The following is a 57,671-nucleotide window of genomic DNA, read 5'->3' as shown; positions in this document are numbered from 1 at the left end:
CATATACTCACAGCAATGATCGCCAGCACCTTCAATCACGGCTACACCCTTGGAGTTACGCACCGCAAAGCGTTCTCCCGCCAAACCGTTGGCAAATAACACTCCCCCAGTAGCACCATAAAGACAAGTATTGCCAACAATCACATTTTGTGATGTTTCATAGGTAGCATTCGCTGGGGGTTTGATGATGATTTCACCACCATGCATCCCCTTACCTACGTAGTCGTTGGCTTCTCCTGCCAGGGTGAGAATCACACCACCCAAGTTGAAAGCGCCAAAGCTTTGTCCAACACTACCTGTGAAGTTGAGATTAATTTGCCCTTCAAAGTCGCTATCGCCATACTTAGAAGCGATCGCACCAGCTAACCTAGCACCGACAGTTCGATCAGTATTAGCTATCGCTAAAGTCTTCGTCACAGCAGCTTGATTGTCGATAGCTGCTTTAATTTCTGGATCTGCAAGCAATTGATCATCCAAAACCACGCCGTTGCTGTGGACTTCTTCATGCACCAACCAGCCACGGTTTTCTTTGGTATCTGGGAGTTGCAGCAAGCAGTTAAGATTTAATGATTGCGTTTTGGTGAGTTTCACATCTGGGCGCACTTTTAATAAGTCTGCACGCCCAATCAGTTCTGATAAAGAACGATAGCCAAGCTGTGCTAACAAACTCCGCACTTCTTCGGCAATGAAGTAGAAGAAGTTGACGACGTGTTCCGGTATCCCGGTAAACCGTTCGCGGAGTTCTGCTTTTTGCGTAGCGACACCCTTGGGACAGGTATTAAGGTGACAAACCCGCGCCATAATACAGCCTTCCGCAATCATGGCGATGGAACCGAAGCCGAATTCTTCACCACCCATCAACGCACTCATCACCACATCCCAGCCACTTTTTAGTCCGCCATCGACGCGCAGAATGACGCGATCGCGCAAACTATTATTCATCAAGACGCGGTGTACTTCGCTTAAACCCAACTCCCAAGGTGAACCGGCGTGTTTAATTGAACTGAGTGGCGATGCCCCTGTACCACCATCATGACCGGAGATTTGAATGATATCAGCGTTGGCTTTCGCTACACCTGCGGCGATCGTTCCGATGCCAATTTCGGCAACCAATTTCACCGATACTTGCGCTTTCGGGTTGATTTGGTGCAGGTCAAAAATCAACTGTGCTAAGTCTTCAATGGAGTAGATATCATGGTGTGGTGGTGGTGAAATTAAGGTAACACCAGGCTTAGAACGCCTTAACATCGCAATATAAGGACTGACTTTCGGCCCTGGTAGTTGTCCACCTTCCCCAGGTTTTGCACCTTGGGCAATTTTGATTTCAATTTGCCTAGCGCTAACTAAATACTCTGGTGTGACACCAAAGCGCCCCGATGCAACTTGTTTGATCGCACTAGAAGCTGTATCACCATTCCGCAATCCTTTGAGGTGCGGTAGGGTGGGTGAGTGACCAGACTCATCGACATCATTCAGCCGTTTGTATCTAACTGGATCTTCGCCACCTTCCCCAGAATTTGATTTACCACCGATGCGGTTCATAGCGATCGCTAAAATTTCATGAGCTTCTCTTGACAAAGCACCCAAAGACATGCCACCTGTGCAGAAGCGTTGAAAAATATCTGCGACTGATTCTACTTCTTCTAGGGGAATGGGCGAGCGATCGCTTTGGAAATCGAGTAAATCACGCAATGCTGTGATTGGTCTGTTTTGCAGATGTTTTTTGTAGACTTCGTAATGGTCGTATTTCTTGCCATCAATCGCTTTATGTAGCGCCTTCACCAATTCTGGGCTATTCATGTGATACTCACCGCCGGGACGGTACTGCACAAAGCCCAAGTTTTCTAGCTTTTTCGTATTCAGTTCTGGGAAAGCTTTGCTATGGAAAGATAGTATCTCAACCGCCAGTTCTTTGACACTCAAACCACCAATCCGAGAAGTTGTACCCCTAAATCCTAAATCTAATAAATCTCCACCAATGCCTATAGCTTCAAAGATTTGTGCTGCTTGGTAGCTGGAGAGTAAAGAAATTCCCATTTTGGAGAGAATTTTTAACAAACCCGACTCTACAGCTTTGCGATAATTTCTTAAAGCTTGCTCTAAGGTAAGGTTAGGAATCTTCTCCAAATCCATTAACTTTTGGGTTTTGGAATCATGCCACCAATCGCGTACCGTATCCAAAGCCATGTAAGGGCAAACTGCACCAGCACCATAGCCAATCAGACAAGCAAAGTGATGTGTACTCCAGCATTGTGCAGTATCAATCACCAGGGATGTCTTCATCCGCAATCCCTCACGAATTAGGTGATGATGTACAGCACCTATAGCTAACAGTGGTGGAATGTAACTGTATTCTGCACTGATCCCATCCCCTGTGCGATCGCTCAATATTAAAATCTTCGCACCTGCTCGCACAGACTCAGCTGCTTGTGCTTGTAAAGACTCCACTGCTGCTTTGAGTCCTTCTGGGCCATTGGCGATTGTAAACAGAGTTGACAACTCAGCCGTGGCAAATCCTGACAGTTTCACAACTTCTAATTCTGCCTCTGTTAACAGTGGCGATTCGAGTTTTAGTCTGCGGGCGTATTCTGGTTTTGGTTCTAGTAAATTACCCCGTTCACCCAGTTCCACTTTCAACGACATCACTAGCTTTTCCCGTAGAGGATCAATCGCTGGGTTTGTGACTTGGGCAAAGCGTTGCTTGAAATAATCGTAGAGGAGATGAGGTTTTTCTGACAGCACAGCTAGAGGAATATCATCCCCCATCGAGAAGGTTGGTTCTTTACCTTCTTTGGCCATGTCTTGAATCACCATTTCCACATCTTCTGTGGTGTAGCCAAAGGCAATTTGATGCTGAAGTAGGGTTTGTCTTTCGGTTGTCACTTGTCCTTTGCCATTGACTAATGACGAACTCTCAACTAGTGACTTTAATTCTTGGCGGTACTGTTGCAGCCATTTCCCGTATGGTTGCTGTTGGGCGATGCGCTGCTTAATCTCCCAATTTTTCAGAACTTCGTGGTTGACTAAATCCACAGCAATCATTTGCCCTGGGCCAAGTCTGCCTTTTTCAATAATGTTAGATTCTGGGAAATCTACAACCCCAGCCTCAGAAGCAACAACGATGTAGTTATCCTTAGTAATCACATAACGTGCTGGTCTTAAACCATTACGATCTAGTGTCGCACCAACTTTTTTGCCATCGCTGAAGACCAAGAGCGCTGGCCCATCCCACGCTTCTTGCAAACCGCTGTAATATTCGTAAAAATCGACAATTTCGGGATAGTTCTGCAAGGAAGGCTGATTTTGATAAGCCTCTGGAACCATGATCATCAAGGCTTCCAAAGGACTGCGCCCAGAACGCACCAACAATTCCAGCACATTATCTAGTGTGGCGGAGTCGCTATTGTCAATGTGGACTAATGGCTTGAGAGTATTGATGTGATCACCCCACACCGGATGATTCAGGGTGGCTTCTCGCGCCATCATCCAGTTGATATTACCTAAAAGTGTATTAATTTCTCCATTGTGTCCCAATAGCCGCATCGGTTGGGCTAAAGGCCACTTGGGCATGGTGTTAGTGCTGAAGCGACGATGATAAACTGCAAAGGCGCTCTTGTAGGCTGGATTTTTTAAATCTTGATAAAATTCTCCCAACACCGCAGAACGCACCATGCCCTTGTAAACAATTGTGCGACTTGATAGAGAACAAATATAAAAATCCTCTGAGATATCCGATGCAACCTTACTAATTCGGCGGCGAGTAATGTACAACCGACGTTCGAGTTCATCGCCGCTTGTGTCTGTGGCAGCTAAAATAATTTGCTCTATTTGGGGTTGATTTTCTCTTGCTTGTACACCCAGCAAATCAGGTTGTACTGGTACTACTCGCCAACCCAGTACAGTAAATTTTTCTTCAATAGCTACTTGCTCAACCGTGGCTTTGGCTTTTTTGGCTGCTTCTTTATCAGGCGGAAGAAAAATCATTCCCACAGCCAAATTACTAGTAGATGATAATTCTTTCCCTGCGACAATATAGTCTTGTTGAAACAACTCCCAAGGGATAGCTGTCAATATTCCCGCACCATCACCAGAGTCTTGATCTGCACTACACCCACCCCGGTGTTCCAAGCAAGTCAAAGCTGCTAGCGCTTTTGCCATAATTTCGTGGCTGGCATGATTCTGGCGATGAGCAATAAAACCTACACCACAGGCATCTCGTTCTTCTACTAACCACCTTTGCCCCTGGTAGGTATTTCTTGAGTCAATAGCCGCTGTGACTGTCTGTTCTTGATTCATCGGTTGATTATTCATACCCTGTTCCTAAAATGTTGAGTTACCAATTTTGCTGCTACTTATAAGAAAAATTTCTAATTTTTACCTGTTAAAAATTGAGGAAAAAAAATTTTAACTTCGGTTTTACTTTTTAATTCACCCGTGTTAAAATAATCGCGTCATTTTTGTATTTATTATTAATGCAGTGGTTATCAAACAAACCACTTTTACCCGGACAAACTTTTTGCCCTGGCGTTTTTACATTTATATCGTGAAGCTAAGTATTTTCTCAATTTTCCTTTTCTACTAGATGCACCTAATTTTTCAGGTAGAGCCTGCCTTTACTTACCTGAGACTGAACTCGAAGCGATCGCTTCACTCTGATTCAGCAACAAAATCAGAGTATTACACAGTATACCCATTTGACAATTCCTAATATTTTTGTTTTTGTCTAGATTTTTACTTTCTAGCTGTTGCTACCTGTCTTAGTAATAACTTAGCCTCACTTAAGTAGCACCAGTAGCAACCATTGTGAGGATGAAACATTCTCAATCTAGTTTTAGTCACTAGGACTACTATTATAGTTTGGTTGGAACTAATGCCAGCTAAAACACTTAATTCCAGTGATTTTAGCTGCAAAATCGTTGGTTGATTTCTAGAAGAGACAAGAAGCCAATATATAAGCTATCACATTTGCTGACAAACAAAGTCATGATTCCTTAATATTTATAAATAATTGGTTAGCTTGCGCTTGGGGTGATAACTTTCAAAAGTACCTAGTAAATGATGGTAAAAATGCTGAATTGTTGCCAACAAAGATACCCCTTTGCTATTTCCTTATTTGGCAATAGTAGTTTTTTTCGCTCTTCTGTGTCACCAATACTTGCGATCGCACTGTGCTTAACAGCTACCTGTATTACTAATGCTCAAGAGTCCCCAACAAATATTAAACCAATACCAAGGTTGACCCCAAAAACCCCTACACCCCCCTTGCCAAGAAGATCATTCTCTGGTAATCAAATTTCTCTGAATGGTCGTACCTTACCAGGAACTTGGCTACAGCAACTCGGTACAGCTAATCAGTTGACAACTCATCTCAGTGATGGGGTATTCAAACAATTAATCGGAGTCGATTTTCTCAACAGCAGCAATCCAGCTAAACAACCAATACAGTGGTTTTCCTCGGTCGCCAAGCCATTAATTTTAACCACAAGACTGCTGGGAGCATATCGCTATTTAGATATCACTAACTTTGCGGGGACAGCAGGATGGCAGATAAAAGCTAACGGTAACATTCTGCTCATTAGCACTCCGCAAACGCAAGTCATAGATATTGTTCAAAGTAAACAGCCTGCGGGTGTTAGCGAAACTCCTACACAACAGGATCGCCTTGTTGTCAATTTAGACCGACCAACCCCTTGGCAAATTATACAAGGATTGCCAATTAAAACAACCCCAAGTTCAACCCCCGACCCAGATACATTAACTCCCAAAATCACTACACTGCCAAACCGAGAGTGGATCATTACCTTAGATGGTATAGCCAATTCCGCCCTAATAGAACGCTATACCCCTGTCCTACCCGTCACACTGCCACAGCCAGACCCACTCAAACAATTATCACCAAACACCCCACCACCCCCACCACCCCCAACACTACCAACACTACCAACACCCACCCCAACACCTCCAACGCTACCGACCCCATCAATACCCACCCCAACACTACCAACACCGACTCCAACACCCCCAACATTACCAACCCCCACACCAAAATTACCAACACCCATCCCTGAACCACTAATTAGACGAGTAGAGGTAATCAATAACCAAACAATTATTCGTTTGAGCGTTCCCTTTGGTCTGTCTCCTCAGATTAGTACCGTAGCTAATCCCAATCGCCTCATCATCGATATTCGACCCGATGCGATGGTGGAACGGAGTATTACTTGGGCACCTGGATTGCAGTGGCGACAACGTTATGTAAATTTAGGCACTGAGCGATTTCCGGTTGTGTGGCTAGAAATTAACCCTCGTACTATTGGATTAAAGCTGAAACCCTTTTGGACAGACTTTAATACCCTTACAGGTACTGCTCCCTTAATTCAAACAGCGCAAAAATACTTAGCAGTTGCGGCAATTAATGGTGGTTATTTTAACCGCAATAACAAATTACCATTAGGTGCAATTCGTCGAGATAATCAGTGGTTATCAGGCCCTATTCTCAACCGAGGCGCGATCGCTTGGAATGATTCTGGACAATTTTACTTTGGTCGTCTCACCTTAGAAGAAACTTTAATTACTGCCAATAACCAGCGTCTACCAATTATATTTCTTAATAGCGGTTACACCCAAAGTGGTATTGCTCGTTACACCCCAGTTTGGGGTGCAACCTACACTCCCCTAACAGACAATGAAATCATTCTGGTAATTCAGAAAAACCAAATAACTAACCAATTACCAGGAGGGAAAGCTAATGAAATTGCAGTTCCCATTCCTCAAGATGGCTATTTGCTAACCTTACGCGGCACTGCTGCTACTGCGGCACCACAATTGCCCATTAGCACTACAGTCAATATTGCTAGTGCCACAACGCCAGCTGACTTTAACCGTTACCCTCATATCGTAGGAGCAGGGCCCTTGCTGATCCAAAATCGTCAAATAGTTCTTGATGCTAAAAGCGAAAAATTTAGCAACGCCTTTATTGCAGAAAAAGCTATTCGCAGCGGTATTTGCACAACAGCAACAGGCACTCTCATGATTACTACTGTGCATAATCGCGCTGGTGGCCCTGGCCCCACCTTGGCAGAACATGCCCAGCTCATGCAAAGTCTAGGGTGTGTAAATGCCCTAAATTTAGACGGTGGTAGTTCCACTAGTCTGTACTTAGGAGGACAACTACTCGATCGTTCCCCCAGTACAGCCGCTCGCGTCCATAACGGCATAGGTATTTTCCTGCAACCGCGGGGTGGGGAGTAGGGAGTAGGGAGTAGGGAGTAGGGAGTAGGGAGATGAGGGGGATGTGGTTCGACTTCGCTCACCAACTAAAAGATGAGGAAGTGAGGGGGATGAGGAGAATATTGTCTCCGCGTCTTTGCGTCTCCATTCCCATTCCCTACTCCCTACTCCCCACTCCCTTTTTAAAGTTTACAATAAGCCTCCATTTTGCTTGATGAAGAATTAGTGTAGACATACTAGTTTTTGCGGTAATGGTTTACACCACAATGTTTGATTTTGCTATGTTTAGCAGAGTGAAATTAAATTGCTGGTTTTCACCGTTGCACAATAGCGCCAAATTTTCCATCAATAGCTAAGAGTATCGATGTTTGTTCCGTCTCCAAATAAGGTAACTATGGCTCAATTACAAGAAACCACACAAACCAACACCCTACACTTATCTTCAGCTATCACTTCTCGTGGCGTTGCTGCAACCGAGCTACGTCCTTGGGGTTCTTTTACAGTTTTGGAAGAAGGGCGTGGATACAAAATTAAGCGCATTGAAGTTAAGCCTGGACACCGCCTCAGTCTCCAAATGCATCACCACCGCAGCGAACACTGGATTGTTGTTTCTGGTACAGCCAGAGTAGTTTGTGGCGAGCAAGAAATCCTGTTAGGCAATAACCAATCAACTTATGTACCTCAATGTACAGCTCATCGTTTAGAAAATCCTGGCGTCATTCCTTTAGTATTAATTGAAGTACAAAATGGCGAATACTTAGGAGAAGATGATATTATTCGCTACCAAGATGATTATGCCCGTGCTAAAGATTAAAACCAAAGTGTCTTTAGTTGGTTTCAGGCTTTAAAAGCTTTAATCTGAAAAATATCAAATACTTTTGTGTGCCAATTAGCTATTGGTAACTACAACAGGCTCTCTTTCTACTAGCGGCAAGCAAAAAAGAGAGCCTGTTGTGTTAGGCTGTTTAAATAGAAATCAACAAATTCTATGGTTCTTCTAAGTCAAGCAGCCGCAACTGAAATCGGGCGGATGAAGTCCAAGCAGCAACCAAACGTCTTGTTTCGATTAGCAGTTAAGTCTGGTGGCTGCTCTGGCTGGTTTTATGACCTGTCTTTCGATGAAGCGGCAAAAGATGGCGATCGCATATTAGACTTACATGGAATTGCGACCGTCGTAGACGCCCAAAGCTTAAATTACATCAATGGTTTAACAGTGGATTATTCCGAAGACCTGATGGGTGGCGGCTTTCGCTTCCATAACCCCCAGGCGATCGCCACCTGTGGCTGTGGTAACTCCTTCTCTATTAGTCAGTAGTTAGTAGTCAGTGGTTCATGGTAAAAAACAACTGACAAAGAACAATTGACGATTGACATAAAACCATAAAAAAGCTATAATCAGGATTTGTTAAAACTTAGACATAAGCAGCTTTACGCGCTGTAACTCATGCCAACCATACAGCAGCTAATACGTAACGAGCGCGAACAAGCTCGTCAGAAAACCAAATCTCCCGCTCTGAAACAATGCCCTCAACGTCGGGGCGTTTGTACCAGAGTATACACAACCACACCTAAAAAGCCTAACTCAGCTCTACGTAAAGTAGCAAGGGTAAGGCTCACATCTGGATTTGAAGTTACAGCTTACATTCCAGGAATTGGGCACAACTTGCAAGAACACTCAGTTGTGATGATTCGTGGCGGTCGGGTAAAAGATTTACCGGGCGTGAGATACCATATTATTCGTGGCACCTTAGATACAGCCGGAGTCAAAGACCGTAAGCAAGGCCGCTCCAAATATGGAACCAAGCGTCCCAAAGAAGCCAAAAAATAGGATTGGGCGGTTAATCGTGTCTGACGCGATTAATCGTTTTCCTAGAAGTCCTAAAAAACAAAGAAGTTAGCGCTTGCTTGAAACAGTAGTAAACATCAGCAGTGATCTCTGTTTCCCAAAAATTACAGCAAATTGCAGGTAAATGAGGTACAAGTTTTAAGAACAAAGTCATATAAAAAAGACTTTCAACCCTGTTCCTCCGCAGTCGCTACACTTGGGGAAACCCCAAGACCGCGCTGCTCTCTGTTAAGCGTTCCCTGCTGTTAAGTTACACCCTACACTAAGCGAGCAAGTGTAGAAAGCTCTGAGTAAAATCCAGTAGGCGACAGTACTTTAATCAAAATATTAAAGTTAATTATGCCGTTTTTGATCAATGTCTAGTTGCAAGTAGCAAGTTAATTTAGTTTAGTCTCGCTGCAACTTGTAGAGAAAAATTCCCAAATTCTCAAAAGCGGGTTACTCCGCTTTGAGTTTCCAGTGTCTGATAGCATATAGTTTCGTTGCCAAATTTCAAATTAAAGGTGAAGTATGTCTCGTCGTGGTGTTATTCAAAAGCGCCCTGTTCCGCCTGACTCAGTTTACAACAGTCGCCTTGTTAGTATGATGATCCGGCGGATCATGCGTCATGGTAAGAAATCTCTTGCCGCGCGGCTTGTTTATGATGCACTGAAAACTATTGAAGAACGCACAGGCAATAATGCCTTAGAAACCTTTGAGCGAGCAGTGCGGAATGCAACGCCTTTGGTAGAAGTCAAAGCTCGACGAGTTGGGGGAGCAACCTACCAAGTTCCCATGGAAGTACGTTCAGAACGGGGTACTACCTTAGCACTACGTTGGTTAGTGCAGTTTTCTAGATCAAGACCAGGCCGCACAATGGCAGGCAAATTGGCAAACGAACTAATGGATGCTGCCAATGAAACCGGAAATGCCATTCGCAAGCGGGAAGAAACGCACCGCATGGCAGAAGCTAACAAAGCATTTGCACATTATCGTTACTAAGTAAAACAGCGATATGCCGTTGTTTTAAAAGCGGTATATCGTATGATTTTCAAATAAAGACGGTTTTCCGTAAAAGTATAGAATCTTAACAAAGAGTAATATACAAGATATCATGAGGCGAAAACTATAGGAGGCAACTGTGGCACGTACGATCCCGCTAGAGAGAGTACGCAACATCGGTATTGCGGCGCATATAGATGCGGGCAAAACGACAACAACAGAGAGAATATTGTTTTACTCTGGAATAATTCATAAAATTGGCGAAGTTCATGAAGGAACTGCCGTAACAGACTGGATGGATCAGGAGCGGGAACGGGGAATTACCATTACTGCTGCTGCTATTAGTACCAGTTGGAAAGATCATCAAATTAACATTATCGATACTCCAGGTCACGTAGACTTCACCATTGAGGTTGAACGTTCCATGCGGGTGTTGGATGGTGTAATCGCAGTATTTTGTTCTGTAGGTGGCGTACAACCCCAATCCGAAACCGTGTGGCGACAAGCAGATCGCTACAAAGTACCCCGGATAGCCTTCATTAACAAAATGGATCGCACAGGAGCGAACTTCTACAAAGTTCACGAGCAGATGCGCGATCGCCTGCGAGCTAATGCCATTGCCATTCAACTGCCAATTGGTAGTGAGAACGACTTCAAGGGTATTGTTGACCTAGTTCACAAGCGTGCATATATTTACGCTAACGACCAAGGAACAGATATCCAAGAAACAGAAATTCCGGCAGAACTGCAAGAACAAGCTGAAGAATATCGGACAAAACTGATCGAAGCAGTATCAGAAACAGATGACGATCTGATGACTAAGTACTTCGAGGGTGAAGAACTTACAGATGATGAAATCGCTACTGCTCTACGTAAAGGCACAATTGCTGGTACGATTGTCCCCGTACTTTGTGGCTCAGCATTTAAAAACAAAGGCGTGCAGTTAATGCTGGATGCTGTTGTCGATTACTTGCCAGCACCAACCGAAGTACCACCCATTCAAGGCACACTGCTGAATGGTGATACTGTTGAACGTCGAGCTGATGACAGCGAACCGCTATCCGCCTTGGCATTCAAAATTATGGCTGACCCTTATGGTCGCCTCACCTTCGTTCGCGTTTATTCTGGAGTTCTAAAAAAAGGTAGTTACGTTCTCAACGCTACTAAGAATAAGAAAGAACGGATTTCTCGTTTAGTAGTTCTCAAAGCAGATGATCGGCAAGATGTTGACGAACTGCGAGCGGGTGATTTGGGCGCGGCTCTGGGGTTAAAAGATACCTTAACTGGTGATACCATTACTGATGAAAGCTCACCAGTCATACTAGAATCCCTATTTATTCCTGAGCCTGTAATCTCGGTAGCGGTTGAACCCAAAACCAAGAACGACATGGATAAGCTCTCCAAGGCGCTGCAATCTCTCTCAGAAGAAGACCCAACCTTCCGCGTTAGCGTTGATCCCGAAACCAATCAAACCGTGATCGCAGGGATGGGAGAACTACACCTAGAAATTCTGGTAGACCGGATGCTACGCGAATTCAAAGTGGAAGCAAATGTCGGTGCGCCGCAAGTAGCTTACCGCGAAACAATTCGCAAAGCTGTTTCTAGAATTGAAGGCAAATTTATCCGTCAAAGCGGTGGTAAAGGTCAATACGGTCACGTTGTCATCGATTTGCAGCCAGGAGAACCAGGTACCGGTTTTGAATTCGTCTCCAAAATTGTTGGTGGTACTGTACCGAAAGAATACATCGGCCCCGCAGAACAAGGGATGAAAGAAAGCTGTGAATCCGGTGTATTAGCTGGATATCCGCTAATTGACGTGAAAGCAACGCTAATTGATGGGTCATACCATGATGTAGACTCTTCAGAAATGGCTTTCAAGATCGCTGGCTCAATGGCGATGAAAGAGGCAGTGATGAAAGCTTCACCCGTCCTCTTAGAGCCTATGATGAAAGTTGAGGTAGAAGTTCCCGAAAACTTCCTTGGGGATGTTATGGGCGACCTCAATTCCCGTCGTGGGCAAATTGAAGGGATGGGATCTGAGCAGAGTATTGCCAAAGTAACAGCTAAAGTTCCGTTGGCAGAAATGTTTGGCTACGCCACAGATATCCGGTCGAAAACCCAAGGTCGGGGCATCTTCTCAATGGAGTTTAGCCACTACGAAGAAGTGCCTCGCAACGTCGCTGAGGCAATCATTGCAAAAAGCAAAGGGAACGCTTAATTAAAAAAGGAAACGAGCATTCATGGCACGCGCAAAGTTTGAAAGGAATAAACCCCATATAAATATCGGTACTATTGGCCACGTTGACCACGGTAAAACTACGTTAACGGCAGCCATCACCATGACCTTGGCAGCTCTTGGTCAGGCAGTAGCTAAAGGCTACGACCAAATCGATAACGCCCCAGAAGAAAAGGCGCGGGGGATTACCATCAATACCGCTCACGTTGAGTATGAAACCGAAAATCGGCACTATGCTCACGTAGATTGCCCCGGACACGCTGACTATGTAAAAAACATGATCACCGGTGCGGCTCAGATGGATGGAGCTATCCTTGTAGTTGCTGCTACCGACGGCCCCATGCCCCAAACCCGCGAACACATCCTACTAGCAAAACAGGTCGGCGTTCCCAGTCTGGTTGTTTTCTTGAACAAAGAAGACTTGATGGATGACCCAGAACTGCTAGAACTAGTGGAACTAGAACTGCGGGAATTGCTGTCTAGCTATGATTTCCCTGGTGACGACATCCCCATTGTCAAAGGTTCTGGTCTACAAGCCCTTGAAGCCATGACCAAGAATCCTAAGAACCAACGAGGCGAAAACGAATGGGTAGACAAGATCTATGAGTTGATGGATGCTGTAGATTCTTTCATCCCCACTCCAGAACGCGATGTAGACAAACCCTTCCTGATGGCTGTAGAAGACGTATTCTCAATCACAGGTCGTGGTACCGTTGCTACCGGACGGATTGAACGGGGTAAAGTCAAAGTTGGCGACAACGTGGAACTCGTGGGGATCAGAGACAACCGCAGCACCACTGTCACCGGGATCGAGATGTTCAAGAAGAGTCTCGACGAAGGGATGGCTGGAGATAATGCTGGTGTACTGCTTCGTGGTATCCAAAAAGCTGATATTGAACGGGGGATGGTGTTAGCTAAACCTGGTTCCATTAAACCCCACACTCAATTTGAGGGTGAAGTGTACGTCCTCACCGAGAAAGAAGGTGGTCGGAAAACTCCATTTTTCCCTGGCTACCGTCCTCAATTCTATGTACGGACAACAGATGTAACTGGTACGATCACGACCTTCACCTCAGATGATGGTAGTGCAGCGGAAATGGTCATGCCAGGCGATCGCATCAAAATGACCGTAGAATTGATCAACCCCATCGCGATCGAGCAAGGAATGCGCTTTGCTATCCGTGAAGGTGGTCGTACTATCGGTGCTGGTGTCGTCTCCAAAATCGTCAAATAGCACCTTTTGGCTCTGATTACCAAGGAGCAGAGACGGTCATAAAAATGCCTCTCTGCTCCTTTCGCTTCCCTCAATTTCAGGTACTGGTGATTGGGGATCACGTACTAGTATTAGGTATATCCCCAGTTCCCAGTCCCTAGTCCCCTAGTTAATCCGAACCTAGAAAATCAAAGATGGCAACCCTACAGCAGCAAAAGATTAGAATTCGCTTACAAGCTTTTGACCGACGCTTATTAGATACATCTTGCGAAAAGATTGTAGACACAGCTAACCGTACTAACGCTACAGCCATAGGGCCAATTCCTTTACCAACAAAACGGCGGATTTATTGTGTACTGCGATCGCCTCACGTCGATAAAGATTCGCGAGAACATTTTGAAACCCGTACCCATCGCCGAATTATTGATATCTATCAGCCTTCTTCTAAAACTATTGATGCTTTGATGAAACTGGATCTACCATCGGGTGTAGATATTGAAGTAAAACTGTAATTTGTCACTAGTCATTAGTCATTCATTTACACTTGAAAACAGATAAAGCTCAAAGCGCAAAGTCTGAACAGAGGTTTCCTCGGTTCAGAACTTTGTAAGAGAGGACAAATGACATTAGTATTAATATTTACCTGACCCTGAAGAAATATATCTCAGGGCTTTTTATTAGCAATAAAACAAATGATAGAATGTAGACAAAGTACGGGAAAAGCAGAGAAAAAGAATTTTTAAAGATTAAATTTATACTAAAAGGTAACAATGGCATCCTCTTCTAAAATTGCAGTTCGCGAGCTACCTCTGTTCCCGTTATCCGAAGTAGTTCTTTTCCCTACCAGACCATTACCGTTGCATATCTTTGAATTTCGCTACCGAATCATGATGAACACGATCTTGGAAAGCGATCGCAGGTTTGGCGTGCTAATGGTTGATCCGGTTAAGGGAACGATTGCAAATGTTGGCTGCTGTGCTGAAATTGTTCATCATCAGCGGCTACCAGATGACCGCATGAAGATGTTGACCCTGGGACAACAAAGGTTTCGTGTACTAGAATATGTCCGCGAAAAGCCCTACTGTGTAGGCTTAGTAGAGTGGATCGAAGACCATCCACCAATTAAAGATTTGCGTCCTTTAGCCTCAGAAGTAGAGCAACTGCTGCGAGATGTCGTGCGTTTGTCGGCGAAATTAACTGAACAAAACATCGAACTACCAGAAGATTTACCCGACTTGCCAACAGAGTTATCCTATTGGGTAGCGAGCAATCTTTATGGAGTTGCCACTGAGCAGCAGTCATTGCTAGAAATGCAAGATACGATCGCTCGTTTGGAAAGAGAAGCAGAAATTTTAACTTCTACTCGTAATCATTTGGCAGCTCGCGCTGTTCTCAAAGATACTTTTAATCAGAAGTTATGAGTAATTTGTGTTCTCAAATGACAAAGAACTAGATGCGCTAATTGACAAAACATTGTAACTACCAAAGATTTTTAAGACTTCTGTATAGGTAGTTAATTCATCTAGGGCAGATTGCATTTGTGCTTCATTGACATCAGCTTCTAAGTCAATAAAAAATAAGTATTCCCCTAGCGATCGCTTCGTTGGGCGAGACTCAATTCGACTCAGATTGATTTCTCGTTGAGCGAATATTTGCAGAGGTTTAACTAGCGCTCCAGGCATATTAGCAGGCAAACTAAAAGCTAGTGAAGTATGACTTTTACTTGCTGTTAAGAAGGGGTTAGCTGTATCTATTTGACTCTGACTTACCACCCAAAAGCGAGTACAGTTTTCGGGGTGGTCATTAATACCGCTAGCAAGTATGGGAAGGTTGTATAGTTGAGCTGCTCTACCTGATGCGATCGCTGCTATTGTCACCTCTTGTTCGAGTTGCTGTAGGATTTCAGTTGTAGAATTGCCTGGAATTAGCTGCACACTTGGCAGAAACCGCTCTAGCCAACCTTGACATTGTGCTAAAGCTTGCGGATGAGAGTAAACAGTTTTAATTTCATCCAAGCTAGGTGCATAAGAAATTAGCGTATGGACAATAGGCATCACCAAAGCCAATTGAATTTGCAAATTGTCCAATTGCCACAGTGTATCCATTGTCATAGTTACACTTCCTTCAATAGAATTTTCTACAGGCACGACAGCCAACTGCGATGCTCCCGCAGCAACAGCTTGCAATGACTGGGCAATAGTGGGATGAGGGCACAAGATTGCTTCGACTTGCCTATTTTTGCTCAGCCAATTGACATAAAAAGCTGCTGCTTGTTCTGCGTAAGTGCCAGGAGGCCCTAAATGGGCAATGGATATGGTCATAGCATTTAGTTATTAGATATAGCAGGGAACAGGGAACAGGCTTGAATTCGAGGTGCGGCGCTTAGCGACAACCATTGGTGTCAAGTTAACGTAGAACCGATGTCCCGCAAGAAACTGAAGTTCCTTGCTGATAGCAAAAGTCATCTCAAGATGACTGAATATCCCCCAAGATTTTGAGTCTACTTCAGTAGACTTGAGCTATTAGCCAAGAAATTTATTTCTTGGCGGGTGAGGAAGCCAACACCGAAGCTATTTCTAGCTTAAGTTGACACCAATGGGCGACAACGCACCCTACATCACATTTATATAGACTATATCGGAGATGAATTCACCTGTTATTTCATAATTTACGTTTAATGTGAATTAGAGGCTGAAACCCTGTATTCTTGGTGTAGAGACGCTTCAAAAGCGCGTCTCTACAAAGCGCAAAATCCTTGATGTAGGATTGATTTTTATATTTCACATCAGGCGTAATTTTGCTTGAATTTGATTATTTTGGTTACGTACCGTTTGTTTTAGCATTACAACGATATAACTTGTAACTATATTCACCAGCAGACTTTCCGACTTGCGGATCGAAGAAACAGCCTTGAGATGCCAAATCGACACGAGTCCGAAATTCAACCAACCATAAGTCTAAAGGTCTGGGAATTGTGGTTAGTTGTTGCTGTAACACTTGCATTGCTTGGGTATAAGTATTATCTGCCAGATCTTGGCGAGCCAGAAAAAATTGCAAATTTTGAGTAGGTTGGTGTGGGAACTCCCAAGCTAACCCCATCATTCTGCCAGTTTGCCCATGATGCTTGTGAGTAGTAGCAATTAGTACATTTCCTGGAGATGCTTTTTGAATGATCGAAGCTAGGATATCTGGGCGTTGATTTTGTAGATAGCCTAGATTCCCAGCTGCTGTTACTCCTCCAAGCGTTGCCATCAGCCAAATTATACTGACTGCTACTTTCCCATTGATTAAGGGTGAGAATTTCTGCTCTGTATGCTTTATTCGTTGCCAACAGCCTGCTAAGGCAGCCCCAATCAGTAAAATTACTACTGGTGCCAAGATAAATTGAAAACGAGCAGCCAAAGTTAAGTCTTTTCCCAAACCATAGGTAAAACCCAAGCACAATGCGATCGCCCCAAAAACATACCCACTTAATACCCCAATAGCAAGACGAGCATTAGAGTCTTGCTGCTGGATTTTCAGCCCATAATTGAGTTTTGGTAAACTCCAAACCAAAAACAGCAAAGTTACCATACCAGAAACAACCACAATCGCCAAAGGTAAGCTAGTGAGTGCTGAAGGCAGTAGCAATAACATACTCATCACCCAAAGCAATAGCCGTCCTAGCGGTTCTATCCATCTGAGATGGAGATTGCTAGTTGCCACCCAGGTTGTAAGTTCATTGCCAGGAATCTTTTGCACAGTGGGTATCCAAATCAAACATCCAACCAAGCTACCCATGACAATTATCAACATGCGCCACCAATTAGCTGACACAGAATTAGTTCGGCGCTGTTGCCAAATTTGCCCCAGCAATACAAAGCCTTGAGCGCACAAACTCAGTGTGAAAAAATAATGGGTTGCTACCCCTAAGCTGTTGATTGCCACCCAAGCTAATACCAGCCACATGGGTAGCAGTTGCCGACGATAGATGATCTCAATAGCTTTGACTAGGCAGCACACAGAAGCCATCACTAGCAAAATTGCTAAAGTGTAATGACGTGCTTCTCTACCTAAAAAAACGGCATAGGGCGAAATTGCCATGATTGCTGCTGCCATTTGGGCTACTACATGAGAACGAAAAGCTAAGTAGCCAAAGCCAAACATGGCGGGAATTGCTGCTACACCAAACAAAGCACTAAGCGATCGCGCCACCCAAATTGAAGCTAATTCCCCTGAAGACGAAAACATTTTCATCCACAAATGTGCTAGTGCAAAATAAACCGGAGGATGAGTACTTTCGGCAAATAAGCGCTCAATTACTGCGCTAATTCCAGTTCCGGGTGTAGGTTGCAGTGGTTGCAACAGAACATCTGCACTCATAATTTGATTGAGTGGGATTGAACGAAAACTATTACCCAAACTAAAAACTATCGTGGCACACTCATCAGTCCAAGGGGGTAAAGATGCCAAACGCCACAAGCGCAAACTAGCGCCAATGACTAACCATAGCAATAGTAGTAGTATATGAGAGCGGTTTTTCATTTAATACATAATTTGGGCAACTTTTTGATATATAATTATCCTTTTTTAGAAATATTAAATGTATTTTTTTTCTATCGTAATGATGAGAAACAATTATAACTAAATATAGATTTCTCAGATCAACAAAATGGGGTATGTCTGATTTTTACTAAATCAAGTTTAGTAAGCACAATAAATTAATTAATAATAGAATTATTAAAACAATTACTTCCCACAACTCATGGCTACCAAGTTTACTGCCTCCCAATCGGTGGAAATCGCTGTCCCCCAGCAGCCTATTCCTATTCAGCACTACTTGCGTCAGCCTCAACGGCTAGTTAAGACATTGGTAGATAATAGCCGCATTCAGCAACTTTCAGAGGAAGTATTTCGCTTGAAAATGCGTCCTATGGCCTTTATGTCACTAAGTATCCAGCCTACTGTAGACATGAAAGTCTGGGCAGAATCAAATGGCATAATCTATTTGCGATCGCTAAGTTGTGAAATTCTTGGTTTCGAGTATATTAACCAGCGCTTTGCTTTAGATTTAAAAGGACATTTGTCTCCTTATCAACTCAGCACTGGGACTCGGCTGCAAGGGAGAGCCGATTTAGAGGTACAGGTGGATTTGCCTCCACCATTTTCTTTTACTCCCAAGCCAATTTTAGAAGCCACTGGCAATGGCTTACTCAAGAGTGTGCTGTTAACAGTTAAGCAACGATTACTACATCAGCTTTTAGCCGATTATCGCCACTGGGTAATATCGCAAACTACAGAGCAAGGTTTTGACAATGAGAGTACTGATTTCCCAATCCTCAATATGGAATAGGGAGTAGGGAAGAAATATTTTTATAGTTCCTTGAGTACTGAGTAAATTAAAACCTACTCAGCACTCAGCACGCGGCTCAACGTTCCGCTACCGCGCTTGAACACTCAGTAGTGATTTGACAAGGACGAAAAGACTTGCGATGCAGGGGTGAGGAGCCGTATTGTTGGAGAGCCAGCAAATGCCGCTGGCTACCATAACCTTTATTATGAACCAAATCGTACATAGGGTATTTTGTGGCTAAACGCAACACCAGTTCGTCACGCCAAACTTTGGCTACGATACTGGCAGAAGCAATAGCAAGCGATCGCTCATCCCCTTTGACTATTGTTTGTTGCGGCAACGGCAGATCTTTGACTAACTGATTACCATCAATCAAGCAGATTTTTGGTTGTACTTTCAGCTTCAACACGGCTCGCTTCATTGCCAACAGTGTTGCCTGTAAAATATTCATCCGGTCAATTTCCGCAGTGGAAGCAAAGCCAATTTTCCAATCTACAGCCAGCAGACTAATTTGCTGCGCTAGCTGAGTTCTGCGTGAACTAGAGAGCTTTTTACTATCTTTAATTTCCGCTGCTATCAGTTTTGGTAATGCATGATCTGGTAGTATGACTGCCGCTGCAACCACAGGGCCAAATAGCGCACCTCGCCCTACTTCATCTACACCTGCGATCAACCCTTGAATGCCCGACATGGTGGATAACTCTAACCAATTCTGTTCACCTAAACATGTTGGCGAACGAATAGTAGCAGTTTGTTCTGTGTCTGCCATAAGTTGAATTAGCTTTCATCAGTCGATGTATCCGTGGCCGAAGAACGACGTCGGCGACGACGATTAGCGGCGGCGGTACTCATGGCTTCACTTTCCTCCGCAATTTCGCTAAATCCTGATAGCTCAGTAGTTTCTGGCGGCAAGGATTTTTCTTCTAACTCAACTTTGAGAGTAGGCATTTTACTCGCACTAACTTCAGGTGTTATTTTTTCAATGGGAGTGGGAGTTACATCTAAAGTTGATTCCGTTGATGTCATCGGTGGCTGTCCTGGCAGAGTGACGTTAATAATCACAGATTTAGAATTTTTGACTTCCCGATTCAAACGCACCAACGGGGAGACTCCCATCAAAGCGAAAACATCTTGCTCATCTCGTGTCATTTCTACAGAGACAATCTCCGGTGGTTCTACCACTGGCTTGACTGGCTCCACTTTAGTAATTTTAGTGCGCTCTGCTCTCTCACTCCAACCTGATTTACCAATGCTGGGTGATGGAATTTCTGGTGCTTCTAGTTCTGCTTCGCCATCCAAGTCTAGATCTGGATCATTAACAAAAGCTAGGGGATTGGCAGCAGTTCTGGTTTCATCTTTCCCATTAGTTCCATTGATGCCGATGCGATTTCGGCGAGTGCGGGTACGACGCTTGTTGTGATCGCCAAGTTCTTGATAGCTAGGATGATTAATTAAATTTAAAGCACCCATTTCCGATTCACCATCGAATCCTTCCCCAAATCCTTCGTAGGTTTCTCTTGGTTCTGTGATTCGGGCAGTCAGTGGACGTGGTTCTCTGCTGGGGAGAGGTACAAAACGCTCTGGTATTTCTGCTGGTGTTGGTAATCGGCTTTCGTGTTCTCCAGGTAAGCGTACAGTATGCCCTAATCCGCCACAAGTGGGACAAGTTTCACCAAACAATTCGTAAATATTTTGACCTTGACGCTTACGAGTCAGTTCTACTAAACCCAGTTCGGTGAGTTGGGCTATTTGAGGACGGGCTTTATCTGCTTTGAGGGCTTTGTTAAAGTGTTCGAGGACGTGGAGTTGATCGCGCCGTGATTCCATATCAATAAAATCAACGACAATCACCCCGGCGATATTTCGCAGACGCATTTGGCGAGCGATTTCTGTTGCAGCTTCGCAGTTTGTCCACAGAACTGTCTCTCTGGCTGTCGCCGATCGCGTGAATGAGCCGGAGTTGACATCGATTACTGTTAATGCTTCGGTTGGTTCAATAATGATGTAGCCGCCTGATGGTAAATCTACTCTGGGTTTGAGAGCTTCTCGAATTGCGGCATTGATGCGGAAGTATTCTAAAATCGGCGAGCGATCGCGGTGATGGTCAATTAACAATCCCTGCGGTGTTTGCCCACCACTCCAGTTCTGCAAGTACTGTTTAACTCGCTTCAATCCGGTGCTGGAATCTACGACAATCCGATTCACATCTGCACCATACATATCGCGCAATACCCGCTGGATAAAGTCATCATCGCGATTAAGTAATGCTGGGGCACGGGTAGAATGTGCTTCCTGCTGAATTGCTTCCCATTGCTTCTGTAGCAATTCCAAATCTTCCATGATCGCTTCTTCTGGTTTGCCTTCTGCTTCTGTACGCACTAGCAAACCCATTCCCGCCGGTTTGATCAAAATCGCTAACGCCCGCAAGCGGTTACGCTCGCTTTCACTTTTTATTCGACGAGATAAATTTACACCTCTGCCATAGGGCATTAGTACTACATAACGCCCCGGCAAGGTGATATTACCTGTAAGCCTTGGGCCTTTGGTTCCTGTTGGCTCTTTCATCACCTGGACTAAAACTTTTTGCTGCGGTGTTAATAGTTCAGTAATCGCCGCTGCTGTACGCTTTAGCCTTAATGGCCCCAAGTCAGTGACATGAATAAAACCGTTACGCTCTGGGTCACCAATATTGACAAAAGCCGCATCTATCCCAGGTAATACATTTTCTACTACACCTAAGTAAATATCACCAATTTGGTGATGACCTGTGGCAACAACAAGTTCTTGAATTTGATCTTCAGAAAAGACAGCAGCAATTTGATGCTGCTCCGCTATGATAATTTGTTTTGGCATTCAATTTCCTCAAAAATTGGTAGCACCAACAGACTTGGAGGTTTATTATGCCTCTTGCCCCTGCAAGCCTCAAAAGGCGCTACTAGTAATAAAAATGATGAATTTAGGCTCAAAGTTAAAGAGCTATTGACTGGGGAATTGCGTTCACACGCCTGATTATTCCAGAAATTCAGCATATTGTCTCAGCAATTAAATCAACCGTCTTTGGTTGATTTGTGATACCGTCCCCTCGCTACAGGGAGTTTTGATGGAAAAATTCTGAGGAGTCAGTTGCATAAAAACAGTTATCAATTATTCAGTTATAAAAGTTTGAGTTGAGGACTTAGACCATAACTCAAGTGTGCCACTTAATACAAGTGAGGGACTCTGATTCCCGATGAAAAAACTGGTAACTGTTCACTGTTCACTGTTCACTGATTTGTTGATCGGTTCCCTAATTGGAGCCAACTGGCGTGAGTGGGTGAGTTTTTGAGTCAGGATGATGAATTTGAGAGTAACCGACCCGAGTCGTTAAGAAAAAGAAACTATTTCTGTTTTCTATCCCCTAGAGTCATCCTGCGGATTGTACTCAGTAACGCCACCTGCTTTCACCTTACAACCAAAGCAACGCTAGGCTGCCTCAGTATTCATTCTTCATCACTACTATAGATTGGGCATTCAGCAGTTGTTTTAAAAAGCATAGTGTTAGAGAAGCCGACGGAGCTTGTGTTAATTACTGATTCACAAAGTATCTATAGAGAGTGTTCTTTAATCTGCCTGAGTTTGTCTGGGATAACATCCTAGAAGTTGCACTCTAATATCTTTGCTTTCGACCCCTAAATAAGGGGGTGGTGAACCAGCTAATTCAATGCAGCGCCAGAAAATTTCTCTTCATCCCATTCTAACGCAACCTTGCTAAAAATCAATTTTTGTGATGTGCTGTGTTGGGGCAACTACTAGCAAGTTACCTTTTTGGAATTATACTCCTAAAATTAGCCGATTGCGATGGATGTGTAAAAGTAGAAATTCTACACTAGCCACTGTTTCCAGCATAAACATGATTTGTTCGGGACGCAACAGCACACCATCATGACGATAGCTACCCACATAACGCATCACAGATGTAGAATCTAGTGTGTTGCTGTGGGTTTCTAATAATTCTAGTTCAAACAAGCGATCGCGCAGATTTATTAACTGAGTCTTACCTGACTTTGTAGTTTGCTCGTACCACAGTTCATCTTTGGCTTTGATGGCATCAATCCAGTCTTGCCATTGGATGGGTGTTGTTGCTTGTGATCTGGCTACGGTAATTATATATTCCGCAGCCTCCATTGCTTGATTAGCGGCACTAGCTTTTAAATCCAGTTCTACTGCATGGTATATGGGTATATCTGTGGGCAACTCGTCAGCTAACTTTCTTTGGAAGTCATCAACTGCCATGGGCACAGTTAACTCAAAATCCACAATTTCACCGCTGCTAGTAGCTCCCAAAGCCAAAGCGCTAGCAATAGAGATCCGTGGAGTGGGATGAAACCCACCTGTAAAAGCAACTGGTAAACCTGCTCGTCGCACAACTCTGTCAAACAGGCGGATCAAATCGAGGTGACTTACTAAGGCCATATCACCTTGTTTACCAAACCAGACACGTAGCCGTTGTGCTTTGGTGGTGTTGGGAACAAACTCACCAGCAAATTCGGGAATTATAGGTGGTTCAATCACAATATTGTGACCAAAGTCAATACCACAAACCCCACAGTGAGAACAACCCTCAAAAGAGCAGTCTGGCACTATTGCCGCTGCTAGGGCGCGTTGTAGGTCTTCTTGCAGCCATTTTTTGTCAATTCCTGTATCAATATGATCCCAGGGGAGGTGAGTGTCTAGGGAGTGGGGAGTGGGGAGTGGGGAGTGGGGAGTGGGGATTAGGGGTAATGGGGAGTGGGGAGTGGAGGACGCGGGGACGAGGGGACGCGGTGAGACAGCGCTGCAGGAGGGTTTCTCTCCGTAGGCGACTGCGAACCCGAAGGGGGACGCGGGGATGTTTGTGTTTGTGTCTCCGTGTCTCCGTGTCTTTGCGTCTCCGTGTCCTCCTGTCTCTGTGTCTTCTTTCTGAAACAAATTCCACTCACCATTTTCCACTTGGCGGTATTTCCAATCTAGACCTGCTTCGGCGATCGCTGACCCCCAAGCGCTAAAAGCTTTGTCTAAATTGTCATACCACGAATCCATACCTGCGCCTAATTCCCAAGCACGATGTAATACTTTACCAAGAGTGCGATCGCCTCGGCCGATAAAATCCTCCATTGCCGAAAGGCGGACATCAGTAAAATTCACCTTCACTCCCCTAATCCGGCGGAACTCTTGACGCAGCAAGTTTTGCTTGCGTTTAAATTCAGCGGTAGAAACTGAGTGCCATTGAAAGGGTGTATGGGGTTTGGGCGTAAAGTTAGAAATCGTCAGGTTAAAGTTGAGGGGTTTTCTACCTTTGGCTCGACATTGCCTTTGCAGCCAGCTGACTGTTTCGGCGATGCCCAAAATATCAGCATCTGTCTCACCGGGTAAGCCGATCATAAAATACAACTTGATTTTATCCCAGCCTTGTTCCCAAGCAGTTTTTACACCCCGCAACAATTCTTCATTTGTCAAACCTTTGTTGACAATATCCCGCATCCGCTGAGTACCGGCTTCGGGAGCAAAAGTTAGTCCACCTTGTCGCGTACCACCAAGGATGTGAGCAATATTCTCATCAAACCTGTCTACCCGTTGGCTAGGGAGAGACAGAGTAATATTTTCATTTTTCAAGCGATTTTTAATTTCCATCCCTACCGCTGGCAGAGATAAATAATCAGAACAACTCAAAGAAAGCAGGGAAAATTCATTGTAACCAGTCGCTCGCATTCCTGCTTCAATTGCTTCTACAACTAGATCAGGTTCTACATCCCGTGCTGGCCGAGTGAGCATTCCCGGTTGACAAAAGCGACAGCCACGAGTACAACCGCGCCGAATTTCAATCGTCAATCGGTCATGCACGGTTTCCATGTAAGGCACTAACCCAATGGAATAAGCCGGGATGGGAGTTGCTACCCGCCGAAGAATGCGTTTTGGTACATCTGGGCGCAGCGGATGTACTGAACCGTCCTCCGCCATATCGTAAAATTGGGGGACATATACACCTGGTATTTGTGCCAAATCCAATAACAGTTGTTCTCGGCTCAACCTTGCTTGTTTGCCTTCTTCCAAAACCAAACCGATCTCTGGTAGGAGTTCTTCGCCATCTCCCAAAGCAAAAAAGTCGAAGAAATCAGCGTATGGTTCAGGGTTTGATGTCGCTGTTTGTCCACCTGCGAAAATTAGGGGATATGGGGAACTTGTACTGAGCGGAGTCGAAGTATGGGAATTGGGGAGTTGAGTTATTTTTCCCCCTGCCTCCCCTGCTCCCCTGCCTCCCTGCCTTTCTCGCCACGTTAGAGGAATTCCGGCTAGATCCAACATTTCTAGGATGTTGGTGGCTCCGAGTTCGTAACTGAGGCTAAAGCCCAAAATGTCAAAGTCTGTAAGCGATCGCTTTGATTCTACGGCAAACAAGGGTGTATTTGTTTGCCGTAGTTTGGCTGCTAGGTCTGAGCCTGGCAGGTAAGCGCGATCGCATAATTGCCGTGGTTGGGCGTTCAAAATGTTGTATAAGATCACATGCCCTAAATTAGATGCACCAACTTCATATACTTCTGGGTAGGTCAATACCCAACGTATTGTCGCTGCATCCCAAGGTTTATGTACCGCTAAGCCTTCGTTACCTAGATAACGCGCTGGCTTGAAAATTTCCGACGTAATTAATTTTTCAACTGCAACAGCCACTGTGCTATCTCTTAGCTACTTAATTACAGCTAATCACCTCCAACATTAGCATTGATCTAAGTCTTCTATGAGAGTTAAAGGTTCTAACTTAGAACTTTTTTACACAAAATCTGATTACACCTTCAGTTTGGCGCTAGTGTCACTCTTTGTTAAGGAAGTTATACTGCTTGCTCAGCTTCGCTTTCGCTTTCAAAGATTTCAAATACACTATCGAGTTGCGTGAGTTCAAAAATAATTCTAATTGATGGTGAAATAGAGCAAAGCCGGAAACTTCTACCTAAATTTCCGGCTAGCTTGAGTACAGATACCAATGCCATTAAGCCTGCACTGTCTATGGATTCTACTGCTGCTAAATCTGCTACAAAAATGGAAATCTCATCTTGAGCTAATGCTGTGGTGAGATCTCGCTCAAATTCCAAAGCATTTGCGGCATTTAGGCTACCTTGGAGACGAGTAATCTTAACTTTGGGATAATGAAGCACTGCTTGCATAATGATATCCTATGAGAGTTGTTGAAGCGTCTATCTGAGGTTTATTTGAACATAATCTGTTTGTTATAGCATCGACCACACGTATTAAATCTCTTTGCTGAATCTTTATTGCTTGTGCATTGCTATTAAAGATTGTTATAAAAGCAGATTAAAATGTATTTATATATACTTTTTTTTTATCTAAGTTCAAAAACAATCAACATAGACAGCAAAAGAGTAAATAAGTCATCCGTAACTATGCTGATCGAGCTTGCTTAGTTTACGGAAACAAGGCTGATTTTAGATAACAGTCAGCTTTAAGTAAATAAAGATCAATCTCAAAACTACCTGTGGTGTATGGCAAGGTGATAGGTCACAGTCTTTCTACCTAGTTTGTGATCTGGATCACTGACTTGTTGCTGTTTAGATCACTAATCATGCCTGACTTCATCCAAGATAATTAGGATCATATATATTTGGTTTATTACTTATGAGAGCTAAATACGCTATTCGTCAATTAGTAGAAAAAGCCCTTGACATTAAAAAATTAACTCCTGAGATAGAAAATGAAATTAACTCAGAGTTAACAGAATTAGGTTACATATCAGACGTTGACTATGAAGCCTTAGAATTATTGATGGCCGAGATGGATGCAGGTCGAATTCAGTTAGTTCCTAGCCTTGGATAGTGGTGCAATTAATCTAGTATTGAGACTTTTTTAATTGTATTAAGTTAATTGAATAAAGACTAAAACAATCAAATTTTTCTATAGTATTAAGATAAGTTTTGATAAAGGCATTATAGCTTCCAAGTGTACTGATAAGTAGAAGAACTAAATTAAACCTCACCTCGATTGCCGGGTTTCGACACTTCCCTGCGGGACGCTACGCGAACTACTTCTGCTGGAAAAGCGCTGTGGTCTCTAAGTTAGTGTAAACTGTGCTAATGAGCATTAATATTGTGCATTAGTAATTAATATCCATGCAGTTCGCTAAACGCCTAGAAAAAATTCCTCCCTATCTGTTTGCTGAGATCAACCGCAAACGGAATGAACTCGTTGCGAAGGGAGTTGATATCATCAACATGGCAGTTGGCGATCCGGATAAACCAACTCCTGAGTGGATCATTCAGGTAATGCATGAAGCTGTTGATGACGCTTCCACCCACAATTATCCACCTTACCAAGGTACACAAGAATTTCGGGAAGCTGCTGCCAAGTGGATGCAATGTCGGTTTGGGGTGGCTGGATTAGACCCAAACACAGAGATTGTTTCTTCTATTGGTTCAAAAGAAGCAATTCACAATACTTTCTTAGCTTTTGTGGAAGCTGGTGACTATACGCTGATACCAGATCCTGGTTATCCTGTGTATCGAACCTCAACTATCTTCGCTGGTGGCGAGTGTTTTCCTATGCCTCTGAAGGCAGAAAACAACTTTTTACCTGATTTGAGTGCAATTCCTCAAGAAGTTGCACATAAAGCAAAACTGTTGTGGATTAACTATCCTAATAATCCTACTGGGGCGTTGGCAACGCTAGAGTTTTTTGAGGAATTGGTGGCTTTCTGCAAGCGATACGATATTTTGTTATGTCATGACCATGCATATTCAGAAATGGCATATGATGGCTACAAGCCGCCAAGTGTATTACAAGTTGCAGGGGCCAAAGATGTCGCGATTGAGTTTCACAGTTTGTCTAAGTCGTACAATATGACAGGTTGGCGAATTGGTTTTGTAGCTGGTAATGCTATCGGAATTAAAGGTTTAGCACAGGTAAAAACTAATGTTGATTCTGGAGTATTTAAAGCAATTCAAGCCTGTGCGATCGCAGCTTATTCTCATAGCAGTGATGCAGAACTCCAAACTGTGATTTCAGTCTATCAAAATCGCCGTGACATCATTGTTGAGGGACTGCAATCTCTAGGTTGGCCACTTCAGCCTCCAAAAGCCACCCTCTACGTTTGGACACCCGTCCCTCCTGGATACTCCTCAACAGAATTTGCAGCGCTGCTACTTGACAAATGTGGTATTCTTGTGCCTCCAGGGAATGGTTACGGTGCAGCCGGAGAAGGCTTTTTCCGCATTGCTTTAACTATTCCTGATGAGCGGTTGCGCGAAGCCATTCAACGCATGAGAGACGCCGGGATTCGTTATGGATGAGCAGGGGAGTGGGGAAAGATGGGGGAGATGAGGGAGATGGGGGAGATGAGGGAGATGAGGGAGATGAGGGAGAAAGATAATTACAATTTCCCAATTCCCAATTCCCTACTCCCTACTCCCTACTCCCTCTTGATATGTTTGCCACATCTGATGAATAAATTGATGAAGTTGCTGCTTCGCATCTGAGTCAGGTTCATTTTTGGGTTCTTTGGCTAAAACCTGGCTAAATAGAGTAATTACTTCTGTGTCTAAAGCTGGGCGAAATAAATTTATTGGCCAAAGTAAGTCAGATGCATCTCGCAAGTCGGTAATTAAGGGTGGTTCTTTGGTGTAGGTAGCCAGCAGTAAAGGACGCACCCAGCACACCTGACGGGAAACTATGATTTGAATAACTTCTGCATACAGATACTTGTCGCCATGCTCTAAAGACACGATTTGTCCTGGTTGAAAGTCTAGGCTAATGTTCATGATTATGCAGTTCGGTTAGTGGCAGATAGTTTTTGCAGCTTAATCTTATTTTAAGATTGAGAATACTTATACTCAGCAAATCTGCTGGAGAATAGAAGCTATTTCTGTGCCGACAGTATCCTAATACCATTTCTTGAAATACTTGATACAAATAATTGTTTCTAATTCTTTCCCCCTACTCTCTGCCACGTACTCGTACCAACTTTAAAGCGAAACGGCACAAGACTGCTGCTTTTAGCTCTTTTGGCAGCAAAAGTTTTCCCTGTCACAGTATTTCAACAAAAATACTATAAGATAGGTAAATAACTGTTAAGCGATCGCTCAACAAAAACCATGTTGTAGTGAATCAACGAGAAAAGGGCAAAGAGCCGTGTCAGTTGAAACCATTGAAAAAAGTTCCACTTCCCGTAAGCTCGCGCCTCGGTATCGCGTTTTGCTCCATAACGATGACCACAACTCTATGGAGTACGTGGTGCAGGTACTAATCACCACTGTGCCGAGCCTTACCCAGCCCCAAGCTGTTAGTATTATGATGGAAGCCCATACAAATGGGATGGCTTTAGTCATCACTTGCGCTCAAGAACATGCTGAGTTCTACAGCGAAACATTGAAAAGTCATGGCTTGAGCAGCACTATTGAACCTGATGAATAGTTATTAGTTATTAGTCATTGGTAATGAGAACAACAACTAACAACTGACAACCAACAATTGACTGCTGACTCAACATGAAAATAAATTTTATCCGTTTAGCCCAACGCCCTGCCCCTATTAGGTTGGGTTTTTTTATTGCTGTTTTATTACTGCTATGGTTGCCTTTAGCCGCACCTATTTACTTACTAGTACGTGATTCTAATTTAGTAAGTATATTGACAATAGTGTTGCTATATGTTGAGTTTATTTTTTTACTCAAGCTATGGGGCAGATATGTTTATCAACAGCCAAAGATATTGCAGTATTACGGTTTAGAAAACACGCGACAAAATCGAGTAGATTGGCTGCGTGGTTTGGCAATGGGAGTAATTAATATTCTGATACTTTTTAGCATTGAAGGTTTTTTTGGTTGGCTGGTGTGGCAGCAACCAAAAGTTTTTTTTGTCAGAATAGTTTTAGAAGGATTAGTTGTTGGTTTAGGGATTGGATTTGCAGAGGAATTATTATTCCGAGGTTGGTTATTGGATGAGTTGCAACGCGACTATAAGCCAGGTGTGGCATTATGGACAGATGCTGTTGCATTTGCGTTATTGCATTTTATTAAACCCTTGGAAGCAATTATTCATACACTACCGCAATTTCCCGCCTTATTAATGTTGGGGTTAACGCAGGTATGGGCAAAGCGTTGGCGTCATGGGCGTTTGGGTTTACCAATGGGTTTTCATGGTGGGATAGTTTGGGGTTATTACATGATTAATGTTGGAGAATTAATTAAATATTCTGGTAGGGTTCCTGATTGGGTTACTGGTGTGAATAATAATCCTTTACAGGGTGTGATGGGAGTAGTGCTGATGAGTGGATTGGCTTGGTGGATGCGGGGGCGATCGCTGCGATCGTCTCTTTGATATTGGGAATAAAAACGATGACGCAATCTAGCACTAGCAAACAACAAGCTCAAAGAATACTGGAATTATTGGCGATCGCACCTCAGCGATATTTAGATGCAAAGGGAAATCCTCAACGCACTCCAAGCGGTAGGATCGTAATCAGTGAATTACTTTAAGGGATTAGTAATATAACCACTTTTGTTGCCACTTGTTACCCACACTAATCCTTCAGAAAAATATCCAGCATCATCAAATTGTGGTTCGATTATAACTTTGCCAGTTTTGTCAATATAACCCCACTTGTCACCACTCTTTACTCTTGCTAATCCCTCGAAAAAGCTACCAGCATTATCAAATTGTGGTTTGATGACAACGTTACCAGTTTTGTCAATAAAGCCGAACTTTTCGCCACTCTGTATCCTTGCTAACCCTTGAGCAAAATCAAAAGCGTCATCAAATAGCGGCTTGATGACAACGTTACCAGTTTTGTCAATATAACCCCATTTATCACCAATCTTGACTACAGCTAACCCTTCGGAAAACGAAGAATAACCTTTATCATCAAATTGTGGCTTGATGACAACGTTGCCAGTTTTGTCAATATAACCCCATTTATCACCAATCTTGACTACGGCTAACCCTTCATAAAAGTTACCAGCATTATCAAATTTTGGCTTGATGACAGCGCTGCCAGTCTTGTCAATATAGCCCCACTTGTCACCATCCTTGATTGCGGCTAATCCTTCAGAAAAGTCGCCACCAGCAAGAAATTTCCGGTCAATGACGAATTCTGTTTTGTTGATATAACCGCAAGTGCTGGCCAAGCATAGGCGTGCTAATCCTTCAGAAAACTTTCCAGTAGAACCTTTAGCAAATCGCGGATCGATTACATAGTTTCCAGTTTTATCTATATAACCAGTGTTCTCACCAGCAATCCAAACAATTGCTAATCCTTCAGAAAAAGCTTGAGTCTCGTCGAATTTTGGTTGAATAACGATTGTGCCAGTTTTGTCAATATAGCCCCATTTGCCATTAACTCTTACTTCCGCTAGACCTTCAGAAAAAAGACCAGCACCATCAAATTTTGGTGCGATCGCAAAGTTAACAGGTTTTGCTGAGATACTCCCCGAATCTTTTGGTTCACCCAAGTCTGTCGGTTCAGGTTTTGTCTCCTGAGATTGTGTCGCAGTTGATGCCGGAGAACTTGCAATTGGCGATTGAGTTGCAGGAGTTGTTGCAGGTTGCACTGTTGCAGATTGAGGACGATTTATCAGAGTAAAAGTAGCAATTATTCCTATTGCTAATCCTCCTATTCCGATTAAAATCGGCTGTATTAATGATCTAGGAATTTGTGGCATTCTCAGAATGGAAGATGTGCTAAGCTCTGTAGTTTGCGCTTTTGGTGCCAAAGCTTTTATAGCTTGTAAAGCCTCATATGCAGATTGGTAACGCTGGCTGAAGTGGTAATGTATCATTTTAGTGAGAACATCTGCCAGCTTATTACTCACCTGTACATAATTACGCCAATTTAGTTCACCTGTTGTTGGGTCTTGGAGTAATTGTTGTGGTAACAAACCTGTGAGAGCTTGGATACCAATCATACCCACTGCATAGATATCGCTTGATAATTTAGGGTCACGATTAGCTTGCTCATTTGGCATATAACCGGGAGTACCAATGGTAATGGTAGACTTCACCTGACCTTGAGTATTCACTGCTAAACTGCCAATTTCTTTAACTGCCCCAAAATCAATCAACACAATTTTTTCATCATATCGACGACGCATAATATTTTGGGGTTTGATATCTCGGTGGATAATATTTTTTTGATGGACAACCACCAAGACTTCGAGAATATTCTGTAACAATTTAATTACTTCTTGTTCACTAAACCGCTTGCCAGGAGCTAATTCTGCGGTTAGATCATAACCATCAATAAATTCTTGAACTAAATAAAATTCACCATTTTCTTCAAAGTGAGCAAACAACTTGGGAATTTGTTCATGTTGACCTAACAGATAGAGTACTTGTGCTTCCGTTTCAAATAAACGTCTAGCAATTGGTAAAACTGCTGGATCGGGGCTTGTTGGTTTGAGGTTTTTGACTACACACTGCGGATGACCAGGTAAATCTCTGTCTTCTGACAAGTAAGTGTCTGCAAAACCTCCACTTCCAAGATGTCTGATGATTTGGTAGCGGTTACGCAGGATAGTTCCTTTGAGGAGCATAAGCGCATCTCAACTTTTATAAGAATATCGAAAGATACAAAATAAAATACCAAAATTCCACAGAATCACGAAATATCTTGGTCAAAATGTAATATTTTAAACTTAGATTAGCTCTGTCTCGTTACTTAATGTCAGCAAGTACGCTGACGAATTCTCTCAACAAAAACAGGGTTTCGTCACTGCAAATGGATCAAGTCGAGCTTAGAGATAATATCAAGATGCATTATTTTCATGCGGCTATGCTATTACTGCTGAACTCTTCTAATCCGCTTCAACGCTGTCTGATACTCAGCTATTTTTCCTTGTTCTAAATAAAGATCAGCTGCTTTCTGCAAATCAACCACATCAGGGCGTGCAAAGCCTCGGTTGTAGTATGCATCGGCATAATTGGGATTAATTTTGATAGCTAGAGTCAGATCACCTATTGCTCCTTGTATATCTCCCAATTTAAAGCGACACCTACCCCGCCCATTATAGGCTTCCGCATCGTTGGGATTAATTTTGATAGCTTGGTTGAAATCAGCTATTGCTCCTTCGGTGTTTCCTAATTGCAAAAGAGCAAAACCCCGATTGTAGTGGACGTTGGGTTCGTTGGGATTAATCTTGAGAGCCTGGTTGTAATCAGTTATTGCTCCTTGTTTGTCTCCCAAATCGTTGCGGGCAACACCCCGGTTATTGTAGACTTGGGCATCGTTGGGATTAATCTTGAGGGCTTGGTTGTAATCAGTTATTGCTCCTTGTTTGTCTCCCAAGGTAGCACGGGTAAGACCCCTCCTATTGTAGGCTTCGGCATAGTCGGGGTTAATGTTGAGAGCTTGGTTAAAATCAGCTACTGCCCCTTGTTTGTCTCTTAAGTAGTCAGCACGGATAGTACCCCGGTTGTTGTAAGCTTGGGCATAGTTGGGACTAATTTTGATCGCTGAGGTAAAATCAGCTGCCGCTCCTTGCTTGTCTCCCAATAGAAAGCGGACAGCACCGCGATCATTGTAAGCTTCGGCATAATTAGGATTGAGACGAATGGCTTCTGTATAATTAGCAACAGCACCTTTATAGTCTTGATTATCATAGTTCTGTTTTGCTTTGATAAAGAAGTCATCGGCTTTTGGTGCAGCCGCAACATTGGTACTAGACGGACGCACCCCCAGATCTATTCCTACCGCTAACATCTGCTGTAAAGCAGAATAGATAGTAATACCGATGCCTGTAATAATTTTAGTTTGGCTCTTGTCACCTAATTCTTGCTTGTCAGATCTGCCGTGAACTCCCACAAGTTCCCCTTGTTCGTTCAGCACAGCACCACCACTCATGCCTTCTAAGGTATCGTTATCGTAAATCAGGTTATAGCCTTCACGTTGAGCAGCGCCATTAGCATTTACTTGTCCTCTATTCAAAAATAGATCAGGATTGGTAATAGATCCTCTCTGGGCTGGAAATCCTGCTACATAAACTGTTGTGCTGGCTGTGGCTTGGTCGGAATTGCCTATCCTAGCTATTTTATAGTTATTGTTGCTGCTAAATTCAACAATAGCCAAGTCTGAACCGTTTGAACCTTTTAAAGGTTTCATAGACTTAATTTGATTACTTTGTTTGTCTGAAGTAAATATTTGTTTTTTACCATCTTTCACTACATGATAGGTAGTCAGAACGGTATAAATTTTCCCAGAATGTTTGATAATTACTCCGGAGCCTGAGATGCTAGAATTTTGATTATCAACAATCTGCACTGTAATTTCTCTGGCAATCTGTTCTATCTCTTGCATGGATAAACTCAGTGCAACTTGTGAATTTACTAACACAATTGATACACCAATTAGTATGGATGTAAGTGTATAATAATGCTTCATTTTCTTAAACTAATTTCTCAAATTTGATTTTTCATTGGGAATGGGGAATTAGTCAGTTATCAGTTATCTCCCTCATCTCCCTTGTTCTACTTCCCGGATAACTAGCAATTTAATTTTTGAAAAAGATAAGATCCGCCTCCACAGATTTCAAAAAAATCAACGTAGACGGGCTTTGTTCATTAAACTGCAACTCTAGTCGTCAGCATAGAGTTTTAATTACTAGAAACTAAACTTACGGTTCAACAGAGAGACTATTTATATATGTATTGAAATCAATATAAATCTGGGTATTATCGCTACTTTGATTTAGTATTTCTCCACGTTCTAACCCACGCCGATCTAATATTCTTTGCATAGCAAGTCTTGGATTAGCACCACGTTTGAGGGTGAATAACAAAGTGCTATTTGTACAAGTGTCATTTGTGCTAACAGCAGCACAAACTACAGGTTGTTTGTTTAGCGTGCCAGTTATGATAGTTTTGAGATTCTGGTTGTCCAAGTTTTTCTGAAATCTCCGAGATACCTGAGTACAACGCTTTTGCGGCGTCAAATCGCGTGGGAAGTAATCATCGGAAACCCAACGAACAATCGTTCTGTCTCCCCGTTGGATGCGAGCTTTTGTAGCTGGTATACCCTTATCCTTACCGCAAAAGAAGGTTATGCCATTAGCATCGGTTGGCTGATTGGTGGCAACAGTACTAGATAAAATTAGCGTTGCGATCGCAAAGGCTCTTGTAACCCCTGCTAATACTTGAACAAATAACCTATGTTTCATAGAATTATGCAAAAAATCTCAAAGTATTTTAATGAAGATATTTATACAATTACAAGTCAATTCATGCCTCAGAAGTGCTGCCAGCAAGTTATTTTAAACCAATGCCCTTACATTTATGCAGTTACTTACACTAATACTGTAAAATTTCCTAATCATAAATAAGTACATTAATATTTTTAGTTTTAGAATAGGCATATTAGAAAATTTTAATCTACCATATTATTGATATTAAGTAGAAGTATTTAGACATGTTATTCTTATTTCTTGACAAGAATACATAGACTTAAATAATTTTTGTTACAATACTTTGCAATCATTGAATTTGTAAAGTTTATAAATTGAATAATTCATCCAATATAGATTTAAAATATCTCATTAGCTATTCTTTCTCAAAAGTATGGTAAATAGAATGCTGGGTCAAAAACTAGGTAATGGGCGTTATAAAATTATCAAGCAATTGGCAGAAGGAGGATTTGGTGTTACTTTCTTAGCTGAAGATACGCAATTGTACAATAACAAGTGTGTCATTAAACTGCTTAAACCAAAGGCTACCGATGAATACACTTTGCAGCAGGCACGACGTTTATTTGAGAATGAAGGCAAAAAGTTGCAAGTATTAGGAAGGCATGATCAAATACCGCAACTATTAGCTTACTTTGAAGAATATCAAGATTTTTATTTAGTTCAAGAATATATTGAAGGACATGAACTAAGTCAAGAGCTACCTCCTTTTGGTAAGTCTTTGAATGAAGCTGAAGTGATGAAAATTTTAAAAGAAATTTTGGAAGTTTTAGTCTTTGTGCATCAAAATAACGTCATCCATCGAGATATCAAACCAACGAATATCCTACGACGGAAATCAGATCAAAAAATCGTGCTGATTGATTTTGGAGCAGTTAAAGAAGTTAATGGAGTCAACCAGCATGGACAAACAATTTTAACAGTTGCTATTGGTACTCCCGGTTATATGCCGAATGAACAAGCTGCTGGAAACCCACAATTCAATAGCGATGTCTATGCAGTAGGAATCATGGGTATTCAAGCATGGACAGGGATATATCCCCACCCTCTCAACGACAGAAAACTACCAATAGATCCTCAGACAAAAGAAATTCTTTGGCGGCAGCAGGCACAAGATGGCTCTAAATTAGCAGACATTTTGGATATAATGGTACGTTATGATTGCCGTCAGCGATATCAGTCAGCATTTGAGGTGTTGCAAGCTTTAGAAGAGCGATCGCTTTCAACTTCTAAGTCCCCAGTAATTAGAGAAAATAGTCAGGAAAAAACCACTAAAGCTAATTCATTACGTAGCTTTGCACTATTTGGGAAAATTTTAGTTGGACTAGGGATAGCAGCTGCGATCGCCACAATTATTCTACTAATTAGATCTCAAAAAGATGTACTTGTGATAGAAAAAATCTATAACGATGCTGAATATAGGATCAAAATCAAACATCCTGATACTTGGGACAGACAAGATATCGATAATCCAATTACAGGCGAAGTAGTTAGATTCTTGTCACCTAAACAAAGCGATGCAGATAAATTCCAAGACTACCTGACTATCAGCATTGAAAGTTATTCAGGAACATTGGAAGAATCTACAAACTTATTTATTAACGAAATTAAAAATAGCTTGCTAGAATCGAAAATTATTAATACATCTTCAACTACTTTAGCAAATAGACTAGGCAAGGAATTAGTTTTTACTGGAACAAATCAAAAAACTAGCGTGAAAAATCTGCAAGTTTGGACTTTAAAAAACGACAAAGTATACATAATTACATACACAGCAGATATAAATGATTATGATAAATTCTTTAAAAGAGTACAGGAGATGATTAAATCATTTGAAATCCAATCTTAAGTTGATTCTGTTTTATGACTTGATAATTTTCACTTAAGTTTAAGCCTATTAAATTCAATAATTTTGTTGTCAAATTTAACTATGAGCAAATGTGTTGCTATTGCGCTGCTATTAATACTTTCTTTGTCGGTGGCATTTCCAGCTTTTGCATCTGTATGTCGCAATTATAGTGGGCATCAGATTTGTATTGTTAGTATTAATCGCAGTGCTAAAAATTATTGGGAATATAGGGCAGTTGTGAGTGTAGACGCAATTAAAAGACCAATAGAAATTTATAACTGCCGTACTAAAGCGAAGGTGCAAAAAGATGGGGCTATTATACCATTTGCAGACAACGACCCTGGAAAACTGATATGTAGTTTTTTTAAGAACTAGTTATTTATTTTGTGTGGTAAATATACGCCAGATGATGAATACTATAAATCCTATATAAGCTGTTACAGTTAGCCACTCTTGCCAATTACTAAATTTGTCATACATAAGTAAACATTTTTATCTTTACCAAATGTTATTGACAGTAGATAGTTTTATTTTACTATCTCGACTAATCACTGGTACTCCCAGATGTAGGGCTGTAGCAGCAATAATCGCTAACTTGAGAACTTCCTGTAAACTCATAAATTTTCACCTGCTTTACCTGCAAAATTTTTAACAATGTCAACAGACACTGGACTTTTTGCAAGTTTTAGGCAACTGTCTTCACTACTGTACCTACTAAACAAGCCCTATCTAAATTAACGCCATTTAAATTTGCACCTTCTAACTCTGCACAGAGTAAATTCGCTCCTGTCAAATTTGCCCCAGCTAGATTTGCCCCCCGTAAATCAGCCTCTTCGAGATTTGCTTCGCTTAATAAGGCCCCTTGTAAATCAGTACGACTTAAGTCTGCGCCTTTGAGATTTGCACCAGTCAGGTTTACACCTCGCAAGTCAGCACTCCGCAAGTCAACGCCCTGCAAATTGACGTTCATCAAATTGGCACCACTCAAAAAAGCACCTGCTAAAGATACATCGCTGAGTCTGGCTCCCATTAAGTTAGCACCGCGCAAATTACTACCCCGCAAGTCAGCGCCTGTTAAATCTGCTTGCATCAAATTAGCTCCCATGAGGTTCGCTCGCAAGTCGGTTTCTTGCAGGTTTGCCCCCATCAAATTTGCTCCTTCTAAATGCCCTCCTTCAAGTTTAGAACCGATAAAATTTGTGCCAACTAAGGTAGCGCCAGCCAAATTTATGCGGTTTAAATCAAGCCCAGAGAGTTCTTCATCTTCTAAATTAGCTCCAGGGAGTTGTTTTAGTTTTCCTAATTTAATGGCGTCAATGTTCATGTGGGGTAACTGCTAATCTCTTCACTATTCTTGCTGTGGCTGTCCCATCGAGAGTCAAGTAACCAAATGCCGATGCTAACTTTTGGTGTCATTATGGGTAGGTCGAGACCTTGTTGTAAACCCATGACTAATAAAGCAAGGGCATCTACAAGTTTAGGGTCAAAGCGGGTAGATTGTTGTTGTCTGCACTCATCTAAAGCTTGAGTGAATATTTCTTCCCGACTCTGATTTGATGATTTGCGCTGATTGACTCGCCATTGAAAGTCTGCCAATAGGGCCAAAATTCTTGATTCTAGGGGAATTTCATCACCAACTAAACCTGCTGGTTCTCCTGTACCATTCCACCACTCGGTTTGGTGAGTGATAATTTGGGCAACCGCCCGTAGTCGGGGCATTGTTCGCAATACCTGTGCCCCTGGTACTAGCGGACAAGTTAAAGGAGAACTGGGGGCATCTTCTTGGTAACGTGTAGATACATCAGAAGTAAGAACGCTTTCTGTTTTTTGTAGTGGATCTATGCGGTGTAACAAACCTGCTAACCGCAATCTCTTAATTTGCCACGCGGGAAGATCTAAAAGCTGTCCCATCGCTTCGGCAAGTCCGACTACTTCCGCAGCCGCTAGAGGATTATTGACATCTGCCATGTCCATCAGTTGGGCCATTCGCAAGAATGCTTGGATTTCGTTAGAAACCAAGTTGCCGTCTAGTGCTTGTTGACGAAGCGTTGCGGGGATGGATAAATTATCTTGTCCTGTTTGGAGGTAATCTACTACGCGAGAAACGACTGTACCCAAGTTTTTGGCGGTGGCAAGGGAGGGCGCGATCGCCTGTTTTTGGGCTATGAGTTTTTGCGCCAGTTCCGGGTTATATTTTTTAATATGGGCGATCGCTAACTCTACTGTCTCTTGGACTAACTCTGGTTCAAATGTCCACAATCCATAAAATTTGCGCTCTAAATCTAAGGCTGGTAATCCTCCGACACCATAATCAGCGGCTGATAACTCTTGACAAAGTACCATTGCTGTGTAACTAGGTGACAAAATAATCAAGTGCCACTCTTGTGCAACTGGATCATTTGCATCTAACGCTACTAAGTCTACATTAGGTAATTGGCTAGTGGGATGTTCTGCAAAGCCTGTATCCGGTGCTGCCATGATGGCAATTTCGCGGCTGCGTTTGGCGATATCTGCATAGCGTTCTGCTTCTTGCAGATACCATTTACCTTGTTGGAAGGCTGTGATGACTAGCGGTGTACCGTCGGCAGTCAAGATATGATCTTCTAAAGCATGGCACAAAGATACTAGAGTATTTTTGTAGTACACTCCGAATCGAATCGGCCTAGCGCTGTGGCGATGAATTGTTTCTAGCTGTTGGAGTATGGAGCCTTCTAACATGGTTTAATCAAATGAATTGCGGAGGCGGTGAGGGAAATAAAAATTTTATAACTATTTTAAGTTTACTTTTTGAGGCTCGAATTACGCTACATATCGAAAGGGTTGGGAATTGGGGTATTGGCAAGAGATTTTTAGAATTTTTGTATAATTTATTTATGACAGACAATAACTGGCTAGAACTTGCAAAACAGGGTGATGTTAACGCTATTGCAACTCAGATGAACTTCTATTTTCAACCCCAGGGGACTACTGTTACAGCCAGTCTCAAGGATGGTTGTTTACATTTGATGTTAGAGTCTGAGCAAGTTCCAAATCAAGCACCATCTGTTACTTTTATCCGTCAAGAACTCTCTACTTGGCAACCAGAATCAGTTACTATGGTGCAGGTGTATGGGCGAAAGGTTGGGGAAGAGTTTCCCGCTTGGGATGAGAGGTTTTTACTGTCCAAGAAGCGATCGCAAGCTGCGGAATTTATAGCTACGCTACGAACTTTTAAATTTGCTTCAGTCTTACCTTATAAGGATGTTTTTAGTTCTGAATTGTACAAAAGTAATACAGTAAAATTACTGTTGTATTTTGGTTTATTTCCCTTGGGAGTGAGTTTAATTGCTAATCCCGCAAATTTGGAACAAACCGCTTGGTTGTTAGGTATCTACTACGCCAGTATTTGGGGTGTTGTACTCTATGACTTAATTAAGCCAGCGTGGTTTTCTTGGCGGACTACGCTGCAATGCGTGTTATTTACAGCTTTTATCGGTATTCCTTTCCTACTGTTAATTATCCAATTTCCACCAATTCAACTACTTTACGCCGCTACAGAATCTCAGTTGGGCTTGATTCCACAGCTACTTGGTTTTATATTGGGCGTGGGAATTTTAGAGGAACTGTGTAAAGCGTTACCAGTATATTTATTTTTACTCCAACCTCGAAAATTAAACGAACCGTTGACAGGTGCTTTTTATGGGGCTATGTCAGGGTTAGGATTTGCGATCGCCGAAGGTGGTTCTTACTCTTTGTTGTATGCTTTAAATTTAGTCAGAGGTAGATCTGACTTTGGCTCTTACATTGTCAGTAACACTATCCGCTTTGTTTCCCTACCATTGTTTCATGCGATTTTAGCAGGAATCGTTGGTTATTTTCTCGGACTAGCAGCAATTAACCGCTCGCGAAAATGGTCGATTATGTTTATCGGAGTAGCGATCGCCGCAGTGTTACATGGGTCATATGATACTTTTAGCGAAGGCTGGATTGGTTTTGCAATTATTGCCTTCACAATCTTGCTGTTCGTTGCTTATTTACGTCGTAGCCAACAATTAGTAGCAGAAATGCAGCAAGCTGAGTTAGGTTATCAAGCACCACAACCCAGCACTACTGATTAAAAATTCACTCATCAAACAACCTATTGTAGAGACGCTTCAAAAGCGCGTCTTTACCCAGCTGTAACGAGTTGTTTTTCCTTAACCTCAATAGGTGCAGTCAGCGCGGTTTCTAAATCGGCACAACCGAGTTTTTCTTCCAAAATTTTCATCACTTCGCGTCCGAAATCGTTGGGATTTTGTCGCCAAGCTTGTAAGCAGACTTCCCCAAAGAATGAACCAAGAGGTTCGGGGTTCCATAACATTTTCTGGACAGTCCAAGGTGTAATGTTCATTGGATCATACCCTGGTTTAAGAATGTTTTCTTTGAAGGCATATTCTTCCAAATGGGTATGGGGTTGCAAACCAATGAAGAAAATCGCAGGTTCAACTTTATCCGCACCAAAAATACGCTCAAGTTCGCGGTGGTAAGCGATGGTTTGGCGGATGGTTTCGGGACGTTCGTCAATGACGTTGAATGAGTAATTGACGGAAACCAAATCGTTGAAACCAGCTGCTTTCAAATCACGGCAGTTTTGCAAGACAGTACGCAGGTTATACCCCATCCGCATTTTCCGCACGAGTTCTTGAGAACCACTAGTTATCCCGATTTCAAAATAATTCATGCCAGTTTTCACCATCAACTCACATAATTGAGGTGTCAAATTGTCGGCTCTGATGTATGCTGCCCAATGGATATCTGTCATACCAGAATCGATGATTTTTTGCAGAAGTTCCACAGCATCATCGATATATTTCCGCGCTGGGATGAATTGGGCATCGGTAAACCAGAAGTTGCGAATGCCGCGATCGTATAATTGGCGTATCTCAGCAACGATTTCATCTGCTGGATTGATGCGTACCTGTTTGCCTTCGACAACAGTATATACGCAATAACAACAGTTGTGAGGACAGCCACGCTTAGTTTGTACACCTATATAGAAGTCTTGTTCTTGCAGATAATAGTTAAACTCTGGCCAAACGCTTTCGATATAGTCGTAGTTACAAGCAGATTTTTCTAGGGGAGTGGGTTGTTCGTGAATCAGGCGATCGCGTAGTTGATCTTCTCCTACTACATAGCACCTTTCGTCACGAAATTCTTGTCCACTTAAAAGTTTTGTCAGCAAGGTTTCGCCTTCTCCCACAGAAACAATCGTTCCCTGGGGTAGGCTTTTACCCACTTGTTCGTAAAAGACGCTGACAGCACCACCACCTACAAGAATACGAGCATTAGGGTGATAACGTTTAGCGCGTTTAATGCCCCGTTTCAGTAAGCCCAAATTGCGCCATAACTCACCATAATATCCCGATGCAATTCTTAATAAACCAACAGCACCCTTCAGCTTGAGTAATGGGTTGGGGGAGTAGAAAAACTCGAAGGAATACTGCAATGGGTTGCCGCCACGCCCACCTACAGGCGCATAAATTTGAATGTCGCGCCAAGAGTACACTAGTAGCGTGGGCTGGAATTCGTCAATACAGCGATCTAAGGCGGCAGCGTAATCTAGAGGTGGTACTGTCCCTAAATCAAAAATGCGCTGTTCAATGTTGGGAAACTGCTTGTGAACATGGTCGCATAGGTAGACAACCCCAATGGGGAAGATGGGGTTACAAGGAAGGCGAACATAGAGAATTCGATTTTCCATCATGGGTGTTTTTCTTCCATCTTGCCGTTATTTAGGATGAATCGAGATCAAAATCCTATTTTTAAGTATCTGCTGGCGATTTCTGAGCGCGATCGCACTTATCCTTGACATTTTAGCTGTTTTTTGATATGCATTAATTTTTTTGACAACTATGGAAATTGCTAAAATTTTTCTGGCGTCAAATAAAATAAATAGGTTTTATGAAGAAAATTTTCACATATCTTTACCATAACATTGAGAACGTTCGTTAAGCGATGATTTTCACCTGTGAGTAACCAAAAAAATCAAACAAAAAACTTTACTTCCTCTGCTGGGCGAAGTTGAGAGATCGTTGCTGTACTTAACTCGGAGATACTTTGTGTAAATAAAAACTTTGTGATTTCGGAAAAAAACCGATAAAATTTCTGCAATAATCCATGATTGTATAAATTGCATATTTTTTTATACAATTTTCATAACTTGAACATGTCTTTAGATAGAAATAGCGTAGAAAAATTCAGTTGGTAGTCGGAGTTACAGCAACTGGGGATCAGCCGATGTTACCTTTGTATGTGTAATGTAAAATTGTGGCGCAAAGCTCCTCAGCAGTTATGGCTCAAATTTTAGACTCTCTACCACCTGAACAATCAACAAAGAATCTCTGCTGCTACATCAATGCCACGAGCAAAATACAGGTGGCGCGTATCTCCAATATTCCCAACTGGTACTTTGAACGGGTTGTTTTTCCAGGACAACGTTTAATGTTTGAAGCTCCACAAAGAGCGCAACTGGAAATTCATACGGGTATGATAGCAAGCGCGATTCTATCCGATACGATTCCGTGCGATCGCCTTGTACTAAATGAACCTAGCAGCTATGAGTTTGATCAAGACTCATCATTTAATACCAAACCAATGGTACAACCAATTAATACAAAAACCTCAGATACCACGAAACCTTTACAAGTCGCTGGTTTAGCATCTGTTGATTAAAATAAAAAATTTTGCTCATTTTTATAGGTTGCTATATTCAGCAGCCTTTTTTGTTTGAGAATGGGGAATGGAGAATGGGGAATTGGTGTTGCTTATTTTTCCCTCATCTCCCTCATCTCCCCTAGCCCCTCATCCCCCTGCTCCCCATTTTCAAGATATATCCGACAGGCCTAGTTGTTCTCTCCTTGCAAATTGGAGGTGTTAGGGTTAGCCTTGAGACGCACCAAGGCTTCCAGGTTCTGTTGATTGCGATGTATTACCAACGGTAACTCCGCACCCGCTTGATATTTTTTGAGTTCGGCTGTAATTTCACTGACATCAGTTACAGATTTGCCATTAATTGTCAAAATAATATCACCTGCTTGGATACCAACCTCAGCGGCAGAGGAATTATTGACTACTTCAACTACCAAGACACCTCCATCTACATTATCTACATTGAGCAAGAGGTGTTGGAGATTTTTGTCTTGTTTGATTTGCTGACGCCCTTCTGGTGTCAGACCAATACCGTTTACTCCTAACAAGGGATGATTTACCGATTGTTCGGTTGTATTTTCGCTGGGTATTGGGGTAGGAACTACCACTGACTGTTCAGTTGTATTTTCGCTAGGTTCTGGGGTGGGAACTGTCCCTACTTTAGGCTCTTGGGAAGGAACCCCCGGAGTATTTGCGACTATTTGCCGTCCTTCATTAAGGGCTGCCTGAACCTCCTGATTCAAGGTTTCATACTGTGATATCACTGAATCAACTGTTGTAATGTATTTCTGTGATGCGTCAAGCACTGTCGTTACCTGTAAAAAATTGAGAATATTGTCATACTCTTTGATTGACAATTTAAGTTTTGATGAAACATTTTCAGCTACTTCTATTTTTTCAGTAAAAGCTTTTTTATTGAGATGAATACCACGTAATGACTTTTCTTGTAAGTCAGGTCTAGAATTTTGGTTAGCTCTTGTTTCAAGCGTTGAAAATAAGTCATTTGCGGCTGTATTAGTTTTATCAATTGAATTATCCAACTCCTGATGCTTTGTCGATAAATCTGAATATCGAGTCTCCATATTTTCGATGAGTTCATTAGAAAACTTTTTGCCAACTACAAAATTTTCGTTATTTATATTTTGTTTTAATTCTCCATAAGAAATATTTACTAATTTAGAAGCTATGTAAAATGTTTTCTCGGTAAGATCAATTAAGGTTACAAGCGTATTAGCCTTAGTTGCTATATGTGCTAAGTTAATCACGGGAGTAGCAGTACAACTCACTACCAGAACAAACGCAAGAGACAAACTAAACAATGAAGCTATTGTTTTTCGACGTTTTGCATTTAAGTCAAACATATTAAAACTCTTAATATTTTTATTGCTTAGGAACAATATACTGGTGACATTTTATCTAAATTTTTAACTTATAAGTTAAAAATTATGATACTTTAAACCACTGTATTTATGCGTTGAATATAATTGTAAATTGACCTTTATTACTCAAAAAACATGATTTAATGACTCTCAAACAATATTGTCATGTATGGAGTTACACGCTAGTTTACTTAGTTTACAGGTTGCTAACAAAATAAAGCAAGTAATATTAAATACATTGTATTATAACTAAAACAATTGTAAAGAAGCGTTATCAATACATATATTTTCCAGTCTTCTAAAATATGAGCTATTGGCCTATTGTCACTAGTATCAATCATCTAACTGTGTGACTTAATATGCTTTGTATTAAAATCAAGGACTTTTAAAAATAGAAGTAACCTCAATCATTATTTATGAATTTGCCGTCTTTTCTCTGGTTATGGAAAATAGCTGCTTGGTCGATGGGGTTGGCTCTATTGGCTTATTTAATGTTGGCATTTACTGGCGTTTGGATGTTTCAAGGGAGAACTAGACAGCAGATACCGCTAATTGCTGCTTATATAAGCGGGAATAGAGGGGTGCGATCGCTCCACTATATGATGGGCATCACCATGGTAAGTTTGGTGCTGTTGCTGCTAGCAATTGGTATTGTTGGCACTGTAGGGCACTTTGGCTCTTTGGGACACTCGCCACACTTGGCAGCTGGGTTAATAGTAGTGGTGTTAGTTTTACTGTCAGCTTTTAGTGCAACACAAATTCCTAACAAAGTTTGGGCTAGACCGTTACATATCAGTATAAATGTTCTTCTATTTGTAGCATTCACCTGGGTATCTCTGACTGGATGGAGTGTGGTGCAAAAGTATTTACCGTAGCCAATTTTGGGTTGTAGATTCTGCCCTTGGGCGTTGCTGAATTAAAATATTTATAAATAAAACAGACGTGCGATCGCACGTCTGTTTTAGCAGTTATTGTTGTGAGTGGCTTAGTTGTTCCTGTTCTGTTTCATTTACGCTGCTTCCCGCATTTGTGATGCGACATTTACTTCTGGAAATGAAAGCGAGAGTTGCTCAGCTTGCGGTACGGCAGCTTGTTCTAATACCTGAACTTCAATATTCACACTCACCAAGTAACTGCCTGTATCAGCACCAACCGCCTCAGCAATTAATTTGGATATGTCTGGGCGTTTTGCTGTCAATGGGTCACGTAATATACATCTGTCCCATTCGTGCTTAGCAGTTGGATTGAGGTTGAGAATGTAATGCTTAATCATAGGATTAACCTTTAAATTCATCTTCCAGAAGGTTTTCATACAGCCGTTTTGCTGTCGTCTCGACTTTGTACAGGCTATATATCTATTATAGTACATTTGTACTAAAAAAGTGAGAATTCACGCCTTTACCCATAATCTCTGTGCAGAGGTTATGGGTAAAGAACCTTATTCGGCTTTGCCGTTTGTATGTGAGTTCAGCAACTGAGCATCGTTAACCCAAATTGCTTGTTGAGGAACAGGAATAGAAATTCCGGCTTGATCTAGGGCGATTTTTAAGCGACGACGGTATTCGCGGGCCACATCCCATTGTTTGAGTGGCTGTGTCTTAATCCACACACGAATAATTAAACCGCGATCGCCAAAATTATCGATTCCTAAAACTTGTGGTGTTTCTAAAATTTGACGTTGCCATAGTGGATCTTGATCCATTTCCATCGCTACAGTTCCAATCAATTTCAAAGCCTGGTTGATGTCGGTTTGGTAGTCAACCGGAATCGTTAAATCGGCTCGTGACCAACGACTCGAAAGATTGGCAACTATTTTAATTTCACTATTGGGAATTGTAATTAAGCGTCCTTCAGAATCCCGTAGCTGAGTCATCCGTAGATTTAAATTTTCCACCAGACCGCCGACGTTACCCACATTAATCACATCACCAAGGGCATATTGGTCTTCTAGGATAATCAAAAAGCCGTTAATCGCATCTTTTATTAAGTTTTGCGAAGCCAGAGATACTGCAACACCAACTAAACTAGCACCTGCCAGCAAGGGAACGATATCTATGCCCAACGCAACTAGTGCTAATAAGATACCTACTCCCACCCAAACAACAGTAGCGATACTTTTTGTGACACCAGAGAAAGTAGAAACACGTAGTTGTAACCGCTCAGAAGTTTCGGAACTTAATAAAGCACCACTGCTAATCAAAGTAGAGGTAAAGCGGTCAATCAATGCATAGGTTAAACGGATAGCAACATAAGTTCCTAGCACGACAACAGCCAATCTCAAAGGAAATTGAGCAGCGGTGAGAATTCCGACTTGAAACGGTCGCGTGTAGGGAAACAGACCCAAAATAATAAAACTGCCGCTACCCCAAATTCCGGCTTGAGTCAGCTGAAGCAATCGTTTCTTTGCTTCTTGGATATGTTTTTGTTGTTGCTGGTTTAGTTGAGTAGTAATTGGTTCAGCTGTTTGTGAAGGTTGGGAAATTGTGTTTTCTAGATTTCTTGTTGAGCGGCGTTGCCAATAATATATTCCCAAACTGGAAATGATCATTGCTAAGGCGATCGCACCTGCAATTTTACCTTGATTAATTAAAAATTCCGTTTGTCGCTCTTGTTTGGCTCGTTGCAAGTCTTTTGGCAAAGCTTCTTTGATTTGATTTGCCGATGTCATGATATCTACCTTGCGGAGATTGGCATCATCGGCAGTGATGGTCATTAAGTATTGTTTGTTGACATAAATTACTGGTAATGCGTTGATTTTGCGAACCTCTACCTTGACTTGCTGATCAGACGAACGAAAGTAATTTTGGCTAATTTGATCCAAATTCTGCTGGACATCATCTAAACGTTCGGGAAAATTGGTTTTTGATCCGGCTATTTGAAACACCTGGCGGCCATCTAAATAAACCCAATCAGAAACACTGGTGTTACTTGCATCATTATTCACACTGCTTGGGGCTTGCAGTTGTGGGAAAAAGGGAATTTGAGCTGTGGCTTTGGGTGTAGATGCAGCCACTATCAGTATGGAACTAGCGATCGCCATTACCACACCTCCATCTAATCGAGTTTTGGGTGACTGCCGAGCGATCGCTGGCATGTTAGATTCTAAAAATGTTTGTCTTTGCTCTCGAAGAGTAGGAGTATCTCTAGGTGATATTATCCGCTTTGTACTCGCCAAAAATTGAAAGCGCACTCAAACACCTCCTAATAGACTACTTATATAAGTTATCGTCTTCAGTTAATTTAAGTAAATGTACTTATCTAAAGCCGAGTATTTCCTTTTGATGAGCAAATCTCAAAATTTGCATTTATTCTCTAACTCGAGATAGATGAATCTACATAAAAAATGCAAATAGTCAAGAGATAAATAATATTTAGTAATACTTTTCGCAAAGATAAATTAAAAACAAAAAAGCTAGGAATAAAGTTGACATTCAGGGGGATCAAACGTCAAGCTAGTGCTGAGAACCATCGATTAGTAACCTGGTGAGCCAACCAAAAACTACTAGTCATGGAATAATCTAGTAGAGTACGTAAAACTTACGTAACTTTTTTACTTTTTTGAGGTAACTTTTAATGACCGCAACTTCTCCCCGATTAAAGCACGAGGTTAAAGACCTCGCCCTAGCTCCCTTGGGAAGACAGCGCATTGAATGGGCTGGACGCGAAATGCCGGTATTGCGGCAAATCCGCGATCGCTTTGCTCAAGAAAAACCCTTTGCTGGGTTGCGTCTTGTGGCTTGCGCCCACGTCACAACAGAAACAGCACATTTGGCGATCGCTTTGAAAGCCGGCGGTGCAGACGCTGTTTTAATTGCTAGTAATCCTCTATCAACTCAAGATGACGTAGCTGCTAGCCTCGTTCTTGATCACGAAATTCCCGTCTTTGCTCAAAAAGGCGAAGATAACGAAACCTATAACCGCCACGTCCAAATAGCTTTAGATCATCGTCCCAACATCATTATTGATGATGGTAGCGATGTAGTTGCCACCTTGATTCAAGAACGCCAACATCAAATCGCAGATTTAATTGGCACCACCGAAGAAACCACCACCGGAATTGTGCGATTACGCGCCATGTTCAAAGATGGCGTCCTCACCTTTCCCGCCGTCAACGTCAACGATGCCGATACCAAGCACTTCTTTGACAACCGCTACGGTACTGGACAATCAACCTTAGATGGTATCATCCGCGCTACAAACATCTTATTAGCTGGTAAAACCATTGTTGTAGCTGGTTATGGCTGGTGCGGTAAAGGTACAGCACTCCGCGCTCGTGGTCTTGGCGCTAACATCATTGTTACCGAAATTGACCCCATTAAGGCAATTGAGGCGGTAATGGATGGTTTCCGCGTTCTACCAATGGCGGAAGCTGCGCCTCTGGGTGATTTGTTCATCACAGTTACCGGTAACAAGCACGTCATTCGTGCTGAGCATTTCGATAGCATGAAAGACGGTGCGATCGTTTGTAACTCCGGTCACTTTGACATTGAACTTGACCTCAAATACCTCGCAAGTCAAGCCAAGGAAATCAAACAAGTCCGTCCCTTTACCGAACAGTATCAGCTAGTCAACGGCAAATCAGTGATCGTTCTCGGTGAGGGACGCTTAGTAAACCTTGCTGCTGCGGAAGGACACCCCAGCGCAGTTATGGATATGAGCTTTGCTAACCAGGCTTTGGCTTGCGAATACCTAGTGAAAAATAAAGGTAAGTTAGCACCTGGTTTACACTCCATTCCGACTGAGGTAGATCAAGAAATTGCTCGCTTGAAATTGCAAGCGATCGGAATTAACATCGATACTCTCACAGCAGAGCAAATTGAGTACATCAATTCTTGGACTTCTGGAACTTGAGCTGATAGGGCTTAAGCCATAAATTTAAATTTTTTTAATGGGATAGGTAAATCACCTATCCTATTTTTTTATTTTTACCGCTAGATTGCGAGAAAATTGCAATAAGCTAAAATACTTTTGGCACTAACCTCTAGTGCTGTGCCCCTACGACAGATGTTTTTTTATCCACTTACGTTTGAGATTTTCTGTCAATGCACAAGTCCTATTGCTCTAACTATTTCTGGTACTTTTTTGCTGGCGCAGTAACCAAACTAATACTACTCCTGATGTAATACCACCTACCATGCCTAATAAAATGAATAATTGATTACCAAACCTACCAAGACTATTATCTACCATTTCCGATATCATAAAACTCAACCCAGCACCCAAAGCATTCGCTAAAATCCACCAGCCAGCTTTGTTAACTAGTCGCCGCAGTATCAACCATTGCCCGATACCAAATATTAATCCGTAGAAAGCACCGAGTGTAAGCATATGATAAATAGAAAATTTCGTAGCGAATAAGTAAGTCGAGTGGGCAGCTAAAGTAGTAGGTAATACCCACCACAGAGATACAGAAACTTGCCGTCGCAGTACTATCCATTGCAAAATTCCTACAACTAATCCCAAAAAGGCAAATCCTGGGATAGAATCTCCTGCAATATTGGAGATGGGTGATATCAAATACACTCCTCCGATGTAACCAAAAATATTCGCTAACACCCACTGAAGATAGAAGCCCCAGTCTTTTTGTGTGAATTGCATCGAGACTTTTGGGGGGATGTCAGGTAGAGGAGGTGGGGGCAGTGGCTGGGAATTGCTTGGCTGCGGTGATGGGCTGTAACCTAGATTTTGGGGAATTTCTTGGCGATACTGGGGTGGAACTTGGGGTGGTGGGGAGTATAGCGGTGTTTGTGGATGAGTTGGTGGTGGTGTCGGCCTGTAGCCTGGAGGCGATGAGTATTGAGTCGGTGGAATGTGCGGATTGGTTAACTGTTGCACTGCCGCTAAGGTTTCTGTGGCTGATTGGTAGCGATCGCGAAAGTCATAGCGCACCATTCTATCTAAAATATCTGCTAAGTATGGGTCAACTCCTACTAAGTGCCGCCAGATAATTTCAGCTGTTTGCACATCTTCTTGTAACTGATCTGGCATCAATCCTGTTAAAGCTTGAATGCCAATCATGCCTACAGCATAAATATCACTGCTTAATCTGGGACTACCGCGACTCTGTTCGCTGGGCATATAGCCAGGAGTGCCGATACTCACCGTCATGCTAGTTTGTCCTTGGGCATTGACTACTTGAGTACTTATCTGTTTCACTGCCCCAAAGTCAATCAAAACTATTTTGCCATCACTTTTGCGGCGAATTAAGTTCGGGGGTTTGATATCCCTGTGGACGACGTGATTTTGATGGACAAAGGATAAAGGTTGTAGGATATTTTGCAGTAAGGCGATCGCATAAGCTTCACTTAACCGTTTGCCTGGTGTGAGTTCTTCGCTTAAGGGATGACCATCAATAAATTGCTGTACTAAATAAAATTCCTGATTTTCTTCAAAGTGTGCCAATAATCCGGGAATTTGGTCATGAGTACCCAATTTGTGCAATAGCTGCGCTTCTGACTCGAATAACCTTCTGGCTACTTGCAAAGTCATGGGATCACAAGCCATTGGCTTGAGTAACTTAACGACGCACTCGTTATTATAAAGTTTAATGTCTTCAGCAACGAAGGTTTGACCGAAACCACCAGCACCTAACTCGCGGATAATTTTGTAACGTCCGTCTAGTAACTGACCCAACATAAAGGCGATCGCTTACAGAGAATAATTTCTGTATTGTAACTTCCTACTTATACAGATAAATGTTGGATATGTAACTTGATGGTTACAATTTGCGTAGACATATGGATTGTTGGCAAGGCTGGGGTTACCCCTACCCTACAGTTTATCTGTCGCATTCTTTTGACAAATTGGTATGTTGAGTTTTTGAGTTAGCGATCGCTATTATAGATATACTCTGCCAAAACCTGATTAATCAATCCTTGAACTCCCTGCTCACCCGCCTTTGCCTCAAAATATTCCACAATGAAGGTATCTAGCAGCAAATTCATCTGTCGTTGCGATCGTTCAACTGGTTTGCCATTAACTCTCAGTACCGCCCGCTTCATCTGTTCTTCTGTCACTTCTGGAATATCAGATAGATCAATCGCTTCATCTGGCATGGCATCAATCCGTTCCCCATCAGTTTGAGAGGCTTCGGAAGAAAATGATTTGTTCACGTTTAGTTCCCTCCCGCATTGAAATAACTCGAATTTCATCTCCAATTTCTGTATGAGCAATCACCACTACTCGCCCACGCCAATCCTTGAACTCCCTGCTCACCCGCCTTTGCCTCAAAATATTCCACAATGAAGGTATCTAGCAGCAAATTCATCTGTCGTTGCGATCGTTCAACTGGTTTGCCATTAACTCTCAGCACCGCCCGCTTCATCTATTCTTCTGTCACTTCTGGAATATCAGAATTCTATCGACTTGTTGAACGATGATCTTAATTCGATGTCAAAAAATTATTAGTAACAAGTATCAAAAAATACATTAGAAATAAAAACTTATTTCTTTGGGGATATTACAACTAGAATCTATTTGATTTATTCTTGCTATGACTTAAGTGTTGCAGGGACTTAAGTCAAGGTATTCACATCAATTTAAATAGCTATTTTGATTATCATCCAGGTGGCTAGATGACAAATTAGCTATTGCATTGGCTCTAACAAAAACCATAATTAAAAGTCAACAAATCAAGGAGAAAATCATGAGTTCTAATAAAAAGACTTACATTCAGCCCAAACTCACTGTCTATGGAGAAGTTGAAACTTTAACCAAAGGAACTAATGCAGGTGAAACTTTGGATAAAGATTTTCCCGCAGGAACTTCTAGAGGTAGCCTAACTTTTTCTTAAAATAGCTTTAATCCGGCAAAATCAGCAAATTAGGTAAATGAAAATATCTAGGTCTTTAAAGCCTAGATATTTTCAGCTAAAACACATAACTTTTTACTTTTGCCTTGTTCGGTTAGTAGTCATTGGTCATTTATATTTAAAAATAACGAATGAGAAATGACTAATAATTAACCCTTTTCAGTCTGGCTAAAAATTTTATAATACAGCCAAGTACTAGTTTCTTTTAAAGGAAAAAGTATATAAGTAAGAGGATTTATCGTCACGATAATATTTCGGTAATCTCGCTTGGCTAAAAACAAAATAGAGCGAGCAACTTGTCTAGCTGACATGACTCCATAGGGATTGAGTTGACTCTTAAACGGCCCTAAAATTAACTTGCGAATTACACAAACTCCATCCAATCTTTTAAGAGTAACAATATCTCCCAGCGCGCGTTTGCTGAGTTCATAAAGTGGACTCAGCGCTGGAGATACTTCCGCCTCAGAAGTGTTAACCCAAATTTCCTTTGTTGCTTTGGCTTGCGGCCCTGTCACAGTAGCTGAAAAAACATCCATCAACTGCAATGCGGAAAAGGTATTCACTTCATATGAAGAATTAATTGCCTGTGAGGTGCGGTTAGCGTAAACATTAACTCCGTGATTGATAATTAAAATATCAACTTTCTCTAAAGCATCTTTAAGTTCAGCTTCTTTGCCCAACTGCCAAGGAACTACTTTCATCCCAGTTTGTGTGGACAATTTTTCTGGATTTGTAGTTAACGCGACAACTTTAGTATTATGTTTTAACAGTTCAGCAGTCAAGGCTTGTCCTAAAGCACCTGACGCCCCGGTTAAAGCGATGGTTTTACCTTTGAGAGAAAGGGCTGTGCCAAGTATTTTATCCACCAGAGGAAAGACACCACTATAGTAAGCATTGACATCATCAAAATGATGACGCCAATGATAAGACCGATTCACCAACCAAACGGATGGTATTGTTTCTAAAGGGCCAGGTAGGTGATTGTAGTCTGTATCAATTGTCCCTTGAATGTATCGCAAGGATGCACCATACAAGAAGGTGCAAGCATAAGCTACTCCTAGCCATAAACCCCATTGATGAGCAATTAAGGCGATGACCGTCAAAATCACCACTAATAAACTCGATTCTAAAATGTCGTGGTAGAGTTGAGAATCTTGATAAGCTTTCAAAGAAACTACTGATAAATCTCGGCGGTATGCTATGTGATGTTTGTTATGCCATTTAGCAAGCCAATTAACTTGGTGACACAAAGCATGGTAGCTATCTCTAAAGACCTCAGCTAGCAGAAGTGAGAATAATCCCCAACTAGCAAACTGTAAGCAGGTATTTACCAAAACCCAATCAATCTGTAATCTTGCCGCAATTTCGGTCAAGCTTTCAGTTAGCATTGTCATCTTGTTTATTTATACGCAATTTTCTTAATCATTCTTCATGATCCAATAAATCTGGTTTTAGGTCTAGCTGAATTAGCTAAAGAAGGGTTTTATGGCAACCAAAAATTAGGCAAGATGGATTTACCTATGTTGCGTACTGTTTGAGTGAGCGATCGCGCCACTTGAATATGCATTTCATCCTCTTCAACAGGTAAAATCACAGTTGGCGTACCTTCTCCCAAATAGGAGACTACTAAATTCGCCGCTTCCAAACCTGTAACGTAAGCCTTCTCCTGAGACCAAGAACCGTGGCGGTTGACAATCCAATCCCCACTCATAAACACATTCTCAAAACTCGTCTTAGCTGGCAACATGTGGCGATAGCTACCAGGGGCGAAGTGAGTCACTGCTTTGGGTAGGCGAATTACACTGCTGTCAATGACCTTTGCTTCCCGAAATCCTGGTACACAAGTTTCTAAATAATGCTGAACTTTTGGTATTATTTCCTCATCACTCATACTCACAAACTGATTAGCGTGATAGAAATCCGCTTCAATCACTGTTGCTGGCTCGTGGTGATATTCATCATGTAGGGCATTCAAATCAAAAAACGTCCATCCTGTAGTGGCATCAAACCCAAAGCAAGCATTAGAAGGACGAGGAATATCGATTTTGCTATCAAACCACAGCCGAGTTGCTAAAACATCAATTGCCCCTAAATTGCTCAAATTGCGAAATTCTTCATGGCTTTGCAAGCTAGCGCTAGTAGAGACAATTTTCTGCATCCCGGTGATGCCAACTGCAAAAACCACAGCATCGGCATCAAATACCTCATCACCGCAAACCACACCCTTGACATGTTCATTGCTACCAACAATTAAATCTGTAACTCGGTGCTTAGGCAATACTCGCGCACCTGCTTTTTCAATACGTTCCACCCAAGGGCGAAATATCTTTTCTCCGACAGTACCCCGGCACCAAACCACATCAAAATCAGGTTGATGCGCCAAAATAAAAAAGTACAGCATCCCCAAAGTGGCTGCGGCTGAACATTGTTCACCTGGGGCAAACAAACCCACTAACAACATCGGTTCAAAAGCTTCACGATAAAGTCGTGCAGACACACCAAAATCTTTGAACAATTCACGGGCAGTCACAAAATCGTAACGCCGCCAAGCCTCATCAGAATTGTCGAAATCAGCAACAGCATAAAGTAAGGGCAAAGCACTGAGACGGTCAGCTATAGGCAACCGCTGAAACTGAGTGTAAAGAAAAGTTCCCAGTGGGGCAGGCAGACGTGGTAAGTCTTGAAAAATCGGTGATGTAACTTCCAACCCAGCTGGTGAATATTGCGATGAACGAGTCCAAGTGGTAAATGGGTTAATTCCTAACTCGTTGACCAAAGAAAATATATTTCTGTAGGGATACCAAAACCCATGAATGCCCGCTTCTACAGATTTCCCTGCGCCTGTTTTCCAACCAGCCACTAGTCCGCCAGGATAAGGGCCTGCTTCTAGAAGTGTCACATCGTAACCTTGTTTGGCTAAATGGTAAGTTGCTCCTAAACCAGCCCAGCCAGCACCGACAACTACCACCCGTTTTTTCTGTGACTCTTCTATCATTCCAGCCTCCGATTGTCACCGTTCATCAACCAATGTATACGAACTTGTGTTGTTATTAACACACAGATAGTCATATTGAAAGAGCATAATGCTCAAATTAATTCTGTCGCACGAGCAGCGCATAATGAAGCCGAGACTCCGCTATTCGTTCTTGTTGACTGATCCGAACACCTAAAGTGAATTCTCCTACTAGTGAGTGATAAGCTAGACGGGCGCGTGTTTTTGCTTCCCATGCAGAAAAACCAATTTCCTCAAACAAGTGCTGAAGATAATCCAAGCGGCGTTGATCAATCTCAGTAATTATTGCGACTGCATTTGTACTTTTTGTAGCCCAAATACGGATGGCATTTTCTAAGCGACCATCATCTTGAACAGCTAGCTCAAATAAATTGAGTAATTTTGTACTCGCATCACCTCCCATTATTTCTATCTGCTTGATAATATCCTCTGTTTCGCGCGTTGCCCATTCGCGCAAAATAGCTGTTAATAATTCATCACGATTGCGAAAGTGCCAATAAAAGCTCCCTTTGGTAACATGCATTAATTTAGCAAGGGGTTCAATACGCACCGCTTCTACACCACTTTCACCCAACACCTGCGTTGCCTCGCTCCCGGGGGGAGTGGGGATTAGGGGTAATGGGGAAATTTTCTTCCTCACTTCCTCATATCATGTCCGGCTAATCACTTATCATAAAAATTTCTCCCTTGTCCCCGCGTCTCCCTATCTCCGCGTCAGCCAAATCATAAGTCTTTAAACGGACATGATATTACCCCCCGGTTGGTGAGCCAAGTCCAAGTGCATCCCCCGGTGACTGAGCATACCCTTCTCCTTTGGAGACGCTAACGCGAACGGGAAGCTAGCTACGCGTAGCGTCTCCGACACCAGAAGCCGAAGTGCATCTCCCACTCAGCCATAATACTTGCTGATAATGCTGAGTTGAGAGTATAACAGAAAACAGACTTGACTCTGTAAGAGAATAATTATCATGACTCAATTAGCAAACGTAAAACCCAGTCTCAAAGACTTTGAATTGCGAGATGGCATTTATTTTCCTAGTAATTATCAACAGTTAAACAGCACCCAACATAAAAAAACATGGGACAGAATTGGTAAGACATACTATGGTTCGCAAAAAATAGATCAAATTGCCGAAACATCGCCTATTAAACAAGATTACACTCTATTAGGTGGTAAACCAGGCGGTACTTGGGATAAATTTCCTTTGAATAAATCTGTTGATTCTATTCTGGAAATTGGTTGCGGTTATGGTCGCGCTCCTTTGCATCTTTCTAAAGATAAAAACTTAAATTGCCAGAAATATTACGGAATTGATATTTCTGAACCTTTATTGCGCCGATTAGTTAAAGTTAAACAAGAATATGATTTTTTTCCAGGTGCTGAATTTAATTTAATTTGTAACTCTGCGGAAATATTGCCTTTAGAAGATGATTCTATAGATTTAGTAATTTCTAACTGCGTTTTCATGCACATACCAGACGCGCAGTTAAGAAATCTATTAACTGATATATCGCGCGTTCTCAAGCCTGGTGGGATTTTTGTTTTCAATCATTCTTTTCATAACAAGGCTTGTCCTTCTCATATTATTCATAATTTCATTAGAAGGCTCAATCCATTTAGCAGAAATCCTGTTTATCTTAAGCAGTATTCAGCAGCTGAAATCGAGGAAATGTTAATTACTGCTGGCTTCAAAACTAAGTGTTCACAGTTTATTGTTGAACCAACAACAGAGTATGCTATTTTGCCAGAAACTATTAAGGGAATTCCATTACCATTTGCGAAAGCTATCAATCAGAGCCTTAAACCATCGTCAGATGCTTTGAAAAAAACTTTAGCTTATGGTTTCAGTGCTTACAGTACTCAACTGGAATAATCATTAGACCTCTTGCAAAAGTCCTTCTTTGCGTTCTCTTCTCTGCGTCTCTGTCT

The 57,671-nt window shown here is 42.2% G+C and carries 46 protein-coding genes (1 of these 46 running past the window's edge); 23 read left to right on the top strand and 23 right to left on the bottom strand.

The genetic code is table 11. The features are described 5' to 3' along the window. Positions 1 to 4,311, bottom strand: partial view of a glutamate synthase large subunit gene (gltB, locus tag AC5JMF_RS30400; RefSeq protein WP_495799427.1) — the 5' portion only. The gene continues 333 nt to the left of window position 1, outside the view; 4,311 of the gene's 4,644 nt are visible here — the first part of the coding sequence; it begins with the start codon at positions 4,309 to 4,311; its stop codon lies off the left edge, out of view. A 756-nt stretch (positions 4,312 to 5,067) separates the two neighbouring features. Here gltB and AC5JMF_RS30395 point away from each other — a divergent pair. The 9 genes from AC5JMF_RS30395 to AC5JMF_RS30355 all read left to right on the top strand — a co-directional run bounded on the left by AC5JMF_RS30395 (position 5,068) and on the right by AC5JMF_RS30355 (position 14,927). Further along, on the top strand, positions 5,068 to 7,251 hold the full coding sequence (locus AC5JMF_RS30395) for a phosphodiester glycosidase family protein (protein WP_495799426.1): 2,184 nt from the start codon (positions 5,068 to 5,070) through the stop codon (positions 7,249 to 7,251). Positions 7,252 to 7,624: 373 nt separating this feature from the next. After that, positions 7,625 to 8,044, top strand: a complete 420-nt coding sequence (locus AC5JMF_RS30390) for a phosphomannose isomerase type II C-terminal cupin domain (protein WP_495799425.1) — start codon at positions 7,625 to 7,627, stop codon at positions 8,042 to 8,044. Positions 8,045 to 8,218: 174 nt separating this feature from the next. Further along, positions 8,219 to 8,545, top strand: a complete 327-nt coding sequence (locus AC5JMF_RS30385) for a HesB/IscA family protein (protein WP_495799424.1) — start codon at positions 8,219 to 8,221, stop codon at positions 8,543 to 8,545. Between the two features lie 129 nt (positions 8,546 to 8,674). Next, positions 8,675 to 9,058, top strand: a complete 384-nt coding sequence (gene rpsL / locus AC5JMF_RS30380) for a 30S ribosomal protein S12 (RefSeq protein ID WP_012410236.1) — start codon at positions 8,675 to 8,677, stop codon at positions 9,056 to 9,058. A gap of 528 nt (positions 9,059 to 9,586) precedes the next feature. Next, positions 9,587 to 10,057, top strand: a complete 471-nt coding sequence (gene rpsG, locus AC5JMF_RS30375) for a 30S ribosomal protein S7 (RefSeq protein WP_495799423.1) — start codon at positions 9,587 to 9,589, stop codon at positions 10,055 to 10,057. 139 nt (positions 10,058 to 10,196) lie between these two features. Beyond that, on the top strand, positions 10,197 to 12,275 hold the full coding sequence (gene fusA, locus AC5JMF_RS30370; protein ID WP_495799422.1) for an elongation factor G: 2,079 nt from the start codon (positions 10,197 to 10,199) through the stop codon (positions 12,273 to 12,275). 22 nt (positions 12,276 to 12,297) lie between these two features. Further along, positions 12,298 to 13,527: an elongation factor Tu gene (gene tuf / locus AC5JMF_RS30365; RefSeq protein WP_495799421.1), complete on the top strand. Its 1,230-nt coding sequence runs from the start codon at positions 12,298 to 12,300 to the stop codon at positions 13,525 to 13,527. A 173-nt stretch (positions 13,528 to 13,700) separates the two neighbouring features. Beyond that, entirely contained in the window at positions 13,701 to 14,018 is a 318-nt protein-coding gene (rpsJ, locus tag AC5JMF_RS30360) for a 30S ribosomal protein S10 (RefSeq protein WP_008232935.1), read from the top strand. A 258-nt stretch (positions 14,019 to 14,276) separates the two neighbouring features. Next, the gene (locus tag AC5JMF_RS30355; protein ID WP_495799420.1) at positions 14,277 to 14,927 is read left to right on the top strand and encodes an LON peptidase substrate-binding domain-containing protein; all 651 of its coding nucleotides are present in this window, start codon (positions 14,277 to 14,279) and stop codon (positions 14,925 to 14,927) included. Here the strand turns inward: AC5JMF_RS30355 and pheA are convergent. After that, complete coding sequence (pheA, locus tag AC5JMF_RS30350) at positions 14,922 to 15,827, bottom strand: prephenate dehydratase (RefSeq protein ID WP_495799419.1); 906 nt, start codon at positions 15,825 to 15,827, stop codon at positions 14,922 to 14,924. The genes AC5JMF_RS30355 and pheA overlap by 6 nt on opposite strands. Positions 15,828 to 16,326: 499 nt before the next feature. Next, positions 16,327 to 18,030 (bottom strand): glycosyltransferase family 39 protein, encoded by a 1,704-nt coding sequence (locus AC5JMF_RS30345; protein WP_495799418.1) that lies wholly within the window; start codon positions 18,028 to 18,030, stop codon positions 16,327 to 16,329. 220 nt (positions 18,031 to 18,250) lie between these two features. On the opposite strand from AC5JMF_RS30345, the gene AC5JMF_RS30340 reads away from it, so the two are divergent. Then, entirely contained in the window at positions 18,251 to 18,838 is a 588-nt protein-coding gene (locus AC5JMF_RS30340) for a DUF1997 domain-containing protein (protein WP_495799417.1), read from the top strand. Positions 18,839 to 18,914: 76 nt separating this feature from the next. Here AC5JMF_RS30340 and AC5JMF_RS30335 read toward each other — a convergent pair whose 3' ends face one another. From AC5JMF_RS30335 to AC5JMF_RS30320, 4 genes are all read right to left on the bottom strand, one after another. Then, on the bottom strand, positions 18,915 to 19,607 hold the full coding sequence (locus AC5JMF_RS30335) for a ribonuclease HII (RefSeq protein WP_495799416.1): 693 nt from the start codon (positions 19,605 to 19,607) through the stop codon (positions 18,915 to 18,917). Positions 19,608 to 19,615: 8 nt separating this feature from the next. Next, positions 19,616 to 21,691, bottom strand: coding sequence for a ribonuclease E (rne, locus tag AC5JMF_RS30330; RefSeq protein WP_495799415.1), 2,076 nt, complete (start codon positions 21,689 to 21,691; stop codon positions 19,616 to 19,618). Between the two features lie 957 nt (positions 21,692 to 22,648). Further along, positions 22,649 to 25,522: a TIGR03936 family radical SAM-associated protein gene (locus AC5JMF_RS30325; protein WP_495799414.1), complete on the bottom strand. Its 2,874-nt coding sequence runs from the start codon at positions 25,520 to 25,522 to the stop codon at positions 22,649 to 22,651. Between the two features lie 158 nt (positions 25,523 to 25,680). Then, positions 25,681 to 26,013, bottom strand: coding sequence for an STAS domain-containing protein (locus AC5JMF_RS30320; protein ID WP_495799413.1), 333 nt, complete (start codon positions 26,011 to 26,013; stop codon positions 25,681 to 25,683). Positions 26,014 to 26,482: 469 nt separating this feature from the next. On the opposite strand from AC5JMF_RS30320, the gene AC5JMF_RS30315 reads away from it, so the two are divergent. Further along, entirely contained in the window at positions 26,483 to 26,680 is a 198-nt protein-coding gene (locus tag AC5JMF_RS30315; RefSeq protein ID WP_495799412.1) for a hypothetical protein, read from the top strand. A gap of 293 nt (positions 26,681 to 26,973) precedes the next feature. Continuing rightward, positions 26,974 to 28,149, top strand: coding sequence for a pyridoxal phosphate-dependent aminotransferase (locus AC5JMF_RS30310; protein WP_495799411.1), 1,176 nt, complete (start codon positions 26,974 to 26,976; stop codon positions 28,147 to 28,149). Positions 28,150 to 28,254: 105 nt separating this feature from the next. Here the strand turns inward: AC5JMF_RS30310 and AC5JMF_RS30305 are convergent, their stop codons facing one another. Continuing rightward, on the bottom strand, positions 28,255 to 28,617 hold the full coding sequence (locus tag AC5JMF_RS30305) for a hypothetical protein (RefSeq protein WP_495799410.1): 363 nt from the start codon (positions 28,615 to 28,617) through the stop codon (positions 28,255 to 28,257). A gap of 370 nt (positions 28,618 to 28,987) precedes the next feature. Between AC5JMF_RS30305 and clpS the strand changes: the two genes are divergently transcribed. The 3 genes from clpS to AC5JMF_RS30290 all read left to right on the top strand — a co-directional run bounded on the left by clpS (position 28,988) and on the right by AC5JMF_RS30290 (position 30,332). Continuing rightward, the gene (clpS, locus tag AC5JMF_RS30300; RefSeq protein ID WP_495799409.1) at positions 28,988 to 29,269 is read left to right on the top strand and encodes an ATP-dependent Clp protease adapter ClpS; all 282 of its coding nucleotides are present in this window, start codon (positions 28,988 to 28,990) and stop codon (positions 29,267 to 29,269) included. A gap of 74 nt (positions 29,270 to 29,343) precedes the next feature. Then, positions 29,344 to 30,174 (top strand): CPBP family intramembrane glutamic endopeptidase, encoded by an 831-nt coding sequence (locus AC5JMF_RS30295; RefSeq protein WP_495799408.1) that lies wholly within the window; start codon positions 29,344 to 29,346, stop codon positions 30,172 to 30,174. Then, positions 30,135 to 30,332 (top strand): hypothetical protein, encoded by a 198-nt coding sequence (locus AC5JMF_RS30290; protein ID WP_495799448.1) that lies wholly within the window; start codon positions 30,135 to 30,137, stop codon positions 30,330 to 30,332. Before AC5JMF_RS30295 ends, AC5JMF_RS30290 begins: the two co-directional genes overlap by 40 nt. Here the strand turns inward: AC5JMF_RS30290 and AC5JMF_RS30285 are convergent. The 3 genes from AC5JMF_RS30285 to AC5JMF_RS30275 form a co-directional block, all read right to left on the bottom strand. Then, a complete protein-coding gene (locus tag AC5JMF_RS30285) occupies positions 30,324 to 32,384 on the bottom strand; it encodes a WG repeat-containing protein (protein WP_495799407.1) in 2,061 nt (686 codons plus the stop codon). The genes AC5JMF_RS30290 and AC5JMF_RS30285 overlap by 9 nt on opposite strands. 245 nt (positions 32,385 to 32,629) lie before the next feature. Beyond that, positions 32,630 to 34,228 carry a tetratricopeptide repeat protein gene (locus AC5JMF_RS30280; RefSeq protein ID WP_495799406.1) on the bottom strand — a complete coding sequence of 533 codons (1,599 nt, stop codon included), beginning with the start codon at positions 34,226 to 34,228 and terminating at the stop codon, positions 32,630 to 32,632. Positions 34,229 to 34,460: 232 nt separating this feature from the next. Continuing rightward, the gene (locus tag AC5JMF_RS30275) at positions 34,461 to 35,003 is read right to left on the bottom strand and encodes a COP23 domain-containing protein (protein WP_495799405.1); all 543 of its coding nucleotides are present in this window, start codon (positions 35,001 to 35,003) and stop codon (positions 34,461 to 34,463) included. A gap of 409 nt (positions 35,004 to 35,412) precedes the next feature. On the opposite strand from AC5JMF_RS30275, the gene AC5JMF_RS30270 reads away from it, so the two are divergent. Further along, positions 35,413 to 36,873 carry a protein kinase domain-containing protein gene (locus AC5JMF_RS30270; RefSeq protein WP_495799404.1) on the top strand — a complete coding sequence of 487 codons (1,461 nt, stop codon included), beginning with the start codon at positions 35,413 to 35,415 and terminating at the stop codon, positions 36,871 to 36,873. A gap of 81 nt (positions 36,874 to 36,954) precedes the next feature. Further along, on the top strand, positions 36,955 to 37,248 hold the full coding sequence (locus AC5JMF_RS30265; RefSeq protein ID WP_495799403.1) for a hypothetical protein: 294 nt from the start codon (positions 36,955 to 36,957) through the stop codon (positions 37,246 to 37,248). Between the two features lie 310 nt (positions 37,249 to 37,558). Here the strand turns inward: AC5JMF_RS30265 and AC5JMF_RS30260 are convergent, their stop codons facing one another. Together AC5JMF_RS30260 and AC5JMF_RS30255 are read right to left on the bottom strand one after the other, a co-directional pair. Then, positions 37,559 to 38,197, bottom strand: coding sequence for a pentapeptide repeat-containing protein (locus AC5JMF_RS30260; protein WP_495799402.1), 639 nt, complete (start codon positions 38,195 to 38,197; stop codon positions 37,559 to 37,561). Then, entirely contained in the window at positions 38,194 to 39,591 is a 1,398-nt protein-coding gene (locus AC5JMF_RS30255) for a DICT sensory domain-containing protein (RefSeq protein WP_495799401.1), read from the bottom strand. The genes AC5JMF_RS30260 and AC5JMF_RS30255 overlap by 4 nt, the downstream gene beginning before the upstream one ends. A gap of 155 nt (positions 39,592 to 39,746) precedes the next feature. Between AC5JMF_RS30255 and AC5JMF_RS30250 the strand changes: the two genes are divergently transcribed. Then, entirely contained in the window at positions 39,747 to 40,970 is a 1,224-nt protein-coding gene (locus AC5JMF_RS30250; RefSeq protein WP_495799400.1) for a PrsW family intramembrane metalloprotease, read from the top strand. 50 nt (positions 40,971 to 41,020) lie between these two features. Here the strand turns inward: AC5JMF_RS30250 and AC5JMF_RS30245 are convergent, their stop codons facing one another. Next, positions 41,021 to 42,592, bottom strand: a complete 1,572-nt coding sequence (locus AC5JMF_RS30245) for a photosystem II high light acclimation radical SAM protein (RefSeq protein ID WP_495799447.1) — start codon at positions 42,590 to 42,592, stop codon at positions 41,021 to 41,023. 590 nt (positions 42,593 to 43,182) lie between these two features. On the opposite strand from AC5JMF_RS30245, the gene AC5JMF_RS30240 reads away from it, so the two are divergent. Further along, positions 43,183 to 43,563 (top strand): DUF1830 domain-containing protein, encoded by a 381-nt coding sequence (locus AC5JMF_RS30240; RefSeq protein WP_495799399.1) that lies wholly within the window; start codon positions 43,183 to 43,185, stop codon positions 43,561 to 43,563. 170 nt (positions 43,564 to 43,733) lie between these two features. On the opposite strand, the gene AC5JMF_RS30235 is transcribed toward AC5JMF_RS30240, so the two are convergent. After that, on the bottom strand, positions 43,734 to 44,900 hold the full coding sequence (locus AC5JMF_RS30235; RefSeq protein WP_495799398.1) for a PDZ domain-containing protein: 1,167 nt from the start codon (positions 44,898 to 44,900) through the stop codon (positions 43,734 to 43,736). Positions 44,901 to 45,334: 434 nt separating this feature from the next. Here AC5JMF_RS30235 and AC5JMF_RS30230 point away from each other — a divergent pair, with 434 nt between their 5' ends. Beyond that, positions 45,335 to 45,793 (top strand): DUF4079 domain-containing protein, encoded by a 459-nt coding sequence (locus AC5JMF_RS30230; protein WP_495799397.1) that lies wholly within the window; start codon positions 45,335 to 45,337, stop codon positions 45,791 to 45,793. Between the two features lie 134 nt (positions 45,794 to 45,927). Here AC5JMF_RS30230 and AC5JMF_RS30225 read toward each other — a convergent pair whose 3' ends face one another. Together AC5JMF_RS30225 and AC5JMF_RS30220 are read right to left on the bottom strand one after the other, a co-directional pair. Next, positions 45,928 to 46,191, bottom strand: coding sequence for a hypothetical protein (locus AC5JMF_RS30225; RefSeq protein WP_495799396.1), 264 nt, complete (start codon positions 46,189 to 46,191; stop codon positions 45,928 to 45,930). A gap of 165 nt (positions 46,192 to 46,356) precedes the next feature. After that, complete coding sequence (locus tag AC5JMF_RS30220; RefSeq protein ID WP_495799446.1) at positions 46,357 to 47,958, bottom strand: mechanosensitive ion channel family protein; 1,602 nt, start codon at positions 47,956 to 47,958, stop codon at positions 46,357 to 46,359. A 533-nt stretch (positions 47,959 to 48,491) separates the two neighbouring features. On the opposite strand from AC5JMF_RS30220, the gene ahcY reads away from it, so the two are divergent. Then, positions 48,492 to 49,769 carry an adenosylhomocysteinase gene (gene ahcY / locus AC5JMF_RS30215; protein WP_495799395.1) on the top strand — a complete coding sequence of 426 codons (1,278 nt, stop codon included), beginning with the start codon at positions 48,492 to 48,494 and terminating at the stop codon, positions 49,767 to 49,769. Between the two features lie 210 nt (positions 49,770 to 49,979). On the opposite strand, the gene AC5JMF_RS30210 is transcribed toward ahcY, so the two are convergent. The 3 genes from AC5JMF_RS30210 to AC5JMF_RS30200 all read right to left on the bottom strand — a co-directional run bounded on the left by AC5JMF_RS30210 (position 49,980) and on the right by AC5JMF_RS30200 (position 52,242). Further along, positions 49,980 to 51,554, bottom strand: coding sequence for a protein kinase domain-containing protein (locus AC5JMF_RS30210; RefSeq protein WP_495799394.1), 1,575 nt, complete (start codon positions 51,552 to 51,554; stop codon positions 49,980 to 49,982). A gap of 188 nt (positions 51,555 to 51,742) precedes the next feature. Then, entirely contained in the window at positions 51,743 to 52,030 is a 288-nt protein-coding gene (locus AC5JMF_RS30205) for a BrnA antitoxin family protein (RefSeq protein ID WP_495799393.1), read from the bottom strand. A 35-nt stretch (positions 52,031 to 52,065) separates the two neighbouring features. Further along, a complete protein-coding gene (locus tag AC5JMF_RS30200) occupies positions 52,066 to 52,242 on the bottom strand; it encodes a hypothetical protein (RefSeq protein WP_495799392.1) in 177 nt (58 codons plus the stop codon). 321 nt (positions 52,243 to 52,563) lie between these two features. Here AC5JMF_RS30200 and AC5JMF_RS30195 point away from each other — a divergent pair, with 321 nt between their 5' ends. Beyond that, positions 52,564 to 52,710, top strand: coding sequence for a hypothetical protein (locus tag AC5JMF_RS30195; RefSeq protein WP_495799391.1), 147 nt, complete (start codon positions 52,564 to 52,566; stop codon positions 52,708 to 52,710). Positions 52,711 to 52,877: 167 nt separating this feature from the next. Here AC5JMF_RS30195 and AC5JMF_RS30190 read toward each other — a convergent pair whose 3' ends face one another. The 3 genes from AC5JMF_RS30190 to AC5JMF_RS30180 form a co-directional block, all read right to left on the bottom strand. Beyond that, the gene (locus AC5JMF_RS30190; protein WP_495799445.1) at positions 52,878 to 54,116 is read right to left on the bottom strand and encodes a bifunctional sterol desaturase/short chain dehydrogenase; all 1,239 of its coding nucleotides are present in this window, start codon (positions 54,114 to 54,116) and stop codon (positions 52,878 to 52,880) included. 95 nt (positions 54,117 to 54,211) lie between these two features. Beyond that, on the bottom strand, positions 54,212 to 55,723 hold the full coding sequence (locus AC5JMF_RS30185; protein WP_495799390.1) for a hydroxysqualene dehydroxylase: 1,512 nt from the start codon (positions 55,721 to 55,723) through the stop codon (positions 54,212 to 54,214). Positions 55,724 to 55,820: 97 nt separating this feature from the next. Then, complete coding sequence (locus AC5JMF_RS30180) at positions 55,821 to 56,318, bottom strand: TetR/AcrR family transcriptional regulator (RefSeq protein WP_495799389.1); 498 nt, start codon at positions 56,316 to 56,318, stop codon at positions 55,821 to 55,823. 391 nt (positions 56,319 to 56,709) lie between these two features. Between AC5JMF_RS30180 and AC5JMF_RS30175 the strand changes: the two genes are divergently transcribed. Beyond that, positions 56,710 to 57,615 carry a class I SAM-dependent methyltransferase gene (locus AC5JMF_RS30175; RefSeq protein WP_495799388.1) on the top strand — a complete coding sequence of 302 codons (906 nt, stop codon included), beginning with the start codon at positions 56,710 to 56,712 and terminating at the stop codon, positions 57,613 to 57,615. The last annotated feature ends 56 nt before the right edge of the window (positions 57,616 to 57,671 follow it).

The sequence above is a fragment of the Desmonostoc vinosum genome (genome assembly GCF_059505385.1).
This window is presented reverse-complemented; position numbering and strand designations above follow the sequence as displayed.

What these genes read in the sequence shown, in the direction of transcription:
- AC5JMF_RS30395 (WP_495799426.1), top strand. Translation starts at nt 5,068, where the DNA reads ATGCTGAATTGTTGCCAACAAAGATACCCCTTTGCTATTTCCTTATTT.
- AC5JMF_RS30390 (WP_495799425.1), top strand. Translation starts at nt 7,625, where the DNA reads ATGGCTCAATTACAAGAAACCACACAAACCAACACCCTACACTTATCT.
- AC5JMF_RS30385 (WP_495799424.1), top strand. Translation starts at nt 8,219, where the DNA reads ATGGTTCTTCTAAGTCAAGCAGCCGCAACTGAAATCGGGCGGATGAAG.
- rpsL (WP_012410236.1), top strand. Translation starts at nt 8,675, where the DNA reads ATGCCAACCATACAGCAGCTAATACGTAACGAGCGCGAACAAGCTCGT.
- rpsG (WP_495799423.1), top strand. Translation starts at nt 9,587, where the DNA reads ATGTCTCGTCGTGGTGTTATTCAAAAGCGCCCTGTTCCGCCTGACTCA.
- tuf (WP_495799421.1), top strand. Translation starts at nt 12,298, where the DNA reads ATGGCACGCGCAAAGTTTGAAAGGAATAAACCCCATATAAATATCGGT.
- rpsJ (WP_008232935.1), top strand. Translation starts at nt 13,701, where the DNA reads ATGGCAACCCTACAGCAGCAAAAGATTAGAATTCGCTTACAAGCTTTT.
- AC5JMF_RS30355 (WP_495799420.1), top strand. Translation starts at nt 14,277, where the DNA reads ATGGCATCCTCTTCTAAAATTGCAGTTCGCGAGCTACCTCTGTTCCCG.
- pheA (WP_495799419.1), bottom strand. Translation starts at nt 15,827, where the DNA reads ATGACCATATCCATTGCCCATTTAGGGCCTCCTGGCACTTACGCAGAA.
- AC5JMF_RS30345 (WP_495799418.1), bottom strand. Translation starts at nt 18,030, where the DNA reads ATGAAAAACCGCTCTCATATACTACTACTATTGCTATGGTTAGTCATT.
- AC5JMF_RS30340 (WP_495799417.1), top strand. Translation starts at nt 18,251, where the DNA reads ATGGCTACCAAGTTTACTGCCTCCCAATCGGTGGAAATCGCTGTCCCC.
- AC5JMF_RS30335 (WP_495799416.1), bottom strand. Translation starts at nt 19,607, where the DNA reads ATGGCAGACACAGAACAAACTGCTACTATTCGTTCGCCAACATGTTTA.
- rne (WP_495799415.1), bottom strand. Translation starts at nt 21,691, where the DNA reads ATGCCAAAACAAATTATCATAGCGGAGCAGCATCAAATTGCTGCTGTC.
- AC5JMF_RS30320 (WP_495799413.1), bottom strand. Translation starts at nt 26,013, where the DNA reads ATGCAAGCAGTGCTTCATTATCCCAAAGTTAAGATTACTCGTCTCCAA.
- AC5JMF_RS30315 (WP_495799412.1), top strand. Translation starts at nt 26,483, where the DNA reads ATGAGAGCTAAATACGCTATTCGTCAATTAGTAGAAAAAGCCCTTGAC.
- AC5JMF_RS30310 (WP_495799411.1), top strand. Translation starts at nt 26,974, where the DNA reads ATGCAGTTCGCTAAACGCCTAGAAAAAATTCCTCCCTATCTGTTTGCT.
- AC5JMF_RS30305 (WP_495799410.1), bottom strand. Translation starts at nt 28,617, where the DNA reads ATGAACATTAGCCTAGACTTTCAACCAGGACAAATCGTGTCTTTAGAG.
- AC5JMF_RS30295 (WP_495799408.1), top strand. Translation starts at nt 29,344, where the DNA reads ATGAAAATAAATTTTATCCGTTTAGCCCAACGCCCTGCCCCTATTAGG.
- AC5JMF_RS30285 (WP_495799407.1), bottom strand. Translation starts at nt 32,384, where the DNA reads ATGCTCCTCAAAGGAACTATCCTGCGTAACCGCTACCAAATCATCAGA.
- AC5JMF_RS30280 (WP_495799406.1), bottom strand. Translation starts at nt 34,228, where the DNA reads ATGAAGCATTATTATACACTTACATCCATACTAATTGGTGTATCAATT.
- AC5JMF_RS30275 (WP_495799405.1), bottom strand. Translation starts at nt 35,003, where the DNA reads ATGAAACATAGGTTATTTGTTCAAGTATTAGCAGGGGTTACAAGAGCC.
- AC5JMF_RS30270 (WP_495799404.1), top strand. Translation starts at nt 35,413, where the DNA reads ATGCTGGGTCAAAAACTAGGTAATGGGCGTTATAAAATTATCAAGCAA.
- AC5JMF_RS30265 (WP_495799403.1), top strand. Translation starts at nt 36,955, where the DNA reads ATGAGCAAATGTGTTGCTATTGCGCTGCTATTAATACTTTCTTTGTCG.
- AC5JMF_RS30260 (WP_495799402.1), bottom strand. Translation starts at nt 38,197, where the DNA reads ATGAACATTGACGCCATTAAATTAGGAAAACTAAAACAACTCCCTGGA.
- AC5JMF_RS30255 (WP_495799401.1), bottom strand. Translation starts at nt 39,591, where the DNA reads ATGTTAGAAGGCTCCATACTCCAACAGCTAGAAACAATTCATCGCCAC.
- AC5JMF_RS30250 (WP_495799400.1), top strand. Translation starts at nt 39,747, where the DNA reads ATGACAGACAATAACTGGCTAGAACTTGCAAAACAGGGTGATGTTAAC.
- AC5JMF_RS30245 (WP_495799447.1), bottom strand. Translation starts at nt 42,592, where the DNA reads ATGGAAAATCGAATTCTCTATGTTCGCCTTCCTTGTAACCCCATCTTC.
- AC5JMF_RS30240 (WP_495799399.1), top strand. Translation starts at nt 43,183, where the DNA reads ATGGCTCAAATTTTAGACTCTCTACCACCTGAACAATCAACAAAGAAT.
- AC5JMF_RS30235 (WP_495799398.1), bottom strand. Translation starts at nt 44,900, where the DNA reads ATGTTTGACTTAAATGCAAAACGTCGAAAAACAATAGCTTCATTGTTT.
- AC5JMF_RS30230 (WP_495799397.1), top strand. Translation starts at nt 45,335, where the DNA reads ATGAATTTGCCGTCTTTTCTCTGGTTATGGAAAATAGCTGCTTGGTCG.
- AC5JMF_RS30225 (WP_495799396.1), bottom strand. Translation starts at nt 46,191, where the DNA reads ATGATTAAGCATTACATTCTCAACCTCAATCCAACTGCTAAGCACGAA.
- AC5JMF_RS30220 (WP_495799446.1), bottom strand. Translation starts at nt 47,958, where the DNA reads ATGGCGATCGCTAGTTCCATACTGATAGTGGCTGCATCTACACCCAAA.
- ahcY (WP_495799395.1), top strand. Translation starts at nt 48,492, where the DNA reads ATGACCGCAACTTCTCCCCGATTAAAGCACGAGGTTAAAGACCTCGCC.
- AC5JMF_RS30210 (WP_495799394.1), bottom strand. Translation starts at nt 51,554, where the DNA reads ATGTTGGGTCAGTTACTAGACGGACGTTACAAAATTATCCGCGAGTTA.
- AC5JMF_RS30200 (WP_495799392.1), bottom strand. Translation starts at nt 52,242, where the DNA reads ATGAAGCGGGCGGTGCTGAGAGTTAATGGCAAACCAGTTGAACGATCG.
- AC5JMF_RS30195 (WP_495799391.1), top strand. Translation starts at nt 52,564, where the DNA reads ATGAGTTCTAATAAAAAGACTTACATTCAGCCCAAACTCACTGTCTAT.
- AC5JMF_RS30190 (WP_495799445.1), bottom strand. Translation starts at nt 54,116, where the DNA reads ATGCTAACTGAAAGCTTGACCGAAATTGCGGCAAGATTACAGATTGAT.
- AC5JMF_RS30185 (WP_495799390.1), bottom strand. Translation starts at nt 55,723, where the DNA reads ATGATAGAAGAGTCACAGAAAAAACGGGTGGTAGTTGTCGGTGCTGGC.
- AC5JMF_RS30175 (WP_495799388.1), top strand. Translation starts at nt 56,710, where the DNA reads ATGACTCAATTAGCAAACGTAAAACCCAGTCTCAAAGACTTTGAATTG.